Annotated in this window: 58 protein-coding genes (1 of these 58 running past the window's edge); 25 read left to right on the plus strand and 33 right to left on the minus strand. The window is 70.1% G+C overall.

What is annotated here, in order from left to right; all coding sequences use genetic code 11:
- Both AAFN86_RS00480 and AAFN86_RS00485 read right to left on the minus strand, forming a co-directional pair.
- Window positions 1–221 carry the 5' portion of a glycosyltransferase family 2 protein gene (locus AAFN86_RS00480; RefSeq protein WP_347541232.1) on the minus strand. Its footprint begins 550 nt before the window's first position, so only the first 221 of its 771 coding nucleotides appear in the window; the start codon lies at window positions 219–221; its stop codon lies beyond the left edge, outside the window.
- Window positions 218–1,144 carry a glycosyltransferase family 9 protein gene (locus AAFN86_RS00485; RefSeq protein WP_347541234.1) on the minus strand — a complete coding sequence of 309 codons (927 nt, stop codon included), beginning with the start codon at window positions 1,142–1,144 and terminating at the stop codon, window positions 218–220. The genes AAFN86_RS00480 and AAFN86_RS00485 overlap by 4 nt, the downstream gene beginning before the upstream one ends.
- Before the next feature lie 74 nt (window positions 1,145–1,218).
- Here AAFN86_RS00485 and AAFN86_RS00490 point away from each other — a divergent pair, with 74 nt between their 5' ends.
- Both AAFN86_RS00490 and AAFN86_RS00495 read left to right on the plus strand, forming a co-directional pair.
- Window positions 1,219–2,043: a folate-binding protein gene (locus AAFN86_RS00490; RefSeq protein WP_347541236.1), complete on the plus strand. Its 825-nt coding sequence runs from the start codon at window positions 1,219–1,221 to the stop codon at window positions 2,041–2,043.
- Entirely contained in the window at window positions 2,040–2,501 is a 462-nt protein-coding gene (locus tag AAFN86_RS00495) for an isoprenylcysteine carboxylmethyltransferase family protein (RefSeq protein ID WP_347541238.1), read from the plus strand. The genes AAFN86_RS00490 and AAFN86_RS00495 overlap by 4 nt, the downstream gene beginning before the upstream one ends.
- Window positions 2,502–2,623: 122 nt before the next feature.
- Here AAFN86_RS00495 and AAFN86_RS00500 read toward each other — a convergent pair whose 3' ends face one another.
- The gene (locus AAFN86_RS00500) at window positions 2,624–3,058 is read right to left on the minus strand and encodes a GNAT family N-acetyltransferase (RefSeq protein ID WP_347541239.1); all 435 of its coding nucleotides are present in this window, start codon (window positions 3,056–3,058) and stop codon (window positions 2,624–2,626) included.
- A gap of 69 nt (window positions 3,059–3,127) precedes the next feature.
- On the opposite strand from AAFN86_RS00500, the gene AAFN86_RS00505 reads away from it, so the two are divergent.
- Window positions 3,128–3,895, plus strand: coding sequence for a polysaccharide deacetylase family protein (locus AAFN86_RS00505; RefSeq protein ID WP_347541240.1), 768 nt, complete (start codon window positions 3,128–3,130; stop codon window positions 3,893–3,895).
- A 209-nt stretch (window positions 3,896–4,104) separates the two neighbouring features.
- The gene (locus tag AAFN86_RS00510) at window positions 4,105–4,935 is read left to right on the plus strand and encodes a hypothetical protein (RefSeq protein WP_347541241.1); all 831 of its coding nucleotides are present in this window, start codon (window positions 4,105–4,107) and stop codon (window positions 4,933–4,935) included.
- 47 nt (window positions 4,936–4,982) lie between these two features.
- On the opposite strand, the gene ppdK is transcribed toward AAFN86_RS00510, so the two are convergent.
- The 4 genes from ppdK to AAFN86_RS00530 are packed head-to-tail and all read right to left on the minus strand — an operon-like array spanning window position 4,983 to window position 11,040.
- A complete protein-coding gene (gene ppdK / locus AAFN86_RS00515; protein ID WP_347541242.1) occupies window positions 4,983–7,655 on the minus strand; it encodes a pyruvate, phosphate dikinase in 2,673 nt (890 codons plus the stop codon).
- A 13-nt stretch (window positions 7,656–7,668) separates the two neighbouring features.
- Entirely contained in the window at window positions 7,669–9,999 is a 2,331-nt protein-coding gene (gene glyS / locus AAFN86_RS00520; protein ID WP_347541243.1) for a glycine--tRNA ligase subunit beta, read from the minus strand.
- Window positions 9,992–10,177 (minus strand): hypothetical protein, encoded by a 186-nt coding sequence (locus AAFN86_RS00525; RefSeq protein WP_347541244.1) that lies wholly within the window; start codon window positions 10,175–10,177, stop codon window positions 9,992–9,994. The genes glyS and AAFN86_RS00525 overlap by 8 nt, the downstream gene beginning before the upstream one ends.
- The gene (locus AAFN86_RS00530; protein WP_347541245.1) at window positions 10,174–11,040 is read right to left on the minus strand and encodes a glycine--tRNA ligase subunit alpha; all 867 of its coding nucleotides are present in this window, start codon (window positions 11,038–11,040) and stop codon (window positions 10,174–10,176) included. The genes AAFN86_RS00525 and AAFN86_RS00530 overlap by 4 nt, the downstream gene beginning before the upstream one ends.
- A gap of 145 nt (window positions 11,041–11,185) precedes the next feature.
- Between AAFN86_RS00530 and AAFN86_RS00535 the strand changes: the two genes are divergently transcribed.
- Entirely contained in the window at window positions 11,186–11,596 is a 411-nt protein-coding gene (locus tag AAFN86_RS00535; RefSeq protein WP_347541246.1) for a ketosteroid isomerase-related protein, read from the plus strand.
- Here AAFN86_RS00535 and AAFN86_RS00540 read toward each other — a convergent pair.
- The 3 genes from AAFN86_RS00540 to AAFN86_RS00550 are packed head-to-tail and all read right to left on the minus strand — an operon-like array spanning window position 11,556 to window position 14,474.
- Complete coding sequence (locus AAFN86_RS00540) at window positions 11,556–12,452, minus strand: DMT family transporter (RefSeq protein WP_347541247.1); 897 nt, start codon at window positions 12,450–12,452, stop codon at window positions 11,556–11,558. The genes AAFN86_RS00535 and AAFN86_RS00540 overlap by 41 nt on opposite strands.
- A 7-nt stretch (window positions 12,453–12,459) precedes the next feature.
- A complete protein-coding gene (locus tag AAFN86_RS00545; RefSeq protein ID WP_347541248.1) occupies window positions 12,460–13,140 on the minus strand; it encodes a nitroreductase in 681 nt (226 codons plus the stop codon).
- Window positions 13,137–14,474, minus strand: a complete 1,338-nt coding sequence (locus AAFN86_RS00550; protein ID WP_347541249.1) for a dihydroorotase — start codon at window positions 14,472–14,474, stop codon at window positions 13,137–13,139. The genes AAFN86_RS00545 and AAFN86_RS00550 overlap by 4 nt, the downstream gene beginning before the upstream one ends.
- Window positions 14,475–14,590: 116 nt before the next feature.
- Between AAFN86_RS00550 and AAFN86_RS00555 the strand changes: the two genes are divergently transcribed.
- Window positions 14,591–15,604, plus strand: a complete 1,014-nt coding sequence (locus AAFN86_RS00555; RefSeq protein ID WP_347541250.1) for a patatin-like phospholipase family protein — start codon at window positions 14,591–14,593, stop codon at window positions 15,602–15,604.
- Between the two features lie 96 nt (window positions 15,605–15,700).
- On the opposite strand, the gene AAFN86_RS00560 is transcribed toward AAFN86_RS00555, so the two are convergent.
- The gene (locus AAFN86_RS00560) at window positions 15,701–16,726 is read right to left on the minus strand and encodes an amino acid ABC transporter substrate-binding protein (protein ID WP_347541251.1); all 1,026 of its coding nucleotides are present in this window, start codon (window positions 16,724–16,726) and stop codon (window positions 15,701–15,703) included.
- Between the two features lie 338 nt (window positions 16,727–17,064).
- Here AAFN86_RS00560 and AAFN86_RS00565 point away from each other — a divergent pair, with 338 nt between their 5' ends.
- On the plus strand, window positions 17,065–17,757 hold the full coding sequence (locus AAFN86_RS00565; protein ID WP_347541252.1) for an HAD family phosphatase: 693 nt from the start codon (window positions 17,065–17,067) through the stop codon (window positions 17,755–17,757).
- Window positions 17,758–17,844: 87 nt separating this feature from the next.
- On the opposite strand, the gene AAFN86_RS00570 is transcribed toward AAFN86_RS00565, so the two are convergent.
- The 3 genes from AAFN86_RS00570 to AAFN86_RS00580 all read right to left on the minus strand — a co-directional run bounded on the left by AAFN86_RS00570 (window position 17,845) and on the right by AAFN86_RS00580 (window position 20,311).
- A complete protein-coding gene (locus AAFN86_RS00570) occupies window positions 17,845–18,729 on the minus strand; it encodes a TauD/TfdA family dioxygenase (RefSeq protein WP_347541253.1) in 885 nt (294 codons plus the stop codon).
- Window positions 18,730–19,051: 322 nt separating this feature from the next.
- On the minus strand, window positions 19,052–19,588 hold the full coding sequence (locus AAFN86_RS00575) for a carboxymuconolactone decarboxylase family protein (RefSeq protein WP_347541850.1): 537 nt from the start codon (window positions 19,586–19,588) through the stop codon (window positions 19,052–19,054).
- Between the two features lie 147 nt (window positions 19,589–19,735).
- Window positions 19,736–20,311 carry a peroxiredoxin gene (locus AAFN86_RS00580; protein ID WP_347541254.1) on the minus strand — a complete coding sequence of 192 codons (576 nt, stop codon included), beginning with the start codon at window positions 20,309–20,311 and terminating at the stop codon, window positions 19,736–19,738.
- Between the two features lie 298 nt (window positions 20,312–20,609).
- Here AAFN86_RS00580 and AAFN86_RS00585 point away from each other — a divergent pair, with 298 nt between their 5' ends.
- A complete protein-coding gene (locus tag AAFN86_RS00585; RefSeq protein ID WP_347541255.1) occupies window positions 20,610–21,638 on the plus strand; it encodes an LLM class flavin-dependent oxidoreductase in 1,029 nt (342 codons plus the stop codon).
- Window positions 21,639–21,662: 24 nt separating this feature from the next.
- On the opposite strand, the gene AAFN86_RS00590 is transcribed toward AAFN86_RS00585, so the two are convergent.
- The 10 genes from AAFN86_RS00590 to rpsF all read right to left on the minus strand — a co-directional run bounded on the left by AAFN86_RS00590 (window position 21,663) and on the right by rpsF (window position 30,271).
- On the minus strand, window positions 21,663–22,439 hold the full coding sequence (locus tag AAFN86_RS00590) for an ATP-binding cassette domain-containing protein (RefSeq protein ID WP_347541256.1): 777 nt from the start codon (window positions 22,437–22,439) through the stop codon (window positions 21,663–21,665).
- Window positions 22,436–23,221 carry an ABC transporter permease gene (locus tag AAFN86_RS00595; protein WP_347541257.1) on the minus strand — a complete coding sequence of 262 codons (786 nt, stop codon included), beginning with the start codon at window positions 23,219–23,221 and terminating at the stop codon, window positions 22,436–22,438. Before AAFN86_RS00595 ends, AAFN86_RS00590 begins: the two co-directional genes overlap by 4 nt.
- A gap of 4 nt (window positions 23,222–23,225) precedes the next feature.
- Window positions 23,226–24,299 (minus strand): alanine racemase, encoded by a 1,074-nt coding sequence (alr, locus tag AAFN86_RS00600; RefSeq protein WP_347541258.1) that lies wholly within the window; start codon window positions 24,297–24,299, stop codon window positions 23,226–23,228.
- Complete coding sequence (locus tag AAFN86_RS00605) at window positions 24,296–24,748, minus strand: GNAT family N-acetyltransferase (protein ID WP_347541259.1); 453 nt, start codon at window positions 24,746–24,748, stop codon at window positions 24,296–24,298. Before AAFN86_RS00605 ends, alr begins: the two co-directional genes overlap by 4 nt.
- Window positions 24,749–24,919: 171 nt before the next feature.
- Window positions 24,920–26,437 (minus strand): replicative DNA helicase, encoded by a 1,518-nt coding sequence (locus tag AAFN86_RS00610; RefSeq protein ID WP_347541851.1) that lies wholly within the window; start codon window positions 26,435–26,437, stop codon window positions 24,920–24,922.
- Window positions 26,438–26,521: 84 nt separating this feature from the next.
- Window positions 26,522–27,748, minus strand: a complete 1,227-nt coding sequence (locus AAFN86_RS00615) for a cyclopropane-fatty-acyl-phospholipid synthase family protein (protein ID WP_347541260.1) — start codon at window positions 27,746–27,748, stop codon at window positions 26,522–26,524.
- A 271-nt stretch (window positions 27,749–28,019) separates the two neighbouring features.
- On the minus strand, window positions 28,020–28,589 hold the full coding sequence (rplI, locus tag AAFN86_RS00620) for a 50S ribosomal protein L9 (protein ID WP_347541261.1): 570 nt from the start codon (window positions 28,587–28,589) through the stop codon (window positions 28,020–28,022).
- The gene (locus AAFN86_RS00625) at window positions 28,586–29,491 is read right to left on the minus strand and encodes a hypothetical protein (RefSeq protein ID WP_347541262.1); all 906 of its coding nucleotides are present in this window, start codon (window positions 29,489–29,491) and stop codon (window positions 28,586–28,588) included. The genes rplI and AAFN86_RS00625 overlap by 4 nt, the downstream gene beginning before the upstream one ends.
- Window positions 29,492–29,515: 24 nt before the next feature.
- Window positions 29,516–29,791 (minus strand): 30S ribosomal protein S18, encoded by a 276-nt coding sequence (gene rpsR / locus AAFN86_RS00630; RefSeq protein ID WP_347541263.1) that lies wholly within the window; start codon window positions 29,789–29,791, stop codon window positions 29,516–29,518.
- 6 nt (window positions 29,792–29,797) lie between these two features.
- Window positions 29,798–30,271 (minus strand): 30S ribosomal protein S6, encoded by a 474-nt coding sequence (gene rpsF / locus AAFN86_RS00635; protein WP_347541264.1) that lies wholly within the window; start codon window positions 30,269–30,271, stop codon window positions 29,798–29,800.
- A gap of 221 nt (window positions 30,272–30,492) precedes the next feature.
- On the opposite strand from rpsF, the gene AAFN86_RS00640 reads away from it, so the two are divergent.
- The 4 genes from AAFN86_RS00640 (at window position 30,493) to fabG (ending at window position 33,566) form a co-directional block, all read left to right on the plus strand.
- Entirely contained in the window at window positions 30,493–31,302 is an 810-nt protein-coding gene (locus AAFN86_RS00640) for a class I SAM-dependent methyltransferase (RefSeq protein WP_347541265.1), read from the plus strand.
- Window positions 31,303–31,398: 96 nt separating this feature from the next.
- Window positions 31,399–32,358 carry an ACP S-malonyltransferase gene (gene fabD / locus AAFN86_RS00645; RefSeq protein ID WP_347541266.1) on the plus strand — a complete coding sequence of 320 codons (960 nt, stop codon included), beginning with the start codon at window positions 31,399–31,401 and terminating at the stop codon, window positions 32,356–32,358.
- The gene (locus tag AAFN86_RS00650; protein WP_347541267.1) at window positions 32,355–32,774 is read left to right on the plus strand and encodes a GNAT family N-acetyltransferase; all 420 of its coding nucleotides are present in this window, start codon (window positions 32,355–32,357) and stop codon (window positions 32,772–32,774) included. The genes fabD and AAFN86_RS00650 overlap by 4 nt, the downstream gene beginning before the upstream one ends.
- Before the next feature lie 51 nt (window positions 32,775–32,825).
- Window positions 32,826–33,566, plus strand: a complete 741-nt coding sequence (fabG, locus tag AAFN86_RS00655) for a 3-oxoacyl-[acyl-carrier-protein] reductase (protein ID WP_347541268.1) — start codon at window positions 32,826–32,828, stop codon at window positions 33,564–33,566.
- A 194-nt stretch (window positions 33,567–33,760) separates the two neighbouring features.
- Here the strand turns inward: fabG and AAFN86_RS00660 are convergent, their stop codons facing one another.
- On the minus strand, window positions 33,761–33,973 hold the full coding sequence (locus AAFN86_RS00660; RefSeq protein ID WP_347541269.1) for a hypothetical protein: 213 nt from the start codon (window positions 33,971–33,973) through the stop codon (window positions 33,761–33,763).
- Window positions 33,974–34,211: 238 nt separating this feature from the next.
- Here AAFN86_RS00660 and AAFN86_RS00665 point away from each other — a divergent pair, with 238 nt between their 5' ends.
- The 7 genes from AAFN86_RS00665 (at window position 34,212) to AAFN86_RS00695 (ending at window position 39,623) form a co-directional block, all read left to right on the plus strand.
- Window positions 34,212–34,583 carry a low affinity iron permease family protein gene (locus tag AAFN86_RS00665; RefSeq protein WP_347541270.1) on the plus strand — a complete coding sequence of 124 codons (372 nt, stop codon included), beginning with the start codon at window positions 34,212–34,214 and terminating at the stop codon, window positions 34,581–34,583.
- A gap of 83 nt (window positions 34,584–34,666) precedes the next feature.
- A complete protein-coding gene (locus AAFN86_RS00670) occupies window positions 34,667–34,852 on the plus strand; it encodes a hypothetical protein (protein ID WP_347541271.1) in 186 nt (61 codons plus the stop codon).
- Window positions 34,853–34,886: 34 nt separating this feature from the next.
- A complete protein-coding gene (locus AAFN86_RS00675; RefSeq protein ID WP_347541272.1) occupies window positions 34,887–35,942 on the plus strand; it encodes an alpha/beta fold hydrolase in 1,056 nt (351 codons plus the stop codon).
- 18 nt (window positions 35,943–35,960) lie between these two features.
- The gene (locus AAFN86_RS00680) at window positions 35,961–36,182 is read left to right on the plus strand and encodes a hypothetical protein (protein WP_347541273.1); all 222 of its coding nucleotides are present in this window, start codon (window positions 35,961–35,963) and stop codon (window positions 36,180–36,182) included.
- A gap of 61 nt (window positions 36,183–36,243) precedes the next feature.
- Window positions 36,244–37,587: an RtcB family protein gene (locus AAFN86_RS00685; RefSeq protein WP_347541274.1), complete on the plus strand. Its 1,344-nt coding sequence runs from the start codon at window positions 36,244–36,246 to the stop codon at window positions 37,585–37,587.
- Window positions 37,588–37,755: 168 nt separating this feature from the next.
- Window positions 37,756–38,583 (plus strand): dienelactone hydrolase family protein, encoded by an 828-nt coding sequence (locus AAFN86_RS00690; protein ID WP_347541275.1) that lies wholly within the window; start codon window positions 37,756–37,758, stop codon window positions 38,581–38,583.
- A gap of 74 nt (window positions 38,584–38,657) precedes the next feature.
- A complete protein-coding gene (locus AAFN86_RS00695; protein ID WP_347541276.1) occupies window positions 38,658–39,623 on the plus strand; it encodes an alpha/beta fold hydrolase in 966 nt (321 codons plus the stop codon).
- Between the two features lie 96 nt (window positions 39,624–39,719).
- Here the strand turns inward: AAFN86_RS00695 and AAFN86_RS00700 are convergent, their stop codons facing one another.
- The 4 genes from AAFN86_RS00700 to AAFN86_RS00715 form a co-directional block, all read right to left on the minus strand.
- Window positions 39,720–40,229: a Hint domain-containing protein gene (locus tag AAFN86_RS00700; RefSeq protein WP_347541277.1), complete on the minus strand. Its 510-nt coding sequence runs from the start codon at window positions 40,227–40,229 to the stop codon at window positions 39,720–39,722.
- A complete protein-coding gene (locus AAFN86_RS00705; protein ID WP_347541278.1) occupies window positions 40,120–40,569 on the minus strand; it encodes a DNA polymerase III subunit chi in 450 nt (149 codons plus the stop codon). The genes AAFN86_RS00700 and AAFN86_RS00705 overlap by 110 nt, the downstream gene beginning before the upstream one ends.
- Window positions 40,566–41,981 (minus strand): leucyl aminopeptidase family protein, encoded by a 1,416-nt coding sequence (locus AAFN86_RS00710; protein WP_347541279.1) that lies wholly within the window; start codon window positions 41,979–41,981, stop codon window positions 40,566–40,568. The genes AAFN86_RS00705 and AAFN86_RS00710 overlap by 4 nt, the downstream gene beginning before the upstream one ends.
- Before the next feature lie 191 nt (window positions 41,982–42,172).
- Window positions 42,173–43,648 (minus strand): leucyl aminopeptidase, encoded by a 1,476-nt coding sequence (locus AAFN86_RS00715; RefSeq protein WP_347541280.1) that lies wholly within the window; start codon window positions 43,646–43,648, stop codon window positions 42,173–42,175.
- A 133-nt stretch (window positions 43,649–43,781) separates the two neighbouring features.
- On the opposite strand from AAFN86_RS00715, the gene cysQ reads away from it, so the two are divergent.
- Both cysQ and AAFN86_RS00725 read left to right on the plus strand, forming a co-directional pair.
- On the plus strand, window positions 43,782–44,552 hold the full coding sequence (cysQ, locus tag AAFN86_RS00720) for a 3'(2'),5'-bisphosphate nucleotidase CysQ (protein WP_347541281.1): 771 nt from the start codon (window positions 43,782–43,784) through the stop codon (window positions 44,550–44,552).
- Entirely contained in the window at window positions 44,549–45,520 is a 972-nt protein-coding gene (locus tag AAFN86_RS00725) for an L-threonylcarbamoyladenylate synthase (RefSeq protein ID WP_347541282.1), read from the plus strand. The genes cysQ and AAFN86_RS00725 overlap by 4 nt, the downstream gene beginning before the upstream one ends.
- 220 nt (window positions 45,521–45,740) lie before the next feature.
- Here AAFN86_RS00725 and AAFN86_RS00730 read toward each other — a convergent pair whose 3' ends face one another.
- The gene (locus tag AAFN86_RS00730) at window positions 45,741–46,454 is read right to left on the minus strand and encodes an EthD family reductase (protein ID WP_347541283.1); all 714 of its coding nucleotides are present in this window, start codon (window positions 46,452–46,454) and stop codon (window positions 45,741–45,743) included.
- A 223-nt stretch (window positions 46,455–46,677) separates the two neighbouring features.
- Window positions 46,678–47,088: a hypothetical protein gene (locus tag AAFN86_RS00735; protein ID WP_347541284.1), complete on the minus strand. Its 411-nt coding sequence runs from the start codon at window positions 47,086–47,088 to the stop codon at window positions 46,678–46,680.
- A gap of 322 nt (window positions 47,089–47,410) precedes the next feature.
- Between AAFN86_RS00735 and AAFN86_RS00740 the strand changes: the two genes are divergently transcribed.
- Together AAFN86_RS00740 and AAFN86_RS00745 are read left to right on the plus strand one after the other, a co-directional pair.
- A complete protein-coding gene (locus tag AAFN86_RS00740; protein WP_347541285.1) occupies window positions 47,411–48,100 on the plus strand; it encodes an isochorismatase family cysteine hydrolase in 690 nt (229 codons plus the stop codon).
- Window positions 48,097–49,671, plus strand: coding sequence for a hypothetical protein (locus AAFN86_RS00745; RefSeq protein WP_347541286.1), 1,575 nt, complete (start codon window positions 48,097–48,099; stop codon window positions 49,669–49,671). Before AAFN86_RS00740 ends, AAFN86_RS00745 begins: the two co-directional genes overlap by 4 nt.
- Before the next feature lie 306 nt (window positions 49,672–49,977).
- On the opposite strand, the gene AAFN86_RS00750 is transcribed toward AAFN86_RS00745, so the two are convergent.
- Window positions 49,978–50,943: a tripartite tricarboxylate transporter substrate binding protein gene (locus AAFN86_RS00750; RefSeq protein ID WP_347541287.1), complete on the minus strand. Its 966-nt coding sequence runs from the start codon at window positions 50,941–50,943 to the stop codon at window positions 49,978–49,980.
- A 163-nt stretch (window positions 50,944–51,106) separates the two neighbouring features.
- Between AAFN86_RS00750 and AAFN86_RS00755 the strand changes: the two genes are divergently transcribed.
- Window positions 51,107–51,280 carry a hypothetical protein gene (locus AAFN86_RS00755; protein WP_347541288.1) on the plus strand — a complete coding sequence of 58 codons (174 nt, stop codon included), beginning with the start codon at window positions 51,107–51,109 and terminating at the stop codon, window positions 51,278–51,280.
- Between the two features lie 27 nt (window positions 51,281–51,307).
- Here the strand turns inward: AAFN86_RS00755 and AAFN86_RS00760 are convergent, their stop codons facing one another.
- Window positions 51,308–53,176: an ABC-F family ATP-binding cassette domain-containing protein gene (locus AAFN86_RS00760; protein ID WP_347541289.1), complete on the minus strand. Its 1,869-nt coding sequence runs from the start codon at window positions 53,174–53,176 to the stop codon at window positions 51,308–51,310.
- A gap of 232 nt (window positions 53,177–53,408) precedes the next feature.
- On the opposite strand from AAFN86_RS00760, the gene ndk reads away from it, so the two are divergent.
- Window positions 53,409–53,831 (plus strand): nucleoside-diphosphate kinase, encoded by a 423-nt coding sequence (gene ndk, locus AAFN86_RS00765; RefSeq protein ID WP_347541290.1) that lies wholly within the window; start codon window positions 53,409–53,411, stop codon window positions 53,829–53,831.
- The last annotated feature ends 180 nt before the right edge of the window (window positions 53,832–54,011 follow it).

Genomic DNA, 54,011 nt, shown 5'->3' on the forward strand with positions numbered 1-54,011 from the left:
GTGCAGGCGTCGAGGCCGGCGTTGCGGCGCTCGCCTTCCAGTTCCCACGCACCTTCGATGATGGTGGCGCCGGCGACGGCGGCGATGGCCGCGCTTTCATCGGTGCTGCGGTCCAGCACCACCACGACCTCATCGGCGAAGGCGACGGAGGCGAGGCAGTCGGGCAGGCGGGCTTCCTCGTTGCGGGCGACGATCAGAGCGGACAGGCGCGGGGCGATCATGCCGCTTCCTCCGTCACCGGGCGCGCCAGCAGGGCGGTCGCCTGTTCCGCGACCCGGGTTGCCGGCAGCGCCCCCATCGGTGCCGCGCCCGGCGGTCCCTTGGCCAGCACGGCGAGTGCCCGCGCGCCGACCGGCGCGTATTCCGCGGCCGGGGTGGGGCCGAACAGCCCGACCGTCGGCGTGCCGGTCGCGGCGGACAGATGCATCAGCCCCGAATCATTGCCCACGAACAGCGCGCAGCGGGCCAGCACCGCGGCGGCCGCAGGCAGGTCGAGTGCGCCCACAAGGTCGATCGCGCCGGGCAGGCCGTCGAGCACCGTCGCGGCCATCTCCCGTTCCTGCGCGCCGGGGCCGCCGAGCACGGCGATGCGCGCGCCCTCCAGCGCCCCGCCAGGGCCGGTCAGCAGCCGTGCCACCGTCAGGAAGCGCTCCGCAGGCCAGACCTTGCGCACCCAGTTCGCGGTGGGTCCGAGGGCCAGCACCGGCCCGCCGGGGGGCAACAGCGCCTCGGCGCGGGCGGCTTCCGTCGGTCCGAACCAGGCGACCGGCCGGGGCGCCGGCGCCAGGCCGAGCGTCGCCGCGATATGCAGCAGCCGATGCCCCGGGCGCCGGCCGCCACGCATCACCGCGCGCCGTTTCGCCAACAGCAGCCAAGCGATGGCCGACCCGCGCAGGTCCACCACCAGGTCCCAGCGGGTGAAGGCCACCTGCCACCACAGGCCGAGCCAATGCAGTCCGAAGCGCTTCTTCTCGATGGGGATCAGCCGGTCCAGCGCGGGCATGCGCGCGAACACGCCTTCTGCCACGCGGCCGACGGCGATGGTGAAGCGCGCGTCGGGATGCGCGCGCATCAGATGATCGATGACCCCGGTGGACAGCACCGCATCGCCGATCCGGGTCGAGGTGATGAACAGGATGCGCACGGCGGGCGCCTTACCACGCCCGCGCGCCGGGGGGGAGGTTGCAGCGCGCGCCGATCCGCCTCACCTGTTGATGCATGTCAATCGCCCTGCTCCCCGACCGAGGCGTGCTGGAGGTGGCCGGCCCCGACCGTGCCGCCTTCCTGCAGGGCCTCGTCTCCAACGACGTGGCCGCGATTCCGGCCGGCCAGGCCGCCTGGGCCGCCCTGCTGACGCCGCAGGGCAAGTGGCTGGCCGATTTCTTCGTCATCCCCGCCGATGACGTGCTGCTGCTGGACGTCGAGCGCGCACAGGCAGCCAGCCTGGTGCAGCGGCTGTCGCGCTTCCGGCTGCGGTCGAAGGTGACGCTGCGCGATGTCTCGGCCGACTGGCATGTCCATGCGGCCTGGGGCGCCGCACCCGATGTCGCGGCGATCGTCGTGCCCGATCCGCGGCTGGCCGAGGCCGGCTGGCGGGTGCTGGCGGGGGCGGCGCTGCCTGCCGATGCAACGGCGGAGGACTATGATCGCCATCGCCTGGCCCTCGGCCTGCCGGATGGGTCGCGGGACATGGAGAGCGAGAAGTCGGTCCTGCTGGAAGGCGGCTTCGACGAGTTGAACGGCGTGTCCTGGTCCAAGGGCTGCTACATGGGGCAGGAATTGACGGCGCGGACGCGCTATCGTGGCCTGTTGAAGCGGCGGCTGGTGCCGGTGGACGTGACGGGCCCGCTGCCTGCCCCCGGCAGCGCCCTGGCCAATTCGACCGGCGCCGAAGTCGGCGAGATGCGTTCCGGCCGCGATGGGCAGGGGATCGCGTTGCTGCGCCTCGATGCGCTGGGCCGCGCGCCCTTTCGCGCGGGCGATGCGCTGGTGGTGCCCCGGATCCCCGGCTGGATGCGGCTGCCTGCGCGTGAGGAGGCGTGAACGCGGACGATCACGGGCCGGGCGTGCGGCTGCCGCCGCCGGTGCTTGTGGCCGCGCTGCTCGCCATCGCCTGGGTGTTGCACCGGGTCACGCCGGTGCCGCTCGGGCCGCCCCTGCCGGAGACCGGGGCGCTCGTGCTGTTCGCCGCGCTGGCGCTGATCGGTTGGGCGCTGCTGGTGCTGGTGCGGGCCGGCAACGATCCTCGCCCAGACAAGCCGGACGCGGCGCTGGTCGAAGCGTGGCCGTTCCGCTTCAGCCGCAACCCGATCTATCTCGGTTTCCTGCTGGCCATGCTGGGTTTCGCGCTGCGCTGGGGTGATTTGTGGGGCTGGGTGGCCCTGCCGCTCGGCCACCTGCTGCTCGACCGGCTGGTGGTGGCGAATGAGGAAGCCTACCTCGCGACCCGCTTCGGTGCGGCGTACGACGCCTATCGCGGGCGGGTGCGGCGCTGGGTCTAGAACCGCTTGCGTTCGCCTTGGCTCACGTCGGCGGCTCCGGCCTTTTCTTTTTCGAGCATCTTCAGCCGATCGGAATCTGCCCCGGGGTTCAGTGCCGGCGGCGGGTGCGTATCGCGGCGGTCTCAGCGCAGCGATTTGCGCAGGAAGGACCTGGCTTGCCCCGCCGGATACGCCTCCAGCAGCCCGAAGCGTTCATAGCCGAGCGCGCGATAGAACCCCTCCGCCTGGAAAGTGTCGAGCCAGGCGGCGTGGCAACCGCAGGCGCGCGCATGCGTCTCGGCCCGATGCATCAGCCCCCGCCCCACACCCTGGCCGCGCAGCGCGTCATCGACCCAGGCGGCCTCGATGAACAGCCAGCCCCAGCTCATCAGCCCGGCCACCCCGGCGCGCAGCCGCCCATCCGCATCGCGCAGCGCCAGGCCGAAGCGCCGCGCCTCATGCGGCACCGTCGTCCCGTGGAAGGCGTGGATGTGGTGGGCGAGTTCTGCGCGGAAGCCGGCCTCGGGTTCCTCCGCCAGGGTCATGGTGGTGCCATCGGGCCAGTCGTCGGTGTCCATGCGCTGGATCATCGACCAGCCTGAACGCCGATGCTACGCGTCCGTCCCCGATCGACCGGACCCGCCCCCATGTGCCTTGGCTGTCCTGAATTCGGCCGGCGCGGCGCCGTCCTTGCCGCCGCGCTGCTGCCTGTCGCGCTGGCCGCTGCGCCGGCGCGGGCGGAGGCGCATCTCATGCCGAGGCTGCGACTCGGCCCCAATCCGGGCGGGCCGCCGCGCGTCGCGCTGACGCTCGATGCCTGTTCCGGCCATGCCGATCTGCGCGTGCTGGGCGGGCTGATCCGACTGGGCGTGCCGGCGACGATCTTCGTCACCGGGATCTGGCTGCGCGCCAATCCCGATACGGTCGCGCTGCTGCGCGAAAGATCCGACCTGTTCACCCTGCAGAACCATGGCGCGCGGCATGTCCCGGCGGTGCTCGGCGGCGGGCGGCTGTATGGCGTGCCGGTCGCCGGCACGATCGAGGCGGTGCGCGCCGAAGTCGAAGGCGGAGCCGCCGCCATCATCGCCACTGGCGCGCCGCCACCAGGCTGGTTCCGCGGTGCGACCGCGATCTACAGCCCCGCGGCGCTCGCCGCCATCCGCGCGATGGGCTTTCGCGTCGCCGGCTTCTCGGTGAACGGTGATGAGGGGGCGTCGCTGCCCGCCGCCAGCGTCGCCGCCCGCATCGCCGCCGCGCGCGACGGCGACGTGGTGATCGCCCACACCAATCGTCCGAGCCGCCCGAGCGGACCTGGCGTGGTCGAGGGCGCGGCGCGGCTGGTCGATCGCGGCTTCAGGCTGGTGACGCTGGATGCCGGGGCGCTCGAGGAAAGCGACGCGCCGTCGCGGGTCTGATACCAACGGCCCGAGGTTTTGACTCGGGCCGACGCCGCGATTGCGGCGCGCCGGTAGTCCGGCGAAAGCCAAGCAGACCGGAGTTTGCGCCCGGCGTCTGAGGGCCGGAAAAGGCGAAATACCAACGGTCCATGACATGGGCCGTTGGTATGACCACGCGCTCTCCGCTCACCTCTCGTTGACGCTTTCCCCGGCAGAATATGCCGGTCATGCCGAGCACCCCCGCCACGCGCCAGGCCGCGCTGCCCACCTTGCCGGCCGTGGCCCCCGCCCGGGCCGCGAAGCATCGCGACTTCAAGCCGGAACTGGCGCGCGCCGCCGCCCCGGCGGTGCCGAGCCCCGCCCGCGCGGCGCCGGCCGTGGCGCAGCCCGCCATCGCGCGCGGGCCGGCGCCGGGCGCGACCGCCGTGGTCGCCCGCCCGCCTGACCCCGGCGCCACCGCCGCGGCCGCCCTGCGCCCCTGGGAGACCGGCCTGAATGCCGGGTTCCGCCAGCGCATCGCGGAAGCCGAACGCAGCGCCGAACACGCGGTGGATGGCTATGCGCTGCGCAATCCTGCCTCCGGCGCGCTTGGCCGGTATCAGTTCGTGCCCATGGCGCTGCGCGACATTGGCTGGATGAACGCCGATGGCGGGTGGACCGAGGCCGCCGCCCGCCAGGGCGTGACCGATGAGGCAGGCTTCCTCGCCAGCCCCGCGGCGCAGGAGGCGGCGATGTCGGCCTTCCTCGCGCGGCAGGAGACGATCCTCGATCGGGGCGGGACGCTGGCCGCGGCGGGGACATCCGTCACCGCGCTGGATGGGTCGTCGATCACACTGACCGAAGGGGCGCTGGTCGCCGCGGCGCATCGGCGTGGGGCAGGGACGCTGGCGCGGTATCTGGCGCATCGCCAGAACACGCCGGATGCGGCGCTGACGCCGGCGCAGCGCAGTGCCTTCGAGAGCGTGGAGGCGCGGCTGCGCGGTTTCGCCGAGGTCGCCTATGCCAGCGAAAGGCCGGGCAACCGCGTGATGGCGCGGCGGGGTGGGCCGGCGGCATAGGGCGGGCCATCGCCGATCATGCGATCGGCGAAGCGCCCGCCGCCTGATCAGGCGGTGCGGTCACCGCCGCCGCTGGCCAGCGCCGCCTGCGCGGCCGCCAGCCGTGCCACCGGCACGCGGTATGGCGAGCAGGAGACGTAGTCGAGCCCGACGCTCTCGCAGAAATGGATCGAGGACGGATCCCCGCCATGCTCGCCGCAGATGCCGAGCTTGAGGCCCGGCTTCACCCGCCGCCCCTTCTCGGCGGCGATGCGCACCAGGGCGCCGACGCCGTCCGGGTCGATCGACACGAAGGGGTCCTTGGGGAAGATGCCCTTCTCGACATACAGCGGCAGGAACTTGCCGGCATCGTCGCGCGACAGGCCGAAGGTGGTCTGAGTCAGGTCGTTGGTGCCGAAGGAGAAGAAGTCGGCGGCGTCGGCGATGGCATCGGCGGTGAGACAGGCGCGCGGCAATTCGATCATCGTGCCGACGCTGTAGTCGATGTGGTAGTCGGTCTCGGCGAAGACCTCCTGCGCGACGCGGTCGATCTGCGCGCGGGTGATCTCGAGTTCGCGGCGCGTGGCCACCAGCGGGATCATGATCTCGGGGTGCGGCGCCTTATGAGTCTCCTTGCCGATCAGGCAGGCAGCCTCGAAGATCGCGCGGGCCTGCATCTCGTAGATCTCGGGGAAGGAGATGCCGAGCCGGCAGCCGCGATGACCCAGCATCGGGTTGGCTTCCGACAGCTCCTGCGCGCGGCGGTGCATCGCATCGACATCGGCGCCGAGCGACTTCGCGACTTCCGCGATCTCGAAATCCGTATGCGGCAGGAATTCGTGCAGCGGCGGGTCGAGTAGGCGGATGGTGACCGGCAGCCCGGCCATGATGCGGAACAGGTCCACGAAGTCCTGCCGCTGGAAGGGCAGCAGCCGGGCGAGGGCAACGCGGCGGCCGCTTTCCGTCTCGGCCATGATCATCTGCCGCACGGCACCGATGCGCTCGGGGTCGAAGAACATGTGTTCGGTGCGGCACAGGCCGATGCCCTCGGCGCCGAACTTGCGCGCCGTCTCGGCATCGAGCGGGGTTTCGGCATTGGCCCGGACCTTCAGCCGCCGCACCTTGTCCGCCCAGCCCATCAGCGTTTCGAAATCGCCGGACAGCTGGGGTTCGACCATGGCGACGGAACCGACGAAGACCTCCCCGGTGCCGCCATCGATGGTCAGCACCTCGCCGCCGCGCACCTGGATGCCGCCGGAGGACAGCACCTGGTTGTTGTAGTCCACCGACACGCCGCCGCAGCCCGCCACGCAGGGCCGGCCCATGCCGCGGGCGACGACGGCGGCGTGGCTGGTCATGCCGCCGCGCGTGGTCAGGATGCCCTTGGCGGCATGCATGCCGTGGATGTCCTCGGGGGACGTCTCGATGCGCACGAGGATGACGGATTCGCCCTTCTGCGCGCGGGCCTCGGCCTCATCCGCGCTGAACACGACGATGCCCGACGCCGCACCGGGCGATGCCGGCAGGCCCTTCGCCAGCACCTTGCGCGGCGCCTTGGGATCGAGCGTCGGATGCAGCAGCTGGTCGAGTGCCGCGGGGTTCACGCGCTTGACGGCCTCGGCATGGTCGATCAGCCCTTCGCGCGCCATGTCCACCGCGATCTTCAGGCTGGCCGCCGCGGTGCGCTTCCCGTTGCGCGTCTGCAGCATGTACAGCTTGTTCGACTGCACGGTGAACTCGATGTCCTGCATGTCGGCGTAGTGGCGCTCAAGCGTCTCGCGCACCTTCACCAGTTCCGCATAGGCGTTCGGCATGGCCTTTTCCATGCTGCGCTCATGCGGCTTGGCCTTGAGCTCGGCCATGGGCTGCGGCGTGCGGATGCCGGCGACGACGTCCTCGCCCTGCGCGTTGATCAGATATTCGCCGTAGAAGATGTTCTCGCCGGTGGATGGGTCGCGCGTGAAGCAGACGCCCGTCGCGCAATCCTCGCCCATGTTGCCGAACACCATCGCCTGGACATTCACCGCCGTACCCCATTCGGCCGGGATGTCGTGCAGGCGGCGATAGGTGATGGCGCGCTGGTTCTGCCACGACCCGAACACCGCGCCCACGGCGCCCCACAGCTGGTCCCACGGGTCCATCGGGAAGGGCTTGCCGGTCACCTCGGCGACCATTTCCTTGTAGCCATCGACGACGCGATGCCATTCGGATGCGGTGAGCTCGGTGTCCTCGATCTTGCCGGTGTCGAGCTTGATGTGCTCGATGATTTCCTCGAAGCGGTGATGGTCCACGCCGAGCACGACGGAGCCATACATCTGGATGAAGCGGCGGTAGCTGTCCCAGGCGAAGCGGGCGTCGCCCGAGGCCACCACCAGCCCTTCGACCGTCGCGTCGTTCAGGCCGAGGTTGAGCACCGTGTCCATCATGCCCGGCATCGACACCCGCGCGCCCGAGCGCACCGAGACGAGCAGCGGCTTGTGGTGGTCGCCGAAGCGGTTGCCGACGGCCTGTTCGATCCGTTCGAGCCCCGCCTTCACCTGTGTTTCCAGCTCGGCGGGGTAGCGTTCCCCATGCTGGTAGTACCAGGTGCAGACCTCGGTGGTGATGGTGAACCCCGGGGGCACCGGCAGGCCGATCGAGGCCATTTCAGCCAGGTTCGCACCCTTGCCGCCGAGCAGGTTGCGCATCTCGGCGCGTCCCTCGTTGCGGTCGGCGCCAAAGCTATAGACCCACTGAGTCATCGCGGGCTCCCCCTCAGGCTTCGATCTTGGAGAAATCAGCGACCGCATCCATCGTGGCGCGGAGCCGGGCGAGTAGTTTCAAACGATTGCGGCGAAGTTCCGGCGCGGGGTCATTGACGATGACCTTGTCGAAGAAAGCGTCAACGGGCGCGCGGAGCGTGGCCATGGCGTCCATCGCGCGCTCGAAATCCTCGGCCGAGAGGTCGAGTTCGATGCGCGCGGCGGCGGCTTCGAGAGCGGCGGCGAGGGCGTCTTCCTCGGCGGCCTTGAGCAGGTGGTGTTCGTAGCCGGTGTCGAAGGCGTGGCCGTCGCGCTTTTCTTCGATGCGCAGGATGTTGGCGGCGCGGCGATGGGCGGCCAGCAGATTGGCGCCGGCGTCGGATTCGACGAAGAGCCGGACGGATTCGGCCCGGCGGAGCAGCCGGTTGAGGTCATCATCGGGCGTGGCACCGAGGACCGCGGTGACGACGTCGTGCCGTGTGCCCTCGGTGCGGAGCTGGACGCGGAGGCGGTCGGTGAGGAAGTCCATCAGTTCGTGGCCCAAGGCCGCGGCGGTCGGCAGAGCCACCGCATCGGTCGCCCGGAAGACGCGCGTCAATTCGCTCGAGGAGCCGGTCTGCGGGACAAGGTAAACGGCAATGCCGTGCTCACGCAGGGCCGGGACCTGGCCGAGATCCATGATGCGGACGAGGATCCGTTCATTCGCCGCCAGCTCCTCGCTTTCGAGCCGCGCCGTGACGTCCAGCATCTCCTGCCGGATCTCGTGGTTCCTGACGAGCGGTGCGATCTGCTTCGGCTCTGCGGCGAGCCAGGGCGAACCGCGCCACTGCTCGATGTAGCCGGCCATCGCCTGTTCGAGGACGCTGTGCAGGGCAATCCGCAGCCCGTTGTCCCGTACGATTCGGATGATCCCGAGTGCTGCGCGCCGCAGCGCGAAGGGGTCGCCCGAGCCGGTCGGCTTCTCCCCCACCGCGAAGAAGCCAGCGAGCTGATCGGCCTTGTCGGCCAGCGCCACGCTGATCGCGACAGTATCCGCCGGCACCTCATCGCCCGGGCCGAGCGGGCGGTAATGCGCGGCGACCGCCTCGGCGACCGCCGGCTTCTCCCTCTGGCCGAGCGCATAGTAGCGCCCCATCACGCCCTGCAGTTCCGGGAACTCGCCGACCATGCCGCTGGCGAGGTCGGCCTTCGCCAGCCGTGCCGCCCGCGCCGCATCATCGGGATCGGCGCCGACCTTGGCGGCGATGATCCGCGCGAGCCGCTCCAGCCGCGCCACCCGCTGCCCCTGCGTCCCGAGCTTTGCGTGGAACACCACGCTGTCGAGCTTCGGCAGGAAGTCCTCCAGCTTCTGCTTGCGATCGAGGTCCCAGAAGAACCGTGCATCGGACAGCCGCGCGCGCAGCACCCGCTCATTGCCTGCCACGATCGCCGCGCCGCCATCCGGTGCCGCGATATTTGCCACCACCGCGAACCGCGCCGCCGCCGACCCGTCCGGGCGGCGCAGCGCGAAATACCGTTGGTTCACGCGCATCGTCGTGCGCATCACCTCCGGCGGCAGGTCCATGAACGTATCGTCGATGCGCCCGAGCAGCGGCACCGGCCATTCCACCAGCCCGGCAACCTCGGTGACCAGCGCGTCGTCCGGCACCACAGCCAGCCCCTCGGCGGCGCACAGCGCGCCGATGCCTTCACGGATCAGCCGCGCGCGTTCGGCGGCATCCAGCACCACGCGGCGCTCGCGCAGCCCCTCGGCGTAATCCGCGAGGCCCCGCACCGCGAAGGCACCCGGCGCCATCATGCGATGGCCTTCCGTCACGTTCCCCGAAGCCAGCCCATGCCCATCATCATCGCCGGCTCGCAGGTCGAACGGCACCACCACGCCGTCCAGCACGCACAGGATACGCTTGAGCGGCCGCACCCAGGTCATGCCCGAGGTCCCGCCCCAGCGCATCGACTTCGGCCACGGGAAGGCGCGGATGATCGCCGGCACCGCGGCGGCGACCAGCGCGCGCGCCTGCACCGTCTCGCCCGGCTTGGACAGCACCCAGAACTGGCCTTCCTGCGTCAGCGCATCGCGGCTCGCGCCATGCTTGCGCAGGAAGCCGTCCAGCGCCTGGTCCGGCGCGCCGATGCGCGGGCCGCGTTCTTCCTTCCCCTCGGTCGTCACCGCGTCGCGCAGCAGCACGGCCAGGCCGATCCGCCGCGGACCATGGAAGGTCAGCGCCGGGGCTTCGATCAGCGCCGCGCAGCGTTCGGCGAACAGGCGCGACAGATCCTCCGCCGCCCGCGCCTGCATGCGCGCCGGGATTTCCTCGCAGAACAGTTCAAGAAGAAGCTCAGGCATCGTTGTCGCCTTGCGGGGCCGCACGGCGCAACGCGATCAACCGATCATGCACGGCCATTCCAACGGCGATCTCCGGGGAAACGCCAAGTAGGGTTGCGAGTTCGGACACCATCGCCGCCGCCTCGCCATCGAAGCGAAATCCATCCGGTGTCTTGATGACATCCTGCGGGGTTTTCACGCCGCCTTCTCCCCCGCCAGCCACGCCTCGCAACACCCCTTCGCCAGGTTGCGCACCCGCCCGATATAGGCGGCGCGCTCCGTCACGCTGATCGCCCCGCGCGCATCCAGCAGGTTGAAGCGGTGCGATGCCTTGATGCACTGGTCATAGGCCGGCAGCGCCAGCTTCTGTTCCAGCAGGGCCGCGCATTCCTTCTCCGCATCCTCGAAATGCCGGAACAGCATCCCGACATCGGCGTGCTCGAAGTTGTGAGCCGAGTATTCCTTCTCGGCGCGCAGGAACACCTCGCCATACTTCACGCCGTCATCGTTGAAATCCAGGTCGTACACGTTCTCGACCCCCTGGATGTACATCGCCAGCCGTTCCAGCCCGTAGGTCAGTTCGGCGGAAGGCTTCTCGCAGGCGATGCCGCCGACCTGCTGGAAATAGGTGAATTGCGTCACCTCCATCCCGTCGCACCACACTTCCCAGCCCAGGCCCCAGGCACCGAGCGTCGGGCTTTCCCAGTCATCCTCGACGAAGCGGATGTCGTGCAGCCCGGGGTCGATGCCGAGCGCACGATACGACTCGATCAGCAGCGCCTGCGGGTCGGGCGGCGAAGGCTTCAGGATCACCTGGTACTGGTAATAATGCTGCAGCCGGTTCGGGTTTTCCCCATACCGCCCATCCGATGGCCGGCGGGAAGGCTGCACATAGGCCGCCTTCCACGGCATCTGCCCCAGCGCTCGCAGCGTCGTCGCCGGGTGGAAGGTGCCGGCGCCGACTTCCATGTCATAGGGCTGGAGGATCACGCAGCCGCGCTCCGACCAGAAGCGGTGCAGGCGCAGGATGATGTCCTGGAAGCTCGGCGGCTTCTGCGGCATGGGGTGGTCCGGGTGTGCTGGTGTTGTTGCGGTGCACCTATAGGCGCACGGCCATGCCCCGGCAAGAAAAGGCAAGGAAACCGCCATTCGTGACGCGACCGGCCGGCCGCGCTATCGGGGCCGTGCCAGCCGAAGGAACCCCGCCTTGGACTCCGCCGCCCTGATCGCCGCCTACCTCGATGCCTTCAACCGCGGCGACCGGCCCGCCATGCTGGCGCTGCTGACGGACGACGTTGCCCATGACGTGAACCAGGGCGCGCGGGAGGTCGGCCGCGACGTCTTCGCCGCCTTCATGGCGCGGATGGACCGCTGCTACCGCGAAAGGCTGGTGGAGATCGTCATCATGGCCGCGCCGGATGGCAGCCGGGCGGCCGCGGAATTCATCGTTGAGGGCGAATACCTCGCCACCGACGAAGGCCTGCCCGAGGCGCGCGGCCAGGCCTATCGCCTGCCCGCCGGGGCCTTCTACGCCATCCGGGACGGGCGGATCGCGCGGGTGACGATGTTCTACAACCTCACCGACTGGCTGGCGCAGGTCCACCGCGCGCCGTCGTGACGATCGCGACACCGCCCAGCACCACCACGCCGCCGGCGAGCACCTGCCAGGACGGCACCTCGCCCAGCCAGGCCGTGGCGATCAGGATCGCGAAGACCGGCTGGATGTAGCCCACCATCGCCGCATCCGCCGCCCGTGCCCGCGTCGCCAGGCCGAGGAACAGGGTCAGCGGAATGGCGGTGGCGAAGATCGCGAGGAAGATCCCCAGCACCCAGACCTCGGTCGGCTGCACCAGCACGCCCGGCCCGTCGACCGCCAGCGCCAGCCCGCCCGAGACCACCCCCGACACCGCCTGCTGGCCCAGGGCGAGGGCCGCGGCCGGCCCTCGCGGCGCCATGCGGATCCAGATGGTGCTGATGGCATAGGAACAGGTCGCCGCCAGGATCAGCGCCGCCCCCACCATCGTGCCGCCGCCCAAGCCGCCCGAACCCACCACCAGCGCCATGCCGAGGAAGCCCACCCCCACGCCCGCCAGCATGCGCGGCGTCGGCTTTTCCCCCGGCAGCAGCAGCCCGGCGAGCAGGGTGATGATCAACGGCCCGGCCGCCTGCACGAGGGAGGCCGGCGCGGCTTCCATCCGTTGCAGCGCCATCGGGATCAGCGTGTTGGGCAGCACGCCGGCGAAGGTGCCGAGCATCAGCGAGGCCACCGCCACCTGGCGCGTGATGCCGCCGAGGCCGCCGCGCAGCCACAGGAACAGGAAGACGACGACCGCCGCCAGCACCCCGCGCAGCCCCGCCATGGCGAAGGGCGAGAGGAAGGCCGAGAGGTAGCGGATCAGCGGATAGGTCGCGCCCCACAGCGCGGCGATGGTGATCAGCCGCAGCCACAGCGCCGCCCCGGTCAGTGGCGGCATGGCGCGCTCAGCCCCAGCCGAGGAAGCGGCAGAACTCCCGCGCCGGTGCGCGCTCGGTCACCAGCGTGTTGACCACCGCATCCGGGTCGGCCTGGCCCAGTGCCATGCCGCAGACCACGACTTCACCCTCGGGGATCGGCAGATGCGCGCGGATCGTCCCGTGATGTGAGGCAAAGGCCGCCTGCGGGCAGGTATCCAGCCCCATCCCCCGCGCCGCCACGGTCACATTGCCGAGGAACATGCCGTAGTCGAGCCACGACCCGATCTCGAGCCGCCGGTCGATGGTGAAGATGATGCCCACCGGCGCGCCGAAGAAATCGAAGTTGCGCGCATGCTGCGCCTGCATCTTCCCGCTCTCGCCGCGATTGATGCCGAGCAGCCCGTACAGGTCCCACCCCACCTTGCGGCGGCGCGACAGGTAGGGCTCGGGGAAGGTCTCGGGGTAGTAGCGGTATTCGCTCTCGCCATGCCGGCCGGCCATGTGGTCGGCGACCAGCGCGGCGGACAGTTCACGCAGCGGTTCCCCGGTCACGGCATAGCCGCGCCAGGGCTGCATGTTGGTCCCCGACGGCGCGCGGGCTGCGATGTCGAGCAACCGTTCCACATCCTGCCGGGCCACCGGGGCGGGCAGGAAGGCGCGAATGGAACGGCGGCCGGCGATTGCCGCCGCGACCGGGTCGTCCGTCACGCGCGATGGGTGTCGGCGAAGGAGACCGGCTTGCCCAGCGGCGCGCCCTGCACCTCATCCTCGCGCATCGCCACATGGCCGCGGATGATCGTCATGGTTGGCCAGCCCGTGCAGACCGTGCCGTCGAAGGGTGTCCAGCCGGCCGGCGTGGCCAGCCAGTCGTTGCGGATCATCCTCTGGCGCTTGAGATCGACCACCGTGAAGTCGGCATCGTAGCCGGCCGCCAGCCGCCCCTTGTTCAGCGCGCCATACACCCGCGCGGGACCGGCGCACATCAGGTCCACCAGCCGTGAGATCGACAGCCGCCCGGAGGTGACATGGTCGAGCATCAGCGGCACCAGCGTCTGCACGCCGGTCAGGCCGGCCGCGGTGTCGGGCCAGGGCCGCTGCTTGGCCGCCAGCGAATGCGGCGCATGGTCGGATCCGATGCAATCGACGGTGCCATCGGCCACCGCACGCCAGGCGGCTTCCAGATGCCGCGCATCGCGGATCGGCGGGTTCATCACCGCCAGGCCGCCGAGCCGGTCATAGGCCTCGTCCGTCTGGGTCAGGTGGTTGAGCAGCACCTCGACCGTGCAGATGTCGCGGAAGTCGCGCAGATAGGCCAGTTCCTCGGCCGTCGAGACATGCAGGATATGGGCGGGCCGGCCGGTCTTGCGGGCGATCGCCATCAGCCGCCGGGTGCCCAGCATCGCCGTTTCCACATCGCGCCATTCCATGTGGTTGCGATGGGGCATGCCGGCGGTGAACATCGGCTTGCGCGCCTGCAGCCGGTATTCATCTTCCGAGTGGTAGCAGATGCGCCGGCGGCCGGACCGCATCACCGCTTCGAGGCTGGCGTCGTCTTCGACCAGCAGGTCGCCGGTGCTCGACCCGGCGAAGACCTTCACCGCGCAGACATTGGGCTGCAATTCGAGGTCTGCCAGTTCGGCGATGTTCTTCTTGGACGCGCCGACATACAGGCCGACATCGCAATAGGCGCGACCTTCCAGGAAGTCGCGCTTCTCATCGAGGATGTCGCGGCTGATCACCGACTTCGCGGTGTTCGGCATGTCGAACACCGCGGCAAGCCCGCCCAGGATCGCCGCCTTGGTGCCGGTCTCGATCGATTCCACGGCCGGGTCGCCCGGGTCGCGCAGATGCACATGCGGGTCGATCAACCCGGGCAGCACATGCAGGTCGCGGCAGTCGACGACCTGGGCTGCCTCGGCGGTGCGCAGGTCGCCCAGCGTGGCGATGCGGCCGTCGCGCACCCCGACATCGGCGGCCTCGACGCCCCAAGGTGTCACCACATGCCCGCCACGGAGGAGGAGGTCGAAGCGTTCGGCGGTCATCGGCGGGGCTCCCTGCTGGTCGGGCGTCCTTGTCGCACCGCCGCCCGCCGCCCGGAAGTCCCGCCCGGCCGCCACACGCGCAACCGCGGCACTTGTCGGTGCGGCAGCGGCGGCCCATGTGCCATGTTGCAATGCGGCAAATTCTCGACCCGACACCCCGGCCGCTCGCCCTGGCCCTGCAGGGCGGGGGGTCCTTCGGCGCCTTCACCTGGGGCGTGTTGGACAGGCTGTTGGCGGAACCCTCGGTGCCGCTCGCCGCGGTCAGCGGCGCGAGTGCAGGGGCGGTCAACGCCGTTCTCCTGGCCGACGGCCTCGTGGCCGGCGGGCGCGAAGAAGCCCGCGCACGCCTGGCCCGCTTCTGGCACCTGCTGTCCGACCGGGCAGGGATGGCGGGGCTGCCGGTGCTCGGCTCGGTGCTCGCCATGGCGGAACTGCCGATGCCGCCCTTCGGCTTCACCTTGCCGGGGCCGGATCCGCTCAAGGACCTGCTGGGCGACCTGGTCGATTTCCGGCGGCTGCGCGCCGAACGCCCGGTGCCGCTGCTGATTGCCGCGACCCGCGTGCGCGACGGCGAAGCCCGCATCTTCCGCGAGGACGAGATCACGCTCGACGCCGTGCTGGCCTCCGCCTGCCTGCCGCTGCTGCGCGAGGCGGTGGTGATCGACGGCGAGCCGTACTGGGATGGCGGCTACAGCGCCAATCCGCCGTTGCGCGACCTGATCCGCGCGACGACCGCCGAGGATCTGCTGCTCGTGCAGCTGGCCCCCGATGCGCGCGAGGGCAGCCCGCGCCTGCGGCACGACATCCAGCATCGGTCGCTGGAGATCGCGTTCTCCGCCCCGCTCAGGCGCGAATTGCAAGCGATCGAGGATATGCGCAGCCTGTGCGCCGAGGCGCTGGCGCTGCGTCCTTCGCTGTGCCGGCAGCTCGATCGGCTGCGGCTGCACCGTCTTTCGATGTGGGACGAACTGGGCGACGCCGCCGGCGCCAATCCGGCCAATGTGTCCTGGCCCTTCATCAGTCGCCTCGCCGAGGCGGGACGAGTGGCCGCAGGCCGATGGCTGGACGAAGCCGGGGCAGGCACGCCGGGGCAACCGGGCGGGGATTGGTCGCCCGGCACGGGGGCCTGAGCGTCAGGCGAGCGCCGCCCCCCGCGGCCGTTGGTCAGCCGAGGGGCGGGCGTCATCGCCGCATCGGTCGGATGCCGGCGGGCACCGGCCAGCCCGTCAGCGCATCGGCGGTGCGTAGTGAAGCCCGCCGCGGTTCCACAGGTTGTTGATGCCGCGCTCGATGCCGATCGGCGTGATGTTGCGCTCCCACACCTCGCCGTAGTTGCCGACCTGGCTGACGATCCGTGCGGCCCAGTCATTCGTCAGTCCCAGCCCTTGGCCAAGGTCGCCGATACGGCCCATGAAACGCTGTATGTCCGGATTCGTGCTCCCGGCGACGCTGTCGATATTGCCGCTGGAGATGCCGAGTTCCTCGGCCGCGACCATGGCGTTGTGCGTCCAGCGCACCGCATTGAACCAACGCCAGTCGCCTTGGCGCACGACGGGGCCGAGCGGTTCCTTCGAGATGATCTCGGGCAATACGACGAAGGACTCGGCATTGGCACCCTGGCTTGCCCGGAACGCCGCGAGTGCGGAGACATCGAGGGTGAAGACATTGCAGCGGTCCGCGAGGAATGCGGCGCGCAGATCCTCGATGGTTGCCACCGGCAGGGGCGTGTAGCGCATGGTGTGGGTGCGGAAGTAGTCGGCCGTGATGGTTTCCGTCGTCGTGCCCGGCAGCACGCAGATCGTCGTGCCGTCCAGTTGCCGGACCGCGGAGATGTTGGTGGCCCGCTTCACCATGAAGCCTTGGCCGTCATACATGTTCACGCCGGCGAAGGCGACGCCGAGCGTGGCTTCACGGCTCAGCGTCCAGGTGGTGGTGCGCAGCAGCACATCGATCTCGCCCGATTGCAGCATGGCGAAGCGATTGGCGGTCGTCGGCGTGACGAAGCGCGTCCTGTTCGCGTCACCGAGCACGGCGGCGGCGATGGCGCGGCAGTAGTCGACATCGATGCCCCGCCAGACGCCGCTGCTGTCGGGTTGAGCGAATCCGACGGTGGAGGGGGTCACGCCGCAGGTCACGACGCCGCGCGCCCGCACGGCCGCCAGCGTGTCGGCCGTCGGCTGCGCCGACGCCTGGTGTGCTGCGAAGGCCAGGGTCGCGATGACGCCTGCAGAGGCGAGCAGAGCACGTGACATGGCGGCGGCTCCTGCTGGCGCCGCTGCCGCCACACCCCATGCGCGTCGGCCGGTGTCTCGGGCGCTCAGTTGCCGTTTTGATGCATGAACTCACGATTGCGTGCTTTGACGCTGATCAATTGGTCGCTTGCCCAGCCGTTCCGGCAGGTTGCCGAGAGTGTGGTCGCGCGCTTTCATTCGCGCCAGCTTGCGCGCTGCGTCCTGCTGCAGTGTCCGCCATCGGCGGTCATGACACGAAGGCGGTGCGTGCTTGCGGCCCACGGGCCTTGGGCCAGGCCGAAGGGTCGGCCATCGCGGCCATTCGAATGGTTCGATAGGCAGCAGCTTCGGAGAGACGGATGTCACTGTCGCGCATGCCGGACGGCATCGTCTTCGACATGGACGGATTGCTGTTCGACAGCGAGGCGCTGTATCGCGACGCCGCGCGCGCAGCGGCGGCCGAGGCAGGTCGCGACCTGCCGGACGCAGTGTTCGCCAGCCTGGTCGGTGGCGTCTGGCCGGACAACCGGGCGCGGCTATTGGCCCATTTCGGCGAGGATTTCGCCGTGGACGCCTATCAGGCCGAATGGATGCGCCACTACGCCGCGCGCGCCGCCGATGGGCCGGCGCTCAAGCCCGGAGTGCGCGAGATGCTGGTGCTGCTGGATGGCCTCGGCCTGAAACGGGCGATCGCGACCTCCTCCTCGCATGAGGCGGTGCAGCGGAACCTGGCGGCGCATGGCCTCGCCGGCTGCTTCGATGCGGTGGTGGCGCGTGGTGACTATGCGCGGGGCAAGCCGGCGCCCGACCCCTTTCTACGCGCGGCGGACAGGCTCGGCGTCGCGGCCGATGGCTGCCTTGCGCTGGAGGATTCGCCCCATGGGGTGCGTTCGGCATCGGCCGCGGGGATGGTGGTGGTGATGGTGCCCGACCTGGTGCCGGCGAGCGCGGCGGATCACCACCTTTGCGCCTTCGTCGCGGCGGATCTGCATGATGTGGTCCGGGCAATCGGGGCGCTCGGCGCTGGCGCGGCGTCGCGTCATTCCCGGTAGGGCAGGTCGGACGCTGGAGGGCGCAGAGCCCCTCCCATCTGTTCCCAGCCGTCGTGTCTACCGGGCGAAACCCTCCGTGGTCACGTCTTACGCCGCCTGCTGTTCCAGTGTCGGGGCCACGTCTTGCAGCGTCACTCGGCGCATGTCGCGCGGATGGACGCTGTCCTCGAAGGGTCGGGCGCGATGCATGGTGCAGCGGTTGTCCCAGATCACCAAGTCGTTCTGCCGCCATGTGTGGCTGTGCACGAAGTCGCGGCGCGTCGCGTGTTCGGCCAGTTCGCGGATCATCATCATGCCTTCGGGCACGGGCATGCCCTCGACGCGCCCGATATGGGCCGAGAGATAGAGCGAGACACGCCCGGACCCCGCATGCCGGCGCACCAAGCGCTGCGGCACCGGGGCGAAGGCTTTCTTCTCCTCCTCGGTGTAGGCATCGAAGCCGAGCTGGGCGCGGGAATAGATCAGCGAATGCCAGGTCGTCAGGTTCCGCAGCCTCGCCTTGTCCTTGTCCGGCAGCGCATCCCAGGCGGCGCGCATGTCGGCGAATTCGGTCTCCCCGCCCTCGGGCGGGATGATGCGCGCATGCAGCATGGAATAAAGCGCGGGCGTGGCCTTGAACGATGAATCGCTGTGCCACAGCCGGTTGCCGAGATTGAACATCCGCCGCCGGTCATCGGCCTTCAGCAGCGAGCCATCGGTGTCGAGGTTGGAGATGTCATTCATCTCCTTGTGCTTCAGCCGGTGCTTGTCGGCATCGACCGTCGCGCGGGTGCCTTCCAGCGTGCCGAGGGCGCGGCCGAAATCCATCTGCTGGTCATCGTCGAGAGCCTGGCCGGGGAAGACCAGCACGGCGTACTGGTCCATGGCGCGATGCACCTCGGCCGCCTGGTCGGGAGTGAGGGGCTGGCGGAGGTCGAAGCCCGCCGCCTCGGCGACGAACAGCGGGTGCAGCGGCTTGAGCGTCAATGGCATGGGCGGTTCCTCCGACCGACCCGGTCCCGGCGGGCCGGGTTCTCGTCGCGAAAGCGTCGCGCCGGTGGGGGAGGGGGTCAAGACGCGTGGCACCGCCCGGCCCCGCTGCGCGCCTTTCCCCGCATCCGGCAGCAGCCACATGGGAGGGAGGCAGATCATGGGACACGGATGCCGCGGCGGCCCGGTCGGCGCGGAGCCGCGGGCAGGGGCGCGATGCGCCAGGGGCTGACGGAACGATCCACCGGGCCGGACCCGGCGATCCCGGCAATCGAAGCCGCAGAACGCGGATGGCGGCCTCCGGCGACCGCCATCCTGCATGGCGTCAGGCGGCCGGGGCGAGCGCGTCCTCCGCATCCAGCACGCCGGCCACCGCATGCACCACGGCGGCGATGCGCACGGCGGCCTGCACCGCTTCCTTCGACAGGCCGCCATGCAGGACGACCTTCTCATGCGCCTCCATGCACATGCCGCAGCCATTGATGGCGGAGACGGCGAGCGACCACAGCTCGAAATCCACCTTGTCCACCCCGGGCTTCGCCATGACGTTCATGCGCAGCCTGGCGGGGAGGTTGGCGTAGTCGCCGCCGACCAGGTGCGTGAAGCGGTAATAGACGTTGTTCATGCCCATGATGGCGGCCGCGGCCTTGGCGGCGGCGAGCGCTTCGGGCGACAGCTTCGGGGCGAACTCGGCGAGGATCGCGCGCGTCACATCCGCATTGCGCGCGGCGATGGCGCTGGCGACGAAGGTGCCGGCGAGCTGCTGCTGGTTCAGCACCGGCTCCATGGCCAGCGAGCCGAGATTGAGCTTCAGGTCCTTGGCGTGTTCGGGCAGGCGGGCGCGCAGGGCTTCGAGGGACACGGTGGCCTCCAGGTCAGACATGTCCCGCGTGCCCGATCAGGGCGCGCGGGACCGGGGAGTCTAAGGGGGGGCTGCCTGCCCCCCTTTCCGCCATGCAGGCAGGGTTGGTGTCGCGGCTGCCTGCGTGGCGGATCACGAAGGCAGCCGTCAGGCCGCCTTCTCGAACAATTCCTGCGGCTTCAGCACGTCCTTGCCCTTCTCCCAGTTGCAGGGGCACAGCTCGTCGGTCTGCAGCGCATCCAGCACGCGCACGACTTCCTGCGGGTTGCGCCCGACATTCAGCCCGTTCACCGAGGCCCATTGGATCGTGCCGTCCGGATCGACGATGAAGGTGGCGCGCAGCGCGACGCCCGCATCCTTGTCGAGGATGCCGAGTGCCGAGGACAGCTCGCGCTTCACGTCGGCCAACATCGGGATCGGCAGGTCGCGGATGTCGTCGTTGTAGACGCGCCAGTTCAGGTGGACGAACTCGCTGTCGGTCGACGCGCCGTACAGCACCGCGTCGCGGTCGGCGAATTCGCCGGCCAGCTTGCCGAAGGCGGCGATCTCGGTCGGGCAGATGAAGGTGAAGTCCTTCGGCCAGAAGAACACGATCTTCCACTTAGCGGCATCGGTTTCGTTGGTGATCTCGGTGAAGGACACGCCGGGGCCGCCGAGGCCCTCCTTGCCGCCCTTGACGGCGGTGAGCGCGAAGGTCGGGAACTTGTCGCCAACGGTCAGCATGATGGTCAGGCTCCTTGGATCTCGTCGGGCCGGCGGCCCGTTGTGCGGTGCGGTAGATGCAGCGCAGCATTGCGATGGGGCAGGGATTCTGTCCAATGGATTTCTTCGAGAAATTCGATTGATCGGATCGATTTGATCGAATTGACGGCGCGCGCGATCAGGACCCCGCCGCAGGCCGCGCGTCGGCGGGAGGGATGGCCCTCGGCGCATTCCCGCCCTAGGCTTCCGACTAGCAAGGCGGCCGCGCCGGGACCAAGGCCACCTGCGGGGAAGACGCCTCTGACCGCTGGAGATCCGCATGCGCGTTGGCGTTTTCCTGTTCCATGAATCCCGCAACCCATCCGCCGATGCGCAGGTCATCGACGAGGCCGTGCGCGAGGCGCGCCTGGCCGAGGATGAGGGCATGGATGCCGTCTTCCTTGCCGAGCATCACTTCGACGGCAATTGCGCCTATGTCGATCCGCCGACCTTCGCCGCCGCCCTCGCCATGGCGACCACGCGCATCAAGATCGGCTTCGCGGTGCTGCAAAGCTCACTGTATCACCCGCTGCGGATGGCCGAGCAGATCGCGCTGATCGACAACCTGTCCAAGGGCCGGCTGATCGTGGGCCTCGGCCGCGGCAGCATGGTGAACCTGCACGAATACAAGGGCTATCAGATCGACCCCACCAGCGCGCAGGACCGCTTCGAGGAGATCGAGAAGATCCTGCTGCAATGCTGGACGGGGGAGCCAGTCCGGCATGAGGGCAAATACTGGAACATCGACATCCCGATGCTCCGCCCACTGCCCTACACCAAGCCGCACCCTCCGATCCTGCGCTCTGTGGCGTCCGAGGCATCGCTTGTCGGCCAGGCGCGGCAGGGGCGGCCGGTCATCATGGCGGCGGCGACGGCGGCGGGTGCGGCGCGCAACATCGACATCTACCGCAAGGCGGCGACGCAGGCCGGCATCAGCGACCCTCAGATCGACCGCGCCATCGCCGAATCCTGGGTGTCGCGCACCGCGATCATCGCGCCGACGGATGAAGAAGCGCAGACGGTCGGCATGCCGTATTTCCGGCAGATGCAGCAATATCGCGCGGCGCAGAGCTCGGCCTTCGAGCAGCGCGCGGCCGACCAGAACAAGCAGGCCGCACCACCGCTGCAATGCGGGTCGCCCGCGACGGTGATGGAGGATTTCACCACCCTCGCGGCAACCGGCATCGGCGGCGTCAGCATCCGCTTCCGCACTGGGCCGATGCCCGCGGCGTTCTCGGCGCGGGCGCTGAAGCTGTTCATGAAGGAGATCGCGCCAAGGGTCAGGAAAGGCGAGCCCGTCGCGGCCTGAAATTCCGTGCCGCTGCGGCGGATCCTACCGCCGCAGCTCCATCTGGATCGGCCCGTCGCGTTCACCCCGCGCGAACTGGTCCACCATGGCGTTGCCGGTTTCCCCCAGCACCGAGGCCGCACCGGTCCAGACGATCTTCCCCTTGTGCAGCATCGCCGCGTCATCGCCGATGCGCCGCGCGCTCGCCATGTCATGGGTGATCGACACGGCGGTCGCGCCCAGCCGCTTCACCACATCCACGATCAGCCCGTCGATCACCGCCCCCATGATGGGGTCGAGGCCCGTGGTCGGCTCATCGAAGAAGATGATGTCCGGCTGCGCGGCGATGGCGCGTGCCAGCCCGACGCGCTTCTGCATCCCGCCCGACAGTTCCGATGGCGACAGGTCGCCCACCGACGCCGCGAGCCCCACCTGTGCCAGCACCTCCGCCGCCTTGTCGCGCGCCTTGGCCCGCGTGATGCGCTTCTGCGCCAGCAGCTTGAAGCAGACATTTTCCCAGACCGGCAGGGAATCGAACAACGCCCCGTTCTGGAACAGCATCCCGATCCGGTCGTTCAGTTCCTCGCGTTCCCGCCGGGGCATGGCCAGGATGTCGCGGCCATCCACCTCGATGGTCCCGGCATCGGGCGTGATCAGCCCCAGGATGCACTTGATCGTGACCGACTTGCCCGACCCCGACCCGCCCAGGATCACCATCCCGTGCCCGGCCCGGATATCGAGGTCCACCCCATCCAGCACGCGCTTTTTGCCGAACGCCTTGGATAATCCGCGCAGGCGGATCTTCGGGATCACGCCGGTCATCGGGCGAAGAACATCTCGGTCAGGATGTAGTCGAAGGCGAGGATCAGGATCGAGGACGCCACCACCGCCGTCGTCGTCGCCGCGCCCACGCCCTGCGCCCCGCCGCGGCTGTTATAGCCGCACCAGCAGCCCATCAGCGTGATGACGAAGCCGAACACCGCCGCCTTCACCAGCCCCGACACGACGTCCATGAATTCGAGGAAGTCCATCGTTGCCTTGAGGTAGCCGGCCGAATTGAAGCCGAGCTTCGTCGTCCCGATCAGCCAACCGCCCATCACGCCGAGGATATCGGCCACCAGCACCAGGAAGGGCAGGGCCAGCACGCCGGCGACGAGCCGGGGCGTCACCAGGTACTTCATCGGGTTGGTGGACAGCGTGGTCAGCGCATCGATCTGGTCGGTCACCCGCATCGTGCCGATCTCGGCGGCGAAGGATGCGCCGATACGCCCGGCGACCATCAGCGAGGCGATGACCGGACCCAGTTCCCGCGTGATGGACAGCACGACGACGTTGGCGACCGCGCCCTCGGCATTGAAGCGCGCGAAGCCGGTATAGGATTGCAGCGCCAGCACCATGCCCGTGAAGATCGCCGTCAGCGACACCACCGGCAGGGAGAAATAGGCGATCTCGATCAACTGTCGCAGGAACAGCCGCGCATAGAAGGGCGGGCGCACCAGATGGGACAGCCCATCCAGCGCGAACAGCATTAGCTCGCCCACCACGCGGCAGGCCGACAGCACGCCGCGACCGATCGCCGCGACGGGGTTCAGCACCAGGTCCAACCGCTCAGCCCCGCAGGTAGTCGCGCGCGTAACGTGCGCCGAGGCTCGTCAGCACCTCATACCCGATGGTGCCGGCCCGCGCGCCGACCTCATCCGGGCTGCACCCGTCGCCGCCGATCAGCGTCAGCCGGTCGCCCGGACCAATCTCCGGCAGGTCTGTGACGTCGAAGGTGGTCAGGTCCATGGACACTCGCGCAACGAGGGGGACGGACCGGCCGCGGAATTCGGCCACGGCACGGCCCGACAGGCTTCTCAGGTAGCCATCCGCATAGCCCACGGCAACCGTCGCGATGCGCGTCGGCCGCGGCGCCGTCCATGTCCCGCCATAGCCGACCGGCGTTCCGGCCAGGATCTCCCGCACCTGGAGCACCGGCGCCTCCAGCCGCATCACCGGCCGCATCGGGTTCGGATGGCCCGGCGTCGGATTGATGCCATAGAGCGCGCAGCCCGGCCGCGCGAGGTCCGAAGCGAAACCTGGCCCGAGGAACAGCCCGGAGGAATTGGCGAAGGACCGGCGCAACCTCGGCAGTCCTGCACAGGCCGCGGCAAAGCGCGCCGCCTGCGCCGCGTTCATTGGATGCGCCGGTTCATCCGCGCAGGCGAGATGCGTCATCACATAGTGGAGATCGAGCCCCGCCAGCATGCCGTGATCGGCCGAGATGAGGGCGAGTTCCTTCGCATCGAGCCCCAGCCGCGCCATTCCGGTATCGACATGCAGGATGGCCCGGCGCCCCACCCCCGCGGCCCGTCCCGCCGCCGCATGGGCGGTCACGTCGCCCAGCGAATTCAGCACCGGCGTCAGCGCTGCATCGCCATCGGCGCCCGGGGCGAAACCGCCCAGCACGCCAATCATCGGCCCGGGGCCGATGGCCGAACGCAGGGCGACGCCCTCGGCCAGCAAGGCGACGAAGAAATGCCGGCAGCCCGCGGCCCGCAGCGCCCGTCCGATCTCGGCTGCACCCAGCCCGTAGCCATCGGCCTTCACCACCCCCGCCACCGCCCCGGGCGCCCCGCGGGCCGCCAGGTCGCGCCAGTTGGCGACGATCGCCGGCAGGTCGATGGTCAGCGTCGCGATCATCCAAGATCCTTGCGGTACAGCAGGAAGCCGCCATGCGCCGCGACCCGGTCATACAGTCGCCGCGCCGTCGCGTTGGTCTCATGCGTGTGCCAGTAGACGCGTTCCGCGCCGGCCGCCCGCGCATGGTCATACAGTGCCGCGATCAGCGCGCGTCCCACGCCGCGCCCACGCAGGTCCGGTGCCGCGAATAGGTCCTGCAGATAGCAGGTGCTGCCGGCCAGCGAGGTGTTCCGGTGGAAGATCATGTGCGCGAGCCCGACGAGACGCCCGCCATCCTCCGCGACCAGGCAGTCCATCGGCTCCAGCGCGTCGAAGAAGCGGGACCAGGTCAGGCGCGTGATCGCGTCCGCCGGCGCCGTGGGGCGATGCCGGCCGTAGAAGGCATTGTAGCCGAGCCAGAGCGGCAACCAGGCGTCGAAATCCTCGGGGACGGCGCGGCGCACGATCATGGTCTCATATCCCTGGCGCCGACGGATCGGCCGCTGGTCCGGCGCCTTGCAACGGACCGGGACCGCACGGCGCGACCGCTCCCAGCTGCTGCGCTGACGCATGGATGTATGGCGCGCCCGCGGATGCGAGCGCCGGCGATTAAGACGCGGAAGGCGTCGGAGCCGCCACCCTCACTCACGCATCGGCTCGTCATGCGTGGTGTCGAGGTCGCCGAAGCGGGTGAACTCGGCCTCGAAGTAAAGCTTGATGGCGCCGGTCGGGCCGTGGCGCTGCTTGGCGATGATCAGCTCCGCCTTGTTGTGCGCCATCTCCATGTCCTTCTGCCACTTGTCGACAGCCTCGTGGAACTTCTCGGGGTTGTCGAAGGTCAGCTCCTTGGGCGCACGCTGCATGAGGTAGTAGTCGTCACGATAGACGAACATCACCACGTCGGCGTCCTGTTCGATCGAACCCGATTCGCGCAGGTCGGAGAGCTGCGGGCGCTTGTCCTCGCGCGATTCGACCTGGCGCGACAGCTGCGACAGCGCGATCACCGGCACCGAGAGCTCCTTGGCGATCGCCTTCAGACCCTGGGTGATCATCGAGATTTCCAGCACGCGGTTTTCCGGCCGCGTCCCCGCCGCCGGGCGCATCAGCTGGAGGTAATCCACCACGACCAGGTCCAGCCCCTTGGTGCGCTTGAGCCGCCGGCAGCGCGTGCGCAGCGCCGAGATGGTGATCGCCGGCGTGTCGTCGATCCACAGGGGCAGGGCGGAGATCTCGCGGCTGACCTCGACGAAGCGGTCGAAGTCGCGCTGGCCGATCTCGCCGCGGCGGATGCGGTCGCCCGAAATCCGCGCTTCCTCCGACAGAAGTCGCGTCGCCAACTGGTCCGCGCTCATTTCCAGCGAGAAGATCGCGCATCCGCCGCGGGGCACGGCGTTGGGGTCGTTCTCGCGTGCCGCGCGCAGAATGGATTTCGCCGCGCCGAAGGCGATCTTGGTCGCCAGCGCGGTCTTGCCCATGCCCGGCCGCCCGGCGACGATCAGCAGATCCGACGGATGCAGCCCGCCCATCTTGGCGTCGAGGTCGCGCAATCCCGTCGGCAGGCCCGAGACGCCGCCCGGCGTGCTGAACGCCTTCTCCGCATTCTTGACCGCCTCGATCAGCGCGCGTTCGAAGGACACGAAGCCGCCATCGCCGGCGCCACCTTCCTTTGCCAGGTCGAACAGCGCCTGCTCGGCGGCTTCCAACTGGCCGCGGGCGTCGAGTTCCGCCTCCGCCCCGAAGGCGCGGTTCACCACCACCTCGCCAAGGTCGATCAACTGCCGCCGCAGATAGGCGTCGTAGACGACGCGCCCGTATTCGCCGGCATTGATGATGCCGACCATCGCCGAGAGCAGCTGCGCGAGATACGCCGGCCCGCCGACTTCATCGAGCAGCCCGGAATGTTCGAATTCCGCGCGCAGCGTGACGACATCGGCCAGCTGCCCGGCTTCCACCCGCCGCTGGATGCCCTGGTAGATGCGGCCGTGGATGGGGTCGGCGAAATGCTCGGCGGCGAGGAATTCCGAGACCCGTTCATAGGCCTTGTTGTTGGCGAGCAGGGCACCGAGCAGCGCCTGTTCGGCGGCGAGGTTGGACGGCGGCAGGCGCTGGGAAAGCCCCAGCAGGCCGTCGGGGGAGGCAGGCGCGTCGAAGCTGTTCATTGTCATCGGTATAGCGCGCCCGCCCCGCCCCGGCGCCTGGCGATTCGCGCCCCGGCCTGGGGATAGCGGGGATGATCGCGGCCTTCAGGCTTCCGCCTGGGTCTGGGCCGCCGCTCGTTCCGCCTCCCACATGTAGTCGCGCGTCAGCGGCAGCGCATCGATGCTCCGCGCTAGCTGCATCTGCCACACCATGTGCCCCATGCAGCGGAAGGACAGCTCCGCCCCCGCCAGGTAGAACTCGAACATGCGGCAGAAACGTTCGTCGGTCAGGCTGGCAATGGCGTCCCGATTGCCGGCGAAGCGCGCGCGCCACTGCGCGATCGTCTGGGCGTAGTGCAGGCGCAGCACCTCGATGTCGGTGACCAACAACCCGGCCTTCTCGACCTTCGGCAGGACTTCGGACAGGGCAGGGGAATAGCCGCCGGGGAAGATGTACTTGGCCAGCCAGGGGTTGGTGGAACCGGGCCCGTCCGACCGTCCGATGGCGTGGACCAGGGCGACGCCATCGGGCTTCAGCGCGCCGCGCACGGCACGGAAGAAGCGGCGATAGTGGCTGATGCCGACATGTTCGAACATGCCGACCGAGACGACGCGATCGACCGGCTGCGTCCAGTCGCGATAATCCAGCAATTCGAAGCGGACGCGGTCGGACAGGCCCGCTTCCGCCGCCCGCTGCCGCGCAACGGCGAGCTGTTCGGCCGACAGCGTGATACCGGTGACTCGCGCGCCCCAGTCGCGTGCCAGGCTGATAGCCATGCCGCCCCAGCCGCAGCCGATGTCCAGCACCTCGAGCCCCGGCCGGTCGAGCCGCAGCTTGGCCGCGACATGGCGCTTCTTGGCGGCCTGCGCCTGTTCCAGCGTTTCCGACCCGGTGGCGAAATAGGCGCAGGAGTATTGGCGGTCGCGATCCAGGAACAGCGAGTAGAGCCGCCCGTTCAGGTCGTAGTGATGCGCCACGTTGCGCCTGGACCGGCCGGCCGGATTGAGCTGGTCGATGCGCCGGCGCGCCAGGCGCAACACCTCCATCGCGCGTTCGGCCGGGTGCGTGCCACCCCGCATCATGTTGACGACGAACAGGTTGAGCAGGGTGAAGATGGAGCAGCCATCCGGCTCGATCTCGCCGGCCATGTAGCCTTCGCCGAAGGCAAGCGCGGGGTTGAAGGTCATGCCGCGCAGGGCTCGTGGCGTCACGATGCGCATGGCGGCCTGCGGGCCGGGCCCGCCGATGTAGTGGCGCTGCGTGCCGTCCGGGTACTGCACGGAAAGCCTGCCGTGCTGGATCAGGCGTCCGAGGGCGAGGTGGAACAGCATACGAGGCTCCTCCTGGCAGGGGAGGAGATTTGCAGATCAGCCAGGTGCAGGAAAAGACGTTCGTGCGATGCGACGCCGCCCCATGCGTCATCATGGTTTGGCCAGCCGGCATTTCGGCCGCCGGGCGCATCAACCGCCTTTGATCCCGGCGAGCCCTGCCATCCGGCGCCATAACCCCGCCAGGGGCCCGCAGGCCCCTGGCGGGGAGGCTTGGAGGGGCAGCGCCCCTCCATTCCGTCAAAGGCGAGAGGGGCGAGCCCCTCGGCCGCGCTCAGCGATCCGCGTCGGCCTGCCCGGCCGCGAGTTCCGCCGCGAGTTCGGCTTCGAGCGACGCCGCCTCGGCCTCGTCCTCGGCTTCCACGCGCTCGCCGCGCGCCTGCTTCTCGGCTTCTTCTACCGAGCGCGCGACGTTCACCGCCACCGGGATCGAGACTTCCGGGTGCAGCGCGACCTGGACGGTGGCGATGCCGACCGACTTGATCGCTGCGCCCATCAGCACTTGGTCGCGGCCCGTGGTCAGGCCGGCGGCCGTGCAGGCCTCGGCGATGTCGCGGGTCGACACGGACCCGTACAGCGCGCCGCTCTCACCCGCCTGGCGGATGATGGTCACGGACAGGCCGTGCACGCGCTCGGCGACGCGCTCGGCTTCGTCGCGGCGCTTGATGTTCTGCGCTTCCAGCTGGGCGCGCTCGCGCTCGAAGCGCGCGAGGTTGTCCTTGTTGGCGCGGATGGCCTTGCCGCTGGGCAGCAGGAAGTTGCGCGCATAGCCGGGGCGCACCTTCACCAGCTCGCCCATCTGGCCGAGCTTGTCGACGCGCTGCATCAGGATGAGTTCGATCATGATCTGCCTCCGGGCGGGCTCGTGCGCCGCCCCCATTGCTCGTAGAAACCGAAGGCCGTCACCGCGACTGCGGCCGGCACGCTGAGGATGACAAGCCCGGTGTAGAAGATGCCGAGCATGAAGTGGCGACCGGGACGACCGGCGGAGCGGCGGTGGATCGCGGCGATGCCCTGCAGGAACACCGGCAGCAGCAGCACCAGCATGACGGACAGCGCGACCACGTCACCCTCCCCGCCGAAGGCGAGCCAGCCGGCGGCGCCGGCGCCCGGCAGGGCCGGGTACCAGAAGGGCAGTCGCACCTCGCTCCAGCGCGGGGTCGGCGACAGGGCGAGGCCGGTCCGCGCCAGGGCGGATTGGGCGGCCGCCCCGTTCACCGAGAGCGCGACCGCCGACCAGAAGCCGACCGCCGCCGCCATCACCTGCACCAGTTCCGACACCGGGAACTGCGCGGCCGAGGCGCCCATGCGCTGCAGCCCCTGCATCACCGCCGTGCGGATCGCCCCTTCAAGCCCACCGGCCATGCCTGCGAAGGCAAGTCCGGCCAGCATGATGACGATGGCCGGCCAGATGCCCAGGACCGCGAGCGGCACGCCGAGTTCGATGCGCCCCTGGCGGAACCCGAAGGTGACCATCAGCAGCGCCGGCACCGCGAAGGCCGCCAGGAACACCACCATCGGCAGCATCCCGGAGATCGCGAGGTGGATCACCGCACCGATGCCGGCGGCCCATGCCATCGCAGCCGGTCCGAAGCCCAGGCCGGCGGCGAACAGCGGCAGGGGCGTCAGCCAGAAGGCCGCGAAGCCGAGCGGCAGCCCGCGCATGGCCCATAGCGAGAGGATGGCGGCGGTGAGACCCGCCGCCGTTCCCGCCAGCCAGCGCGGATTGCCGAGCACGCTGCCCATGGTCGGATGCCCCGGTCCCCGTCGTCAGTCGTTGATGACGTAGGGCAGCAGCGCCAGGAAGCGGGCGCGCTTGATGGCCTGGGCCAGTTCGCGCTGCTTCTTGCCGGACACCGCCGTGATGCGGGACGGGACGATCTTGCCGCGCTCGCTCAGGAAGCGGGACAGCAGGCGGACGTCCTTGTAGTCGATCTTCGGCGCCTGCGGCCCAGAGAACGGGCAGGACTTCTTGCGCCGATAGAACGGACGGCGGGCGCCAACGGCCGGGCGACGGCCGGCGGGGGTCAGGTCGGTATCGGACATGATCGCTTACTCCTCCATCCCGCCGGGGCCATCCATGTCGTCCCGCGGACGCGCACGGAATTCCTCGCGGTCGTCGCTGCGCTCGCGGCCACGGCCGGACCCGAAGCGGCCCGCCGGGCGGGGGCCGCGGAAGCCGCGGTCGCGCTCACGGTCGTCGCCACGCTTGGCCAGGACGGCCGACGGCGCCTCGTCGAGTTCCTCGACGCGGATCGTCAGCGACCGCAGCACGTCCTCGTTCAGGCCGAGCTGGCGCTCGACTTCCGGCAGCGCGGTGCCGGGAGCGTCGATACCGAGGAGCATGTAATGCGCCTTGCGGTTCTTCTTCACCTTGTAGGCGAGGCCGCGCAGGCCCCAATATTCGCGCTTCTTAACCTCGCCACCGCCTTCGGCGATGAGGGTGGCCACCTGCTCGGCGATCGCTTCGACCTGCTGCTGGGTGATGTCATTGCGTGCGATGAACACGCATTCGTAGAGCGGCATGGGATCTCCCTATGGCTGGCTCAGCCCTGGCCCCGGAATAGGGCACGCAAACGGGCATAGCCGGGCGATTGCCTCGCGCCCGGCAGGGGAGGGCGGCGTAAAGCACGGGCGGGGGGTGGAGGCAAGGGCGGAGTGGTGTTTGCCGGTCGGCCGGCGGAATTGTTCCGCCGCCAGTGCCATTGGCGTGCCACCATGGCGCCACGGGTGCCCGGAGGACGTCGATGTCTGCTTCCTCGACCTTCAATGCCACCGACGGCGATGCCTATGAGGTCCAGATGGGGCGCTGGAGCCGCCGGCTCGCCGAGCCCTTCCTTGATTTCGCCGGGCCGGCCGGGGCGGGGCATGTGCTCGACCTGGGCTGCGGCACCGGCAGCCTCGCGCTCGCCCTCGCGGCGCGGGAGCCCGGATGCCGCATTTCCGGGGTGGATTTCTCTGCCGCCTATGTCGAACACGCCCGGACGCGCACCGCCGATCCGCGGCTGCACTTCCAGGTGGGCGATGCCTGCTCCATCCCGTTCCCGGCCGGCAGCTTCGACGGCGTCCTGTCCCTGCTGATGCTGCATTTCGTGCCTCGGGCGCCCGATGCCGTCGCCGAGATGCGCCGCGTGGCCCGCCCCGGCGCGGTGGTGGCGGCGGCCGTGTGGGATGCCCGTGGCGGTTTCGTCGCGCAGCGCGTCTTCCTCGACACGGCGGCGGCGATCGATCCGCGTGCCGATACCCTGCGTGCGCAGAACTGCATCCGGCCGATGACCCGTCCCGGCGAACTCGGCGCGGCCTGGCGGGCCGCAGGCTTCGCCGAGATCCGCGAAACCGCGCTGACGATCCGCATGGACTACGCCGGTTTCGACGATTTCTGGAGCCCGTACATGGGCGGGCAGGGGCCTGCGGCGGCGTTCGTTTCGGGTCTCGACCCGACGGCGCAGGGGCAACTCAGGGACGCGGTGCGCCGCGCCTATATCGATGGCGAGCCGGACGGCCCGCGGTCCTATGCCGCCACGGCCTGGGCGGTGCGCGGCGTGGCGCCGGCCTGAAGTCCCCAGCCGGCCCGCGTCGGCGGTTGACAAGCGCGCCCCCGCGCCGCATCCCGCGCCGCCATACCCACGGTAACAACACGGAAACGCGCGCACATGGCAACCGCCTTCGTCTTCCCCGGCCAGGGCAGCCAGGCCGTCGGCATGGGTCGCGACCTCGCCGAGGCCTTCCCCGCCGCCCGCCACGTCTTCCAGGAAGTGGACGACGCGCTGTCGCAGAAGCTGTCGAGGCTGATGTGGGAAGGCCCGCCGGAGGACCTGACCCTGACGGCCAATACCCAGCCGGCCCTGATGGCCCATTCGCTCGCCGTGGTGCGCGCGCTGGAGTCCGAAGGCGGTTTCGTGTTGGCCGACAAAGTGACGCTCGTCGCCGGCCATTCGCTCGGTGAATACAGTGCGCTGACCGCCGCCGGCGCCTTCGATGTCGCCACCGCTGCCCGCCTGCTGCGCCTGCGCGGGGAAGCCATGCAAAAGGCGACCCCGCCCGGCACGGGGGCCATGGCCGCGCTGCTCGGCGCCGAGATCGACCTCGCGCGCAGCATCTGCGAGAAGGCCGCCCCGAACCCCGAGACCGGCAAGTCCGAGGTGGTCGAGGCCGCCAACGACAATGGCGGCGGCCAGGTGGTGATCTCCGGCGCGAAGGCCGCGGTCGAGCGCGCCATCGAGATCGCCAAGGCCGAGGGCGTGAAGCGCGCCATGCTGCTGCCGGTTTCCGCCCCGTTCCATTGCGCGCTGATGGCCCCGGCCGCCGATGCGATGGCCGAGGCCCTGGCCAAGGCCGACCTGCGCGCGCCCATGGTCCCGGTCGTCGCCAACGTCTCCGCCGCCAAGGCGACCGACCCGGTCGAGATCCGCGACCTGCTGGTCAAGCAGGTGACCGGGACCGTTCGCTGGCGCGAATGCGTCGCCGCCATGGCCGCGATGGGTTGCGACCGCTTCGTCGAAGTGGGCGCGGGCAAGGTGCTGACCGGGCTGATGAAGCGCAATGCGCCCGAGGCGACCGCCCTGGCGATCGGCACGCCGGCCGATGTCGAAGCTTTCCTGAAATCGCTGTGACGCACATCGAACGCCTCGCGGCGCCGGAGCCATCGGACGAGGCGGCGATCATGGCGGTCCTCGCCGAGGCCAATGCCGGGTCCGGCTGGCCCCATATCCGCGAGGCCATCCTGCTGCAGATCCGCGATGGGGATGGCGCGGTCGCCGGCGGGCTGGTCGCGCGCATATCGTGGCAGTGGCTGTATGTGGAGACGCTGGCCGTTGCACCGGCCCTGCGCGGGCAGGGCTGGGGCCTGCGCCTGATGGAAGCGGCCGAAGCCACCGCCCGCGAGCGCGGCTGCATCGGCGCGCGGCTCGACACCTATTCCTTCCAGGCGCGCGGCTTCTACGAGAAGCAGGGCTACGCCGTGACCGGCACGCTCGAGGATTGTCCGCCAGGCCATGCGCGCTACAGCCTGGCCAAGCGCTTTCACTGACCCTTTCGCAGACACGACCAGGCGGCCGGGCCGTCACCAGGAGATCGCGACATGTTTGACCTGACCGGCAAGACCGCCCTTGTCACCGGCGCCACCGGCGGCATCGGCGAGGCCATCGCGACCGCGCTGCACGCACAGGGCGCGACGGTCGCCATCACCGGCCGGCGCGAAGCCGAACTCGCCCGCGTGGCCGAAGCCCTGGGCGGGGCGCGCGTCATCATCGCCCCCGCCGACCTGACCGATCCCGCGGCCCCGGCGGCGCTGGTCGAGAAGATCGAGACCGAAGCCGGCGGCCTCGACATCCTCGTCAACAACGCCGGCTTCACCCGCGACATGCTCGCATTGCGGATGGGCGATTCCGACTGGAACGCGGTCCTCGACGTGGACCTGACGGCGCCGTTTCGCCTGGCGCGCGCGGCACTGCGCGGGATGATGAAGAAGCGGTCCGGGCGGATCGTGTCGATCGCTTCCATCGTCGGCGTGACGGGCAATGCCGGGCAGGCGAACTACGCGGCCGCCAAGGCGGGCCTGATCGGGATGTCGAAATCGCTCGCGCAGGAAGTCGCCACGCGCGGCGTGACGGTCAATGTCGTCGCCCCGGGCTTCGTGAAGACCGCGATGACCGATGTGCTGGGGGAGGCCCAGAAGACTGCGCTGCTGTCGCGCATCCCGACCCAGCGCATGGGCACGCCGGAGGACATCGCGGCCGCCGTGGTGTTCCTGTCGAGCACCGAGGCCGGCTGGATCACCGGCCAGACCATCCATGTGAATGGCGGCATGGCGATGATCTGAGGGTCTGTTTGAGACCCCGGCACCGGGGCGCACCCCCACCCGGCCGCCCGACGACAGTTTGCTGCTTTGGGTGGCCGGGTGGGGATGCGGGCTGGTGCCGATCCGGGAAACGCACCTCTCGGCGTATTTTCCAAACAGGCTCTAACAACCCGATGCCGGGGCATGCGCCCCGGCATCGTGGACGCGCCGCTATGTCAGTAGCGTGTGGGCGGCACGACCACCGACCCGGGCGGCGCATAGGTGGTTACGCCGGGCTGGACGACGGTCGCGCCCGGCAGGGTAGCGGGGGACTGCTGCACCACGACCGGGGTGGGGGAGGCCGGCGGCGGGTTGTTGACCGTGCAGGCACCCAGCCCCAGCAGACCAAGGGCTGCCGCGCAGGATGCGGCGCGAAGCGTTAAGCTCATCGTCGACTTCTCCTTTGGGCCGCGTGGTGCTCTCGGTGCCACCGGCCAGCCACGCTCGTTGGATGAGCGAACAGACCTTCCAACGCTGACGGGCGCTGCGGGTTGCCGCTGCATGCCAGTCAGCGCGGCATGGCGCGCGGCCAAACCGGGACCGCCGAGGCCGCGCATGACCGCTTCGTCACGCAACCGCGATAGCATTCGGATGTTCCCGATGGGCCAGGCGTGAAGGGAGACACCGATGTCCAGGATGTTCGAGGCCGCGGCGCAATGGGCTGGCCGCCAAGCCGGCCGCGCCTCGACCTTCCTCGTGGCGCTGGCGACGATCGGGCTCTGGATGGTGTCCGGGCCGCTGTTCGGGTTCTCCGACACCTGGCAGCTGGTGATCAACACCGGCACGACGATCATCACCTTCCTGATGGTCTTCCTGATGCAGAACACCCAGAACCGCGACACCCGCGCCCTGCAGCTGAAGCTCGATGAACTGATCCATGCGACCAAGGGCGCGCAGGACCGGATGATCTCGCTGGAAGACAGCACCGAGGAACAGCTGGACGCGGTGAAGCGGCGCTTCGACGCGCTGCGCGATGCTGCCCATCCAAACGACAGCTGACGGTCCCGAGGTGCTTCCGGCAGCGACCTTGTTCCTCGTCGGCGACCCGAGCAGATCGCGCCTGACTGTCATCAGCCGAGCGCGTGAAGCTGCTCGCCCAAACTGAAATTGCATCGATTTACGACAGCACGATCCGGCGCAGATCACTCCAGTCTGGCTGGATCGCCCGGCAGACCGAACATCGGAAAGGCGGCATGGCGATGCCCTGGAGCGCGTGCGCCGCAAGCCACGGAAAGCGGCGGTGGCGGCACGACCTGACCTTCGGTTAGCCTCTCGGACAAGAAAACCGAGGAGGATACGACCATGCGCCTGTTCCGCCGCGCGGCGCTGCTGCTGCCGCTGCTGCTCGTCGCCACCGCCGCCGTGGCGCAATCCCCCGCCACCCCGCCGCCACGCGAGACCACCTGGACCGCCACCGGCTTCCGCTTCCACAGCGGGGAGGTGATGGATGTCCGGCTCGGCGCCATCACGCTTGGCGATCCCGCGAACCCCGCCGTCCTGATCCTGCACGGCACCTATGGCACGGCGCGCGGCATGCTCTCCGCGGCCTTCGGCGGGCAGTTGTTCGCGCCGGGCCAGCCGCTGGATGCGGCACGCTACTTCATCATCATCCCCGACGCACTCGGTGTGGGGAATTCGTCGAAGCCGTCGGACGGGATGCGCGCATCCTTCCCGCGCTACAACTACGACGACATGGTCGCCGCACAGCACCGGCTGGTGACGGAAGGCCTCGGCATCCGCAGGCTGCGGCTGATCCTCGGCAATTCGATGGGCGGCATGATGGCCTGGACCTGGGCCACCAACTTCCCCGATGCGATGGACGCGATCGTGCCCATGGCGTCGCAGCCCACGGCGATGGCGTCGCGCAACTGGATGATGCGGCGGCTGATGATCGAGAGCGTGCGCCAGGACCCGGCCTATCAGGGCGGCAACTACACCACGCAGCCGCCATCGCTGCGCCTGGCCAATGTGATGTACGGCACCGGCACCAATGGCGGCATGCTGAACCTGCAGCGCAGCGCGCCGACGCGTGAGGCCGCCGACCGGCTGGTTGACCAGCGCCTCGCCGCCACACCGCCCGCCGACGCCAACGACTTCATCTGGCAGTGGGATGCGAGCCGCGACTACGATCCGGAGCCGAAGCTCGACCGCATCCGCACCCGCGTGCTGGCGATCAATTCCGCCGACGACGAACGCAACCCGCCCGAGACCGGCATCACCGAACGTGCCATCGCCCGCATCCCCAATGCCCGGCTGCTGCTGATCCCGGCGAGTGCGGAGACGCTCGGCCACGGCACCACCGGCAATGCGCGGTTCTGGCGGGAGGATCTCGCGCGCTTCATGCAGACCCTGCCCTGAAGGCGGCGTGACGCGGCGATGCGTGCTGCCGATTTTCCGCTTGCATCGCCGCGATCGTTTTGCGTATTCGCCGCGCCCTCGGTGGAAATCACTTCGCCGAGGCTTCGTGTGTCACCCATGTCGTCGATAGCGCATCGCATCGTCGTCGCCTGCCATCCGACCGGGTTTATCCCCGGCCGGCCGGCATGGCTGCGCGACGCGCTCGTCGGCAATGCCAGGCCTCAACCGGTCCTCGCCTGACACACCCCGGCGCTGCTTGCGCCGCTTCTCCCCGAGACTACGAAAAACCTGGAGTACCCCCATGCGTCGTGCAGACCCGCTGGAGACCCATGCGCGCGACCTGGCCGTGGCGGCCGGGCTCGATCCCGAGACGCGCATCCCCAACCCCGACAAGCCGGGCAAGACCATGCCGGCCTGGACCGAGTTCCGCGATGCCGCGCGGCAGGCCCGCAAGCAGGAAGCGAAGGCGCGGGAAGCCGCGACCATCGCCGCGCAGCCCGATGCCTATCGCGACGCGCCGCTGCATGTGTTCGGCGCGCATGAAGAGCAGACCATCGAGCAGATGCAGCGCTGCCTGCGCGTGGGCAACACCGTGGCCGCGACGCTGTGCGCCGATGGCCATCTGGGTTACGCGCAGCCGGTCGGCGGCGTGATCGCCTATGATGGCCAGGTCAGCATCTCCGGCGTCGGCTTCGACATCGGCTGCGGCAACCTCGCCGTGCGGCTCGACATGCCCGCTTCGCGGATCCGCGACGACCTGCCGGACATCCTCGCGGGCATCCGGCAGACCATCTCCTTCGGCATCGGCCGCGCCAATGCCGCGCGGGTGGAGCACGCGCTGCTCGACGATGACGAGGCGTGGCATGCCTCCGACATGCGCGACTACCGGCAGAAGGCGGCCGCGCAGCTCGGCACGGTGGGTTCGGGAAACCACTATGTGGACCTGTTCGAGGACGAGGCCGGCCTGGTCTGGATCGGCGTGCATTTCGGATCGCGCGGGCTCGGGCACACCTCGGCCACGCGCTACCTGAAGGCGGCCGGCGGGCGGGATGGCATCCATGTGCCGCCGACCGTGGTGGATGAAGGATCGGAACTCGGCATCCGCTACATCGCGGCGATGGAACTCGCCGGTCGCTACGCCCAGGCCGGGCGGGAATGGGTGGTGGAACGCGTGCGCGGCATCATCGGCGGCGCGGTGACCGACACCGTCCACAACCATCACAACTACGCCTGGAAGGAGACCCATGGCGGGCGCGACCTGTGGGTGGTGCGCAAGGGAGCGACGCCGGCCTTCCCCGGCCAGCGCGGCTTCGTCGGCGGGTCGATGGGCGACGACGCGGTGATCCTGGAAGGGGTGGACAGCGAGGCATCGCGCGCCGCGCTGTATTCCACCATCCACGGTGCCGGCCGGGTGTTCGGCCGGAAGGAGGCGCATCGCCGCTTCACCCGCGACCAGATGCGCGACTGGCTGCGGGATCGCGGCGTGCTGCTGTCGGGTGGCGACGTCGATGAAAGCCCGATGGCCTATCGCCGCCTGCCGGATGTGCTGGCGGCGCAGGGCGACACGGTGCGCGTGCTGCACCGCCTGCGCCCCATGGCGGTGGCGATGGCGGGGCCGGGCGAGTTCGATCCTTTCAAGGATTGATCGCCCGGGACTCGTTCGCGTCCACGCCGTGGCCATGATGGAAGGGTGACCATGCCGCCTCCGGACACCCATGCCCACGCCTTGCGGCCTGCCATCGCGCCCAAGGGGCGGCATCGCGCCGACATGCGCTGCCGCCCCGATACGCTATCCTCCCGCCAGGAGGCCCCGATGCCCAAGCCGCGCCATTCGCTGACCTGGTTGCTGCTGCTGCTGCCGCTGCTTGCCGGGGCGGCCGGCCCCGCCCGTGCCTGCGGGCCCGACACGGATTGCCTGGTCGGCAGCCGAAGCTACCGCATCCGCCTGCCGCCGCTTCCCCCCGATGGGGCGCGGGTGGGCGCCATCCTGCTGGCCCATGGCTACCGTGACACCGCCGCCAACATCATGGCCGATGCCGATATCGCCGCGGCGGTCTCCGCACTCGGCCTGGCGCTGATTGCCCCGCAATCGGACGGGCCGCGCTGGAACCTGCCCGGCCAACCCGGCGGCCCGCGCCCCGGCATCGACGAGATGGCCGCGATGGACCGCCTGGTCGCGGACGTCATCGCCCGCTTCCCGGTGAACCCGGCGCGCATCATGGCGTCCGGCTTCTCGGCCGGCGGCATGTTGGCGTGGAACCTCGCCTGCCGCCGTGCGGACCTGTTTGCCGGCTTCGCCCCCTTGTCGGGCACCTTCTGGAATCCCCTGCCGGAAGATTGCCCATCCGGCCCCGCCACGGTGCTGCACACGCATGGTACCGAGGACCCGACGGTGCCCCTGCACGGCCGCGCCATCCGCGACACCAGCCAGGGCGACGTCTTCGAAGTCATCCGCCGCTACGCCACCTGGGGCGGCTTCGGCGCGCCGGTCGAACGCCGCGCCGAGGGCCCTGATTGCAGTCGCCGCACCAATCCGGCCGGACGCGTGCTGCAACTCTGTCTGCGTCCCGGCGGTCACGACCTGCGCGCGATCGACCTGGTGCGCGCATGGCGGGACCTCGCCGCCATCCAGGGCTGGTGAGGCGCCGCGCCGGGCGTCATTGACCCGGCCCGCGCGACGGCGATCATCGGGCCCGCAACCGCAGGCCGAGAGCCATGACCGACACGCCGCCGCTGACCCTTGCCCGCTGGGCTTCCTTCCACGTCGGCGGCCGCGAGGTCGTGGTCGATGGCGAGCCGGCGCGCGAGGTGCTGTTCACCCCCGGCAGCGCGCCCGCCATGATCGATTCCAACGGCACATACCTCGTCGGCGGCATGTACGGGCAGGTCATGGTGCCCGAGCCCCGGCGCGGCAGCCTGCCGCTGATGCTCTGGCATGGTGGCGGGCTGACCGGCGCCTGCTGGGAAACCACGCCCGATGGGCGCGAGGGCTGGCAGCACTTCTTTCTGCGCCGCGGCTGGGAGGTGGTCGTCACCGATGCGGTCGAACGCGGCCGGTCCGGCTGGATGCGCATCCCCGAGGAGACCGGCGGCATCCCTGTCACGATCACGTTCGAGAATCCCTGGACCCGTTTTCGCATCGGCACCGGCACGCCGCAGGATGGCGCCCTGCTGCCCGGCAACCAGTTTCCCGGCGACGCGGCATCCTGGCGCAATTTCATCCGCCAATGCGTGCCGCGCTTCACCACCACCGATGGGCTGACGCTGGATGCCTATGGCGCGCTGCTCGACCGCGTCGGGCCGTCGGTTGTCGTCGCGCACAGCCAGGGCGGCTACTTCGCCTGGCGCGCCGCGCAGGAATGGCCGGACAAGGTGCGCGCGCTGGTGCTGGTGGAACCGGCCTCGACCGGGCTGATGGATAAGGTCGCGGCCCTGCGCGGCATTCCGGTGGTGATGCTGTATGGCGACTTCATCGGCGGCGATCCGCGCTGGCCGTCCATCCGGGCGAAGGGCGTCGCCTTCGCCGAAGCGGTGCGCGCCGCCGGCGGCCAGGTGGATGTGGTGGACCTGCCGGCGCGCGGCATCCGTGGCAACAGCCATATGATCCAGATGGACCGGAACAGCGACGCGGTCGCGGCGCTGGTGCAGGACTGGCTGGCGGCGCGCAGCCTTTGGCGATAGGCCGCCACCCGCCCGGGTGGCGTCACCCGGGCGGGTGAGGATGCCCGCCCGGGCGAATCACGGATGGTCGCGGCCGCGTCACGCCCGACGCGGCCGTCAGACCGCGATGCGCTGGTCTTCACCCGCCGCTTCCCGGCAACGCGCCAAGGCGAGGCGAGCCCTCTCAAGGCCCGGGCCCTCGGTGATGCGGGGCATGCCGCCAGCGCGCTGCGGTGCGAAGTCGGCATGCAGAATCCGCACGACGCCCGCATCGTCGAAAGCGGCGCGATTGCCGGGGTCGATACAGGATTCCGAAGGCGTGCCCTCGACCAGCCGGATATCGTGCACTTCAAGTTCAAGGAGTTGGTAGGTGACGTCGCCCTGCGCGGGCAGGCGGCGGATCATCGCGCCATCGACCAGCAGCCTCGCGGGGATCAGGGCGCCTTCGACCAGCAGCGCGTGGTCGGGGGGACACGCGTAGCGGACGGTGCGGGACCCCCTCGCCGAGGGCAGCGCCTCAGGCCTTTCGCTCCCAGCCGGCGGCACCCTGCTGCCAATAGGCCAGCCCGTGCCCGGCCGCCTTGGCCGCCGACCAACGACCGCGCGCCGCGGCGACCGCCGCCGCATCGGCGCCGTCGAACAGGTCGAAGACGCGGTCATACGCCGGCATCCGTGCGGTCGCGGCGCCGTCGACCAGGAACAGGAAACGCGCGCCATTGGCCGGCAGGGCGTCCTCGATGCCGATCAGGATCGGCTGCAGCGCGTCGTCGGGCCCGCCTGCGAGGCCGTGCGGCAGCCAGTCCGGGTCGGGCACCGTCCACAACGCGGCGTCGAGCGCCTTGGCGCGCTCGGCTTCTCCGCACAGCACGAAGGCATGCCCGCGGGTGGCCAGTACCCGCCCCAGCAACCGCGGCAGCGCTTGGTCCAGCCGCGTGCGCGTCAAGTGATAGAAGCCAACCTCGGTCACGGCTCCGCCTCGAAGCGCATCGCGACCAGGCGATCGAGCAGCCGAGCCCCGAAGCCGGTCGGACCGGCCGGGCCGAGAGGGTGCGCCTCATCGGCGGTCTCGACCCCGGCGATGTCGAGATGGGCCCAGGGCCGGTCGCCGGCGAATTCGCGCAGGAAGGCGGCGGCATGGCAGGCATCGGGCTGCATCCGGCCCGACGCGCACTGCTTCAGGTCGGCGATGTCCGAGGCCAGGTCCTCCCGGTGCCGCGCGCCGATCGGCATCGGCCACAGCGGTTCGCCCACCGCTTCCCCGGCCGCCGCCGCCGACGCCATCAAGGCGGCATCGGTGCCGAACAGCCCGGCGCGATGATGCCCGAGCGCGGTGATGATCGACCCGGTTAGCGTCGCGAGGTCGATCACCGCGCGTGGGCGGAATGTGGTGATGGCGTGATGGATGGCATCCGCCAGCACCAGCCGTCCCTCGGCATCGGTATCGATGACCTCGACCGTGCGGCGCGACGCCGTGCGGAGCACGTCGCCGGGGCGGTAGGAGGCAGCGCCGGTGGCGTTCTCGGCGATGGCCAGCACGGCGATGGCGGGCGCGGGCGACCTGCGCCGCGCCAGTGCCAGCATGGCCCCCGCGCAGGCGGCGGCACCGGCCATGTCGGCGCGCATCGCCTCCATCCCCTGGGCCGGCTTGATCGAGATGCCGCCGGTGTCGAAGACGATGCCCTTGCCGACGAAGGCGACCGGGGCCGCCGGCAGCACGCCGGGCCAGCGCAGCACGACCAGGCGCGGCGGGGATGCGCTGCCGCCACCCACCGCCAGCAATCCGCCGAAGCCGTGTCTCGTGAGCCATTTGCGCCCATGCACCGTGACCTCGATCCCTTCGGCCTCCAGCCGTTCCAGCCGCCGGGCGAAGTGGCGTGTGGTCAGCAGGTTGGCGGGCTCGATGGTCAGGTCGCGGGCCAGCAGGCATCCCGCGATGCCGGGCGCGAGCGCGGCGAAGGACTTCTCCACGGCCGATGGATAATCCGCGTGAACCACCAGCCGCTTCAGCCGTGGCGGCACGTCCCCGGTGCGCAGGGCATCGAAGCGCCAGGCGCCGAGGGCGATGCCGCCGGCGATCGAGGCTGCCAGCCCCGGGTCGAGCGTATCGGCCAGCAGCGCGAGTTCCGGCAGGTCGCCCGCGGCGAGCGAGGCAGAGGCGCCGGCGGTTTCGCCCATGAGCGGGTCCGGCGCGTTGCCAAGGCCCACCAGCAACCGCCGCGGCGCACCGGGCAGGTCCAGCACGGCGCCGGGCTTCGCGCTGAAGCCGGCCGCCGCCACTGCTGCGCCCGCCGCCCGCGGCGGGGCCATGCCCGCGACCAGGGGCACCACGCATGGGCGTTCCGCACCGGGAGCCGCGCGGCGGAATTCGACGGCGATCATGGCCGGGGGGTCAGGTGGCACGCTGGAGGAGCGCCGCCCCTCCAGGCCCCGGCAAGCGCCTCGCCATCGCAAGCCCCCGACAGGCCCGGCGCCAAAATGAGGTTTCCAAAGGCCTTAAGCCTTTGGTGGGGTGAGGTCCGGAGAGGGGCAAAGCCCCTCTCTGGTCCAACCGTGCCGGCCCATCATCGCGCTCAGCCCTCGTAATGCTCCGCCACCAGCCGATCGAGCAGCCGCACGCCGTAGGCGGTGGCTCCCTTGGGCGCGGTCGGCAGGTCCTTGCCCGACCAGGCCGTGCCGGCGATGTCCAGGTGCGCCCAGGGCCGCCCCTGCACGAAGCGCTGGATGAACTGCGCGGCGGTGATCGACCCGCCCGGCCGCCCGCCGACATTTTTCATGTCGGCGATGTCGGAGCGGATCTGCTTGTCATAGGCATCGCCGAGCGGCATGCGCCAGGCGGCCTCGCCGGTCGTGCGGCCGGCGGCCTCGATGCGGCTGGCGAGCGTGTCGTCGTTGCTGAACAGCCCCGCATGCTCATGGCCGAGCGCGATGATGATCGCCCCGGTCAGCGTGGCGAGGTCGACCATGAAGCGCGGGTCGAATTTCTCGATGCAGTAGTGGATGACGTCGGCGAGGACGAGACGGCCTTCGGCGTCCGTGTTGATCACCTCGATGGTCTGGCCAGAGGCCGAGGTCACCACGTCGCCCGGCCGCTGCGCATTGCCGGAAGGCATGTTCTCGACGAGGCCGACGAGGCCGATCACATCCGCCTTCGCCTTGCGCCCGGCGAGGGCCGCCATCAGCCCGATCACGGTGCCGGCGCCGGCCATGTCCCACTTCATGTCCTCCATGCCGCCCGCGGGCTTGATGGAGATGCCACCGGTGTCGAAGGTCACGCCCTTGCCGATGAAGGCGAGCGGCTTGGCGGCCTTCTTGCCCTTGGGCGCGCCCATCCACTTCATCACCACCATGCGCGGTTCCTGGACGCTGCCCTGAGCCACGCCCAGCAACGCCCCGAAGCAGAGCTTTTTCATCTCCTTCGGCCCGAGGATCTCGACCTCCACGCCCAGCTTGGTCAGCGCGCGGCAGCGGTCGGCGCATTCGGCCGGCGTCAGCACGTTGGGCGGCTCGGACACCAGGTCGCGGGTGAGGAAGACGCCATCGGTGACGGCCTGCATCGGCGCGAAGGCGGCTTTCGTCTTGGCGGCGTCGGCAACGGCGATGGCGACACGCTCGACCTTCGGCTTGTCCTCCTCCTTCTCCTTCGTCCGGTAGCGGTCGAAGCGGTAGGATTTCAGCGCAACGCCCATGGCCATCGCTGCTGCGAGAGACGGGGTCAGCGCATCGGCGGCAACCACCGCCTCGCGTTCCTGCGCCACGGCGCCGGCAATCGATCCGCCGGCGGCCTCGGCGCCGATGGCGAGAAGGTCGGAGGATTTGCCGAGGCCGATGGCAACGACCTTCGACAGACCCGCGCCAGGCGCCCACAGCGTCACGGACTGGCCCTTGCGACCCTTGAACTTCGCCGCCTCCAGCCCGCGCGCGATGGCCCCGCCGGTGGCCTCGTCAGCCTGGGCTGCGAGGCCCGCGAGGGGCGCCTCCTCGGCCAGCGGCAGGACCAGGGCGCCGGCGCGGGGCAGGGTGGGCTTCACGAAGGCGATGTCGGGCATGGTGACTCCGTGGCTGCGGCGTGTGTCACCGGCACATTACGCAGCGGGTGGGCGCCCGGCCAGGGGCGGGGGGCGCCCCGGCACTCCGCGACGGCCCTTGTCCCGGCCGCGCGGCGGCGGCACACCCAGGGGCATGGACGATGATGCGCTGCTTTCCCTCGCCACCCGGCTGGCCGACCAGGCCGCCGCGGCGATCAATGCCGTACGCGCCGCCGGCTTCGCGGTGGAACGCAAGACCGACCGATCCCCGGTGACCGAGGCCGACCACATCGCCGAGGCGCTGATCGTCGAGGGCCTGCGCGCCGCCGCACCGCACATCCCGGTGATCGCCGAGGAGGAGATCGAGGCCGGCACCGCGCCGACCGATCCGGGCCAGCGCTTCTGGCTGGTGGATCCGCTGGACGGCACGCGGGAATTCGCCGCCGGGCGGGACAATTTCGCGGTCAATGTCGGCCTGGTCGAGGGCGGCCGCGCGGTGCTCGGCGCCGTCGCCATCCCGGCGACGGGGGAGGTGTTCTGGGGCCGCGTCGGCCTGGGCGCGTGGAAGCGCGACGCCGCCGGCACGCGGCCGATCAGCGTTCGCGCGGTGCCTGCCGAGGGCCTGGTCGTGATGGGCAGCCACCACTACCAGGACGATCCGCGGATGGGACGCTTCCTTGAGGGTCGTCGGGTCGCGCGCATCGTGAACATCGGCTCGGCCGAGAAATTCTGCCGCGTCGCCGAGGGCAGCGCCGACCTGTATCCGCGCTTCGGGCGGACGATGGAATGGGACACCGCCGCACCCCAGGCGGTGCTGGAGGCCGCCGGCGGGACGCTGCGGCTGTTCGAAGGCGGCGGGCCGCTGCTGTACCGCAAGCCGAGCTGGGCCAATCCGCCCTTCATCTGCGAGGGCCGCCCGGCGTGACCGAGCGCCTGCCGCCCGAGGCGGTCGAGCGCGCCGCCGCCCTGCTGCGCGCGGGGGACCTCGTCGCCTTCCCGACCGAGACGGTCTATGGCCTCGGCGCCGATGCGCGGAACGGGCGCGCCGTCGCCGGTGTGTTCGAGGCCAAGGGCCGCCCCCATTTCAATCCGCTGATCTGCCACTTCCCCGATGCCGGGGCGGCCTTCGCCGAGGTGCTGCCGGATGCCCGCGCCCGCGCCTTGGCGGAGGCCTTCTGGCCCGGGCCGCTGACCCTGGTGCTGCCGCGCCGGCCCGACTGTCGGATCGACCTGCTGGCCGGGGCGGGGCTCGACACGCTGGCGGTGCGCGTGCCGGCGCATCCCCTGGCGCTGGCGCTGCTGCGCGCGGCGGCAGTGCCGGTGGCGGGGCCTTCGGCGAACCGTTCCGGCCAGGTCAGCCCGACCACGCCGGAGCATGTGCTGGATGGCCTGTCGGGGCGTATCGCCGCGGTGCTGGACGGCGGGCCCTGCGCCGTGGGTGTGGAGAGCACGGTGCTGGACCTTGCCGCCGGCGGAGCCGCGCTGCTGCGCCATGGCGGCGTGCCGGTCGAGGCGATCGAGGCGGTGATCGGCCCGGTTGCCCGCCCGATCCCGCTTGCCGCCGCCGAGGCGTCGCGCAGCCTGCGCTCGCCGGGGATGATGCTGTCGCATTACGCGCCCGCGCTGCCGGTGCGGCTTGATGCGCACGGCGTCGCGGCGGATGAGGCGCTGCTCGCCTTCGGGCCGCCGCTGCCGGGTGCGGGAGCGGTGTGGCAGATGTCGGAAGGATACGACCTGCGGCAAGCGGCGACGCGGCTGTTCGCGGGGTTGCGCTGGCTGGATGCCGAAGGGGCGCGGCTCGGGCTGTCGCGCATCGCGGTGATGCCGGTGCCGATGGACGGGCTGGGGGCGGCGATCAACGATCGGTTGGCGCGGGCGGCGGCGCCGCGGTGAGCCCAACGGTCCGTGGCATGGACCGCTGGAGCCCGCGTACTGCCTCCGGCGCCGGCGCATGCATGGGCTCGGTTGGCTTGCGCGCCGAGCGTTGCTGCGGGGGCGTGCGGGTTGGGCGTGGTCACGCGGTTCGCTCGCCGCCCGTGGCGGGGCATCGGGCCGCCGGAGCGTTGGCCAGGCATCACGCCGAAGCGCTTCAGATTTTCAGGAATGATCTACGTTATCGGGGTGGCTCCCGCACCATGACTTCCCGCAGCAGGATGGTCTTTACCTGTCCGAGGAAGGTTGCCCCGTCGGCGAACCAGTGTTGCGCCTCGGGCGAGACGACCATCGCGCGGCGGGCGGCCATGTCGTCGCACCAGCTCTCGGCGATGCCGTCCAGCGGAAGGGCCATTCGCAGGGCGGGGATGCCGTCTTGGGGCAGTTCGCCGAGGATGCCCGACTGCACGAAGCCGCGCAGCAGCGGGACGGTCGCGGCCATGGGGCCATGGACCTCGCGCCAAGCGCGCTGGAAGGCCCCGGGCGTGGCGTCGCCGCGACGCTGGATGGCGGTGAAGGATTTGACGCCGGGTCGGGGGGCGGCCGACAGCGGGACGTGCCAGGATTCCTCGGTGATGAAGCAGCGGCTGGCGCCGATGAAGGACGCGGCATCGGTGCGGCGATGATCCGCGCCGGCGGATGTCATGGCAGCAGCGCAGGCGGCGGCGTCATCGAACCAGAGCTGTTCGATGCCATCGATCGGTTCCATGTCGAGCTGCGCGACGTCGCTGCGCGAATGGGTTTCGAGCGGGATGTTGATGACGTAGCCACGCAGGCCGGGCAGGTCGCGCCACAGCGGGGCGCGGACCTGTTCCCAGTGCGCGTGGAAGGCCTCGGCCGTCATGTCGGCGCGGCGCGCGAGGAAGCTGACGAGCTTGATGATGGTTTCCTCCATGCGGGGCGGCGCCCGCCTGTCGTTACGCGCAGTCTAGGCATTGCCGGCGCGGGGGTGTCCAGGGCGGGCGAGGGCCTGGGGAGATGCGGCCGCGATGCCATGGCGCAGGGGGCCGGGTTGCGAGAGCCGATCGCGTTCGGATGGAATCATCTGGACGCGCGAAGATGCTCTCAAAACAATAGGCTGGAGCATGTGGCGTGAGCGCATGCGAAGGCAGCATGCTCTAGAAGAAACTGTCGAGGAACGCCGCTGCGTCACTCGACAGGCCAATGATCTTGTCCGTCGCCTGGCGGTAGAATTTGAAGTTCAACTCGGTCTCGGGCTTGCCGTCATTCCAGTCGGTGAAAGGCCGCAGATCAATCCGCCTCAGTGACCGCCGCGCGGGTGCCGTCGATCCGATGATGACGCTCACTCGGGGTGTCTGCCTGGCGATGCCGTGCTGCTTCGCGACCGGTTCGGCGGTGGTGACGATGCCGCGGGCTATCAGGCCTTGGCCGCCGTCCTTCTCGCTCGCGAAGACGAAGATGGTGTCGCCTTCCGCGATATGCCTGCCGCCGTACATCGTCTTCTGTGCGGTGAAGGCGAAGCTCCGTGCCTGCGGATCGCCGATCCTGGCCTTGATCGCATAGGCCATCCCTGTGTCCTCCAGTCTCGGCCTTCGGTTGGCCGCCTTGGTGTCCCGACGCCAGGTTGAGGTTTCCAAAGGCCCTTTGTCCTTTGGTGGGGAGAGGTTCGGAGAGGGGCGACGCCCCTCTCCGTGCACCACGCGCATCGATCCTCTTGGATCAAATTCCTATATCCCAATTTCGCCCTCCGCGCCCTCAAAAACGGCAAGGCGACCGCTGATTGCACCCGCCTGACGCAGCGCAGCATCGTCCGCCCGCTGCATACAGCCACGCATACAGTTGCACGGCGCTTGCATGACGACCGCCCATCCCATTGCGAGGGCGCGCCGCATGCCGATCGCCATTCCTGCCGAGCCTTCGGATTTCGCGCTCGATCCCGCGCGCACCGCGCTGGTGATCATCGATATGCAGCGCGACTTCCTGGAGCCGGGCGGGTTTGGGGAGACGCTGGGCAACGATGTCTCGCTGCTGGCCGCGGCGATCGGGCCGTGCCGGGCGATGCTGGATGCCGCACGCGTCGCCGGGATGCTGGTGATCCACACGCGGGAAGGGCACCGGCCGGATTTGTCGGATGCGCCGCCGGCCAAGATCGCGCGCGGGGCGCCTTCCAAGCGGATCGGCGATCCGGGGCCGATGGGCCGCATTCTGGTGCGCGGGGAGCCGGGGCACGAGATCGTTGCTGCGCTCGCGCCGATCGCCGGCGAACCGGTGATCGACAAGCCCGGCAAGGGCGCCTTCTACGCCACCGAACTGGAACCCATGCTGCGCCATCGCGGCGTCGAGGCACTGCTGGTCGCCGGCGTGACCACCGAGGTCTGCGTCCACACCACCGTGCGCGAAGCGAATGACCGCGGCTTCCGCTGCGCGGTGCTGGGCGATGCCTGCGCGTCCTACTTCCCGGACTTCCATGCCGCGGCGCTGGCGATGGTCAGCGCGCAGGGCGGGATCTTCGGCTGGGTCACCGACACCACGCGCGCCGTCGCGGCGCTGAACGCCTCGCAGGAAAGGGACAGGGCATGACGACCACCACGGCCAGACCCGCGCTTTGGACGCCGGGGGATTGGAACGCGCTGTTCGGCTTCGGCACGAACATCCTGGTCAATCTGCTGGTGCTGACGGGGCTGCTGCGCTTCGTGCTGAACCTGCCGCCGGAGATCGTCTTCGGGCGCATCCTGCCGGCGGCCGGGCTGATGATGGCGCTGTCCACCTGGTACTACGCGTACCTCGCGTACCGGCTGGCGACGCGGACGGGGCGCAGCGATGTCTGCGCGCTGCCGTCGGGCATTTCGGTGCCGCACATGTTCGTCGTCGTGCTGGTCATCATGCTGCCGATCGCGCAGCGGACAGGCGACCCGATCAAGGGTTGGGAGGCGGGGCTCACCTGGGTCTTCATCCAGTCCTTCATCCTGATGGCGGGCGGGTTCGTGGCACCCTACATCCGGCGGATCACGCCGCGGGCGGCGCTGCTCGGTACGCTCGCCGGCGTGTCGATCACATTCATCTCGATGCGTCCGGCGCTCGAGATGTTCATGACGCCGGCGATCGGCCTCGCCTGCTTCGCCATCGTGCTGGCGTCGTGGTTCGGGGGCCTGCGCTATCCGCGCGGCACGCCGGCGGGGCTGGTGGCGATCGCCTTCGGCATGGCGGTCGGATGGCTGGCCGCGCTGTTCGGCATCGGCACCGGCGGGCGCAGCGTGGATGCGCTGTTCTCGGGGCTGGCCAATATCGGCTTCTCGGTGCCCGTGCCGGCCTTCGACCATGTGTTCGGCGGCTTCGAATACCTCGGCATCATCCTGGTGACGGCCATTCCCTTCGGCATCTACGACCTGGTCGAGGCGATGGACAATGTGGAGAGCGCCGAGGTCGCGGGGGACGAATTCCCGACCACGCGCGTGCTGACGGCGGATGGCGTGGTCAGCCTGGTCGGCTGCATGATGGGCAACCCCTTCATCAACGCCGTCTACATCGGCCATCCCGGCTGGAAGGCGATGGGCGGGCGGATCGGGTATTCCGCGGCGACCGGGTTGGCCGTGCTGGTGGTGACCTGGCTTGGCGTGGTGTCGCTGCTGCTGGACCTCATCCCGGTCGTCGCGATCTCGCCGATCCTGCTCTACATCGGCATGCTGATCGGCGCACAGGCATTCCAGGAGACGCCGAAGTCGCATGCGCCGGCGGTGGTGCTGGGGCTGGTGCCGCATCTCGCGGCCTGGGCGAAGACGCTGATCGATGGCGCGCTGGGCGCGGCTGGAACCAACGCGCACGCAGTGGGTATGGACAAGCTCGCGACGCTCGGCGTGCTGTATCCGGGGCTAGAGGTGCTCGGCGAGGGCGCGATCCTGTCCGGCCTGATTCTCGCTGCCATCGCGGTCTTCGTGATCGAGAAGGACTGGATCAACGCCGCGGCCTTCGCCGGCGCTGGGGCGGTGCTGACCTTCTTCGGGTTCATGCATGGGCCGGCAGTGGGGTTTGCCGTCACGCCGGGTGTTGCACTCGCCTATGCGATGATGGCGGGCTTCCTGTTCGCCTGCGCGCGCTGGCCGGTGCTGGCGGGCGGCGTGATGCGGAAGGCGGAGCCGGCGGCGGCGGAGTAGGGCGCGCATTTTAACGGGAAGGCTGGAGTGGCTTTGCCCCTCCAAGCCACCCCACCAAAGGCTTAAGGCCTTTGGAAACCTCGACTTGGTGTCGGGCAGGGCAGGTGCTTCAGGCGAGGACGGAGGCGCCGTGCACGGGACCCTGGATGACCTACGAGTGCTGTGCTTGAATCGGGCACCGTCGTGCCTGCGGGCCGCCCATGCCCGGCGCCAAAATCTCGCGGTCCAGGGGCCCGCAGGCCCCTGGCGGGGAGAGGTTTGGAGAGGGGCAGCGCCCCTCTCCAATCACCACTGCCCTTTCCGGCTTCACCCTTCCAGGCGAATCCCCGTCAGTTCCACCAGCCGCCGCCAGCGTGCGACTTCCTCCCGCTGGAACGCCGCGAAGGCATCGGCCGACATCGGTGCCGCGACGAAGCCTTGGCCGTTGAGCCGTTCGACCATCGCGGGCTGCGCCAGGATGGAATTCATGGCTTCGGACAGCCGCGAGACGATGTCCGCCGGCGTGCGTGCCGGCGCCCAAAGCCCGAACCAGGCATCGACCGCGAGGTCGGAAGCATTGAGCTCGGCGAAGGTCGGCACGTCGGGCACGTCCGGCAGCCGCGCCGGCGCGCCGATGCCCAGCGCGCGCAGGCGGCCATCCTTCACCAGTGACACCACCTGCGGCCAGGTCGAGACGAAGAAATCAACGGTGCCCGAGACGGTGTCCGTCGTTGCCTGCGCGCCGCCGCGATAGGGAATGTGCGTGGCGTTCATGCCTTCGCGGCGGACGAAGGTCTCGGCGATGACGTGACTGGCGGAACCGGCGCCGGAGGAGGCATAGGTGACGCGCCCGCCGTTCTTCCCCTTGGCGGCGAGCTCGGCGAGGGTGCGTGGGCCGTTGGCCGGCACGACCAGCGCGTGATGCACGGCGGCGAGCCGCGCGATCGGCGCGAAATCCGCGATCGGGTCGTAGGGCAGGGTGGGCAGCATGGCGGCGTTGGCCGCATGCGTCTGGTTGTTGCCGAGTGACAGCGTGTAGCCGTCCGGCGCGGCGGTCGCGACGGCCTGGGTGCCGACCACCGCGGCACCGCCCGGGCGGTTGTCCACCACGAAGGTGCTGCCGGGAATCGCATCCTGCACGGCGGCGGCGAGTGTGCGGGCCAGCACATCGGTCGACCCGCCCGGCGGATAGGCGAGGACGATGCGCACCGGCCGCGACGGCCAGGCTTGTGCCCGCGCGATGGCGGGCAGGGCGGCGATGGGGGCGGCGAGCAGCGCGCGGCGGCGGATCATTGCGGTTTCCTCCGGTATGGCGCGGGCGCGCCGGACTTCGTGCCCTGTTGGCGCATCGCGCGCCGCGGGTCCAGCAGCGGCATGCACTTGTAACCAAACCGTTCGTTGAATTTCGGCGACGCGACGGCCTAGGCTTTCGGTATTCAGCGTGGAGGAGGGCTTGATGGACCGCATCGAACCGCCTCGGCCGGCCCAGCAGGCCGCCCGGACCTCAATGCCGCGGGATGTCGCGCCGGAGCCGTCCACCGGACGCGCGCTCTGGCCGACCTTCATGCGACGCACCCTGGACGAGGACATCGTGCGCGTTGCCGCGAAGGAACCGCGCAAGCCGCGCTGAGTGCGGCGCTGCGGAGCGAAAGCGGCCCTACGCCGCGTCGAGCTGCGCCGAGAGTTCCAGCCACTCCTCCTCCAGCGCCGCTACGTCCTTGGCGATGGCGGCGCGGCGGGTATTGGCCCAGGTGATGTCCTCGGGCTTGAATCGGGCATAGGTCGCCGGGTCGGACAGGCGCTTCTCGATCAGCGCATCCTCGCGCGCGAGCCGTTCCAAGGCGGCTTCCACCTCCTTGAGCCGGGCGCGCAGCGGGGCGGTGGCAACGCGCGTGCCGGCGCGTTCGCGGCGCGCCCCGGCGCGTGCACCGCCGGCTTCGCCCCGCCCCGCGCCGCCGCGGACACGTTCGGCGAGCAGCGCGCGGTAGTCGTCGAGGTCGCCGTCGAAGCCGTTGACCGCGCCGTCGGCGACCAACCACAGCCGGTCGGCGGCGAGTTCCACCAGATGCGGGTCGTGGGTGATCAGCACCACCGCACCCTGGTAGTCCGCCAGCGCTTTCACCAGCGCCTCGCGCGCATCGATGTCGAGGTGGTTGGTCGGTTCGTCGAGGATGAGCAACTGCGGCGCGTCACGTGTCGTCAGCGCCAGCAGCAGCCGCGCCTTCTCCCCGCCCGACAGCGCGGTGATGCGGTTGTCGGCGCGATCGGCATCGAGCCCGAAGCGGGCCAGCTGCGACCGGCACTGCGTCTCGGTCGCCTTGGGCAACGCCGCCTGCATGTGGGTGAGCGGCGTGCCGGCAAGGTCGAGTTCTTCCGCCTGGTGCTGCGCGAAGTAGCCGACGCGCAGCGCGCGGTTGCGGAAATACGTGCCGCCTTCGGGCTGCAGCCGGCCGGCGAGCAGCTTCGCCAGCGTCGACTTTCCGTTGCCGTTCGCACCCAGCAACGCGATGCGGTCGTCCTGGTCCAGGCGCAGGGTCAGGTTGCGCAGGATTGGTGGCCCGCCATAGCCGACCGAGCAGCCGGTCAATGACAGGATCGGTGGGGCGAGTTCCTCGGGGGCGGGGAAGGCGAAGCGGACCGGATGGTCCTCGACCACGGCTTCGATCGGCGGCAGGCGTTCCAGCGCCTTGAGGCGGGATTGCGCCTGGCGCGCCTTGGTCGCCTTGGCGCGGAAGCGATCCACGAAGGACTGGATATGCGCGCGTTCGGCGGCGATGCGGACATTCGCCGCCGCCTGCTGCGCCATGCGTTCGGCGCGTATGCGGACGAAATTGGCGAAGTTGCCCTGATACAGCGTGATGGCGGCGCGATCGAGATGCGCGATCGAATCGACGCAGCGTTCCAGCAGGCCGCGATCATGGCTGACCACGATGGCCGCACCGGGGAAACGCGACAGCCAACCTTCGAGCCACATCGTCGCTTCGAGGTCGAGGTGGTTGGTCGGTTCGTCCAGCAACAGCAATTCGGGCTCGACGAACAGCGCGCGGGCGAGTGCCACGCGCATCCGCCAGCCGCCGGAGAATTCGCGCGACGGCCGCGCCTGCGCCGCCGCATCGAAGCCGAGGCCCGACAGGATCGCCCCGGCGCGGGCCGGCGCGCTGTCGGCCCGGATGCCGATCAGCCGGTCATGGATTTCGGCGAGGCGTGCGGGGTCGGGGTGGCTGTCCGCCTCGGCCAGCAGGCCAGCGCGTTCGGTGTCGGCGGCCAGCACGACTTCGAGCAGGCATTCGTCGCCACCGGGCGCTTCCTGCGCGACATGGGCCATGCGGGCGCGGGCGGCGAGGCGGATTTCCCCGCCATCGGGCTGCAATTCGCGGGTGATGGCGCGCAGCAGGGTGGATTTGCCTGCGCCATTGCGCCCGACCAGGCCGACCTTGCGGCCGTCGTCGATCTGCAGGTTGGCACCATCCAGCAGCGGCCGGCCGGCGATGCGGATGGTCAGGTCGCGGATGGTAAGGACGGTCATGGCGGCCGGGTTGTAGAACAGGCCTCGCCGCAGCGCATCATGCGATGGCAATGGGGCTGCGCCGTGCCGGGCGGAATCGCCGGCCGGCGCCCGTGCCGCCGGGTGCCTGCCGGCGCGATGGCGCCCGGATCCGCGGCGTTGGCTGTCCCGGCGCGGCCCGCGCGGGCTTGCGGAAGCGCCGCGCCGCGTCTATGCGCCCCGCGATCCCACAAGAATCCCGAGGACAGCCACCATGGCCATCGAGCGCACCTTCTCCATCATCAAGCCCGACGCGACCCGCCGCAACCTGACCGGCGCCATCAACGCCGTGTTCGAGAAGAACGGCCTGCGCATCGTTGCGCAGAAGCGCGTGTGGATGTCCCGGGCCCATGCGAAGAAGTTCTACGAAGTCCATGCTGCCCGCCCGTTCTACAACGACCTGGTGGACTTCATGGTCTCCGGCCCCGTCGTGGTGCAGGTGCTGGAAGGCGAGAACGCCGTGGCGAAGAACCGCGAGCTGATGGGCGCCACCAACCCGGCCAATGCCGATGAGGGCACCATCCGCAAGCTGTTCGCCGAGAGCATCGAGGCGAATTCCGTGCACGGCTCCGACAGCGCGGAGAATGCGGCCGTCGAGATCGCCTATTTCTTCGCCGGCACCGAGATCGTCGGCTGAGTGACGCAACGGCGGCCGGATGGCCGCCGTTGCTGGGTTTTTTGCGTCCCTCAGACGGTGGGCGGCGGCCATCCGGCCGCCTTGCCTTCGCGCCCTGCGCTGTTGCGTTGAATGCCGCCGGCGGTCTGGGCGCGGTCGCGCCGTGCGCTCCCGGATCGAGGCACTGCCTCGATCCGTTGG

The organism is Roseomonas sp. CAU 1739 (assembly GCF_039839775.1).
Lineage (GTDB): Bacteria > Pseudomonadota > Alphaproteobacteria > Acetobacterales > Acetobacteraceae > Neoroseomonas.

Excerpts from the sequence above, each read along its gene's own strand:
- AAFN86_RS00490 (WP_347541236.1), top strand. The coding sequence starts at position 1,219 with ATGTCAATCGCCCTGCTCCCCGACCGAGGCGTGCTGGAGGTGGCCGGC.
- AAFN86_RS00500 (WP_347541239.1), bottom strand. The coding sequence starts at position 3,058 with ATGGACACCGACGACTGGCCCGATGGCACCACCATGACCCTGGCGGAG.
- AAFN86_RS00505 (WP_347541240.1), top strand. The coding sequence starts at position 3,128 with ATGTGCCTTGGCTGTCCTGAATTCGGCCGGCGCGGCGCCGTCCTTGCC.
- AAFN86_RS00510 (WP_347541241.1), top strand. The coding sequence starts at position 4,105 with ATGCCGAGCACCCCCGCCACGCGCCAGGCCGCGCTGCCCACCTTGCCG.
- ppdK (WP_347541242.1), bottom strand. The coding sequence starts at position 7,655 with ATGACTCAGTGGGTCTATAGCTTTGGCGCCGACCGCAACGAGGGACGC.
- glyS (WP_347541243.1), bottom strand. The coding sequence starts at position 9,999 with ATGCCTGAGCTTCTTCTTGAACTGTTCTGCGAGGAAATCCCGGCGCGC.
- AAFN86_RS00530 (WP_347541245.1), bottom strand. The coding sequence starts at position 11,040 with ATGCCGCAGAAGCCGCCGAGCTTCCAGGACATCATCCTGCGCCTGCAC.
- AAFN86_RS00540 (WP_347541247.1), bottom strand. The coding sequence starts at position 12,452 with ATGCCGCCACTGACCGGGGCGGCGCTGTGGCTGCGGCTGATCACCATC.
- AAFN86_RS00550 (WP_347541249.1), bottom strand. The coding sequence starts at position 14,474 with ATGACCGCCGAACGCTTCGACCTCCTCCTCCGTGGCGGGCATGTGGTG.
- AAFN86_RS00555 (WP_347541250.1), top strand. The coding sequence starts at position 14,591 with ATGTGCCATGTTGCAATGCGGCAAATTCTCGACCCGACACCCCGGCCG.
- AAFN86_RS00560 (WP_347541251.1), bottom strand. The coding sequence starts at position 16,726 with ATGTCACGTGCTCTGCTCGCCTCTGCAGGCGTCATCGCGACCCTGGCC.
- AAFN86_RS00565 (WP_347541252.1), top strand. The coding sequence starts at position 17,065 with ATGTCACTGTCGCGCATGCCGGACGGCATCGTCTTCGACATGGACGGA.
- AAFN86_RS00570 (WP_347541253.1), bottom strand. The coding sequence starts at position 18,729 with ATGCCATTGACGCTCAAGCCGCTGCACCCGCTGTTCGTCGCCGAGGCG.
- AAFN86_RS00580 (WP_347541254.1), bottom strand. The coding sequence starts at position 20,311 with ATGCTGACCGTTGGCGACAAGTTCCCGACCTTCGCGCTCACCGCCGTC.
- AAFN86_RS00585 (WP_347541255.1), top strand. The coding sequence starts at position 20,610 with ATGCGCGTTGGCGTTTTCCTGTTCCATGAATCCCGCAACCCATCCGCC.
- AAFN86_RS00590 (WP_347541256.1), bottom strand. The coding sequence starts at position 22,439 with ATGACCGGCGTGATCCCGAAGATCCGCCTGCGCGGATTATCCAAGGCG.
- alr (WP_347541258.1), bottom strand. The coding sequence starts at position 24,299 with ATGATCGCGACGCTGACCATCGACCTGCCGGCGATCGTCGCCAACTGG.
- AAFN86_RS00605 (WP_347541259.1), bottom strand. The coding sequence starts at position 24,748 with ATGATCGTGCGCCGCGCCGTCCCCGAGGATTTCGACGCCTGGTTGCCG.
- AAFN86_RS00610 (WP_347541851.1), bottom strand. The coding sequence starts at position 26,437 with ATGAACAGCTTCGACGCGCCTGCCTCCCCCGACGGCCTGCTGGGGCTT.
- AAFN86_RS00615 (WP_347541260.1), bottom strand. The coding sequence starts at position 27,748 with ATGCTGTTCCACCTCGCCCTCGGACGCCTGATCCAGCACGGCAGGCTT.
- rplI (WP_347541261.1), bottom strand. The coding sequence starts at position 28,589 with ATGATCGAACTCATCCTGATGCAGCGCGTCGACAAGCTCGGCCAGATG.
- AAFN86_RS00625 (WP_347541262.1), bottom strand. The coding sequence starts at position 29,491 with ATGGGCAGCGTGCTCGGCAATCCGCGCTGGCTGGCGGGAACGGCGGCG.
- rpsR (WP_347541263.1), bottom strand. The coding sequence starts at position 29,791 with ATGTCCGATACCGACCTGACCCCCGCCGGCCGTCGCCCGGCCGTTGGC.
- rpsF (WP_347541264.1), bottom strand. The coding sequence starts at position 30,271 with ATGCCGCTCTACGAATGCGTGTTCATCGCACGCAATGACATCACCCAG.
- AAFN86_RS00640 (WP_347541265.1), top strand. The coding sequence starts at position 30,493 with ATGTCTGCTTCCTCGACCTTCAATGCCACCGACGGCGATGCCTATGAG.
- fabD (WP_347541266.1), top strand. The coding sequence starts at position 31,399 with ATGGCAACCGCCTTCGTCTTCCCCGGCCAGGGCAGCCAGGCCGTCGGC.
- fabG (WP_347541268.1), top strand. The coding sequence starts at position 32,826 with ATGTTTGACCTGACCGGCAAGACCGCCCTTGTCACCGGCGCCACCGGC.
- AAFN86_RS00660 (WP_347541269.1), bottom strand. The coding sequence starts at position 33,973 with ATGAGCTTAACGCTTCGCGCCGCATCCTGCGCGGCAGCCCTTGGTCTG.
- AAFN86_RS00665 (WP_347541270.1), top strand. The coding sequence starts at position 34,212 with ATGTCCAGGATGTTCGAGGCCGCGGCGCAATGGGCTGGCCGCCAAGCC.
- AAFN86_RS00675 (WP_347541272.1), top strand. The coding sequence starts at position 34,887 with ATGCGCCTGTTCCGCCGCGCGGCGCTGCTGCTGCCGCTGCTGCTCGTC.
- AAFN86_RS00680 (WP_347541273.1), top strand. The coding sequence starts at position 35,961 with ATGCGTGCTGCCGATTTTCCGCTTGCATCGCCGCGATCGTTTTGCGTA.
- AAFN86_RS00685 (WP_347541274.1), top strand. The coding sequence starts at position 36,244 with ATGCGTCGTGCAGACCCGCTGGAGACCCATGCGCGCGACCTGGCCGTG.
- AAFN86_RS00690 (WP_347541275.1), top strand. The coding sequence starts at position 37,756 with ATGCCCAAGCCGCGCCATTCGCTGACCTGGTTGCTGCTGCTGCTGCCG.
- AAFN86_RS00695 (WP_347541276.1), top strand. The coding sequence starts at position 38,658 with ATGACCGACACGCCGCCGCTGACCCTTGCCCGCTGGGCTTCCTTCCAC.
- AAFN86_RS00700 (WP_347541277.1), bottom strand. The coding sequence starts at position 40,229 with ATGCGGCGGCGGTCGCCGCGGCGCGCGGTCGTTGGTCGGCGGCCAAGG.
- AAFN86_RS00710 (WP_347541279.1), bottom strand. The coding sequence starts at position 41,981 with ATGATCGCCGTCGAATTCCGCCGCGCGGCTCCCGGTGCGGAACGCCCA.
- AAFN86_RS00715 (WP_347541280.1), bottom strand. The coding sequence starts at position 43,648 with ATGCCCGACATCGCCTTCGTGAAGCCCACCCTGCCCCGCGCCGGCGCC.
- cysQ (WP_347541281.1), top strand. The coding sequence starts at position 43,782 with ATGGACGATGATGCGCTGCTTTCCCTCGCCACCCGGCTGGCCGACCAG.
- AAFN86_RS00730 (WP_347541283.1), bottom strand. The coding sequence starts at position 46,454 with ATGGAGGAAACCATCATCAAGCTCGTCAGCTTCCTCGCGCGCCGCGCC.
- AAFN86_RS00735 (WP_347541284.1), bottom strand. The coding sequence starts at position 47,088 with ATGGCCTATGCGATCAAGGCCAGGATCGGCGATCCGCAGGCACGGAGC.
- AAFN86_RS00740 (WP_347541285.1), top strand. The coding sequence starts at position 47,411 with ATGCCGATCGCCATTCCTGCCGAGCCTTCGGATTTCGCGCTCGATCCC.
- AAFN86_RS00745 (WP_347541286.1), top strand. The coding sequence starts at position 48,097 with ATGACGACCACCACGGCCAGACCCGCGCTTTGGACGCCGGGGGATTGG.
- AAFN86_RS00750 (WP_347541287.1), bottom strand. The coding sequence starts at position 50,943 with ATGATCCGCCGCCGCGCGCTGCTCGCCGCCCCCATCGCCGCCCTGCCC.
- AAFN86_RS00755 (WP_347541288.1), top strand. The coding sequence starts at position 51,107 with ATGGACCGCATCGAACCGCCTCGGCCGGCCCAGCAGGCCGCCCGGACC.
- AAFN86_RS00760 (WP_347541289.1), bottom strand. The coding sequence starts at position 53,176 with ATGACCGTCCTTACCATCCGCGACCTGACCATCCGCATCGCCGGCCGG.
- ndk (WP_347541290.1), top strand. The coding sequence starts at position 53,409 with ATGGCCATCGAGCGCACCTTCTCCATCATCAAGCCCGACGCGACCCGC.